The organism is Streptomyces sp. NPDC050534 (assembly GCF_044457745.1).
GTDB lineage: Bacteria > Actinomycetota > Actinomycetes > Streptomycetales > Streptomycetaceae > Streptomyces.
Genome location: NZ_JBITHF010000017.1, coordinates 164,800 through 210,459 on the forward strand (window position 1 = coordinate 164,800; position 45,660 = coordinate 210,459).

A 45,660-nucleotide genomic window follows, 5' to 3' on the forward strand; every position below is an offset into this window, starting at 1 on the left:
GCCAGCTCGGCGACGGTCGACGGCCCGTGGTCCAGGATGGACCGCGCGACCCGGTTGCGCGTCGAGCGCTCACCGGTCGCGAACTCCTCCTGAGGGGCCCCCGTGGGGGTCTCCCGAGCCTCGCCGACGTTTTTCACAACACCATTGTTGCGTAATTCTCCAGGAGCGGGCAAGTGGCGTCCCGCCGGGCGGGCGGTGCCCTACGTCACTTAGGTCTACCTAATCTGACCTGCGGAAACGATCATTGATCGATCAGATCGGCGCCCTGGTGACGGCGCTCGCAGGCGGCTGCGGATTTCGCCGGCACCCTCTGCGACCGGCGCTCTTGCCCCTCGCGGCACAGTCGCCACACAATCTCGAAGCAGTGCGGCCGAACCGGTGAACCCGGTCCGCCGGCCGCCGGCTCGTGGCGTCCGGTGGAGATCCTGCACCCGCCCTACGGGAGAGGGAACGCCCTACCTAGACTCGGGCCCATGCGAAGTGAGCCCGTGGTCCAGGTTCAGGCCCTGGTGAAGCGGTACGGCACGAAAACCGCTGTGGACGGCCTCGACCTGGTGGCCCAGGCGGGCGTGACCGCCGTACTCGGCCCGAACGGCGCGGGCAAGACGACCACCGTGGAGACCTGCGAGGGATACCGCAGACCGGACTCCGGAACGGTGCGCGTGCTCGGCCTCGACCCGGTGCGCCAGGCCCGCCGGCTGCACCCCCGCATCGGCGTGATGCTGCAGTCCGGCGGTGTCTACTCGGGCGCGCGGGCGGACGAGATGCTGCTGCACGTGGCGAAGCTGCACGCGAACCCGCTGGACGTCGGCGCCCTGATCGAGCGGCTGGGGCTCGGCTCCTGCGGCCGTACGACGTACCGCCGGCTCTCCGGCGGCCAGCAGCAGCGCCTGGCCCTCGCGATGGCGGTCGTGGGCCGCCCGGAACTGGTGTTCCTGGACGAGCCGACCGCCGGTCTCGACCCGCAGGCCCGCCGCGCGACCTGGGACCTGATCGGCGATCTGCGCGCCGACGGCGTCTCGGTCATCCTCACCACGCACTACATGGACGAGGCCGAGCAGCTCGCCGACGACGTCGCGATCATCGACGCCGGCCGGGTCATCGCCCAGGGCTCCCCGGAGGACCTGTGCCGCGGCGGCGCCGAGAACACGCTGCGCTTCGTCGGCCGCCCGGGCCTGGACGTCGGCTCCCTGCTCAAGGCGCTCCCCGCCGACTGCTCGGCGGCGGAACTGACGCCGGGCTCGTACCGGGTGAACGGCAAGGTCGATCCGCAACTGCTCGCGACGGTGGCGTCCTGGTGCGCGCAGCACGGGGTGATGCCGGACCGGATCTCGGTCGAACGGCACACCCTCGAAGACGTGTTTTTGGAACTGACGGGCAAGGAGCTCCGCTCGTGACCACGGCCACCGGTACGTACGCGCCGAAGCCCGGCGCGGCGCCCCTGACCCGCATGCTCGCGGCGCAGACGGCGCTCGAGACGAAGATGCTGCTGCGCAACGGCGAGCAGCTGCTGCTGACGATCGTGATCCCTACGCTGCTGCTGGTCCTGTTCAGCTCGGTCGACATCGTGGACACCGGCGCGGGCAGCTCCGTCGACTTCCTCGCCCCCGGCATCCTGGCCCTCGCGGTGATGTCGACGGCGTTCACCGGCCAGGCCATCGGCACGGGCTTCGAACGCCGCTACGGCGTCCTGAAGCGCCTCGCCTCCTCCCCGCTCCCCCGCTGGGGCCTGATGACCGCGAAGACGGCGTCGGTGCTGGTGACGGAGATCATGCAGGTGATCCTGCTGACGGTGATCGCCTTCACGCTGGGCTGGTCGCCGCACGGCAGCCCGGGAGCCGTCCTGCTCCTGCTGATCCTCGGCACGGCCGCCTTCTCGGGCCTCGGGCTGCTGATGGCCGGCACGCTCAAGGCGGAGGCGACCCTGGCCGCCGCGAACCTCGTCTTCCTGCTGCTGCTGGTGGGCGGCGGCGTGATCGTCCCGATGGACAAGTTCCCGCAGGGCGCCCAGGACGTGCTCGGCCTGCTGCCCATCTCGGCGCTCTCCGACGGCCTGCGGGACGTGCTCCAGCACGGGGCGGGCATGCCCTGGGGCGACCTGGGGATCCTGGCCGTGTGGGCCGTCGTGGGGCTGGCGGCGGCCGGGAAGTTCTTCCGCTGGGAGTAGAGGCGGCATGGACCCTCGTGAACGTGTGCACAAGCGGGCGCCTACGATGGGGCCCGTGCCAAACGTGACCCGCGCCGACGCCTTGGCGGCACTGCGCAACCCGCTCTCCTTCATCGCAGCCCGCTGGACCCCCACACCCAGGACGGTCCGGCGCGCGGCACTCTCCGCGCTCGTCATGGCGGTGATCATCGTGGTCACCGGCGGTGCGGTGCGGCTGACCGGTTCCGGGCTCGGCTGCCCGACCTGGCCGACGTGCACGGACACCTCGCTCACGACGACCAGCGCGATGGGCTTCCACGGAGCCATCGAGTTCGGCAACCGCATGCTGACCTACGTGCTCTGCGCGGCCGTCGGCTGGGCGATCATCGCCGCCCGGTCCGAGAAGCCGTACCGGCGCAGCCTGACCCGCCTCGGCTGGGCCCAGTTCTGGATCGTGATGAGCAACGCGATCCTCGGCGGCATCGTGGTGCTGGTCGGCCTGAACCCCTACACGGTCGCCGCCCACTTCCTGCTCTCCACGGGCCTGATCGCGGTCGCCACACTCATGTGGCAGCGCACCCGTGAGGGCGACGGCGCGTCCCGTCCGCTGGTCGGCAAGCCGGTCCAGCAGCTCGTGTGGTTCCTGGTCCTCGCCTCGGTGCTGCTGATCGCGGTCGGCACGGTGGTGACCGGCGCCGGGCCGCACGCGGGCGACTCCAAGGAGGTCGAGCGGATCCCGATCGACTGGGAGACGGTCGCCAAGCTGCACGCCGTGCTCGCCTGGATCGTGGTCACGCTGACCTTCGCCCTGTGGTTCATCCTCAAGGCGGTCGACGCCCCCAAGGGCCCGATGGCCCGCACCCGTGAGCTGTTCCTGATCCTGCTGGCCCAGGGCGTCATCGGCTACGTCCAGTACTTCACGCACCTCCCCGAGGTCCTCGTCGGCCTCCACATGCTGGGCTCGACGCTGATCTGGATCTGGGTCCTGCGGGTGCTGCTGGCGCTGCGCGAGCGGCCGGAGACCACCCTGGAGATCCCGGGCCCGGCACAGTCGGGATCAGCGGTCGGGGCCGGGGTCTGACCCGTCGTCGCCCCGCTCCCCCGCGGACCGGGCCCTGCCGCCCGCGTCGCCGGACAGGCGGTCGGTGGTCTGCTCGGCGGGTGCGAGCAGCGTGTCGAACACGGTGACGAGCTTCTGCACGGTCTGCCGGGAGAACATCCCGACCAGCGCGGCCACGGCGGCCACTCCGTACGGGTTGATGTCGCCGGACGAGGCCATCGTCGTGGTGAGCCCGCCGCGCAGGACGCAGTACACGACGAGCGCCAGCACCGCTCCGACGACCGGCTCCAGCGCGTACATCAGCAGCCAGCTGCGCCGCAGCCGGCGGTTGCCGACGTACTCGTAGAGCGAGCGCAGGACGTGGATCAGGGACCCCAGGCCGCCCGCCGCGGCGACGACGAGGAACAGCCGTGTGTCGCGCGGCAGCACGGCGTGCCACAGCAGGAGTCCCGACCCTGACGGGCGCTCCCGCGCGGCGGCGCCGGGCGCGGTGACCGGCGGCGGCTAGGTCTGGACGAGGACCGCGGCGAGGGAGACGACCAGCACGAGCAGTACGGCGGTCAGGACGACGATGTCGCGCGTCTTCGCGTACCGCTCGCCGACGGTGGTCCGCTCCGGCCCGCTGCCCGGTGCCGGGTCCTCGGGCTCCGTCCGCTCCTCCGCCACGGCTGCCCCCCGTCTGTCGCGCCGCCGCTACTTCGCGGCCGGCCCCCGGCCGGCCAGCCCCGCCTGCTCCAGGTAGGCCGCGCCGCGCGGTGTGATGTTCCAGCAGTTGTAGCGCCACTGACGGCTCTTCCAGGCCACTCCGGACGCCAGCAGTTTGCGGCCCACCCTGCTGACCTCGGTGATGTCCACACCGAGCCGTTCGGAGAGCTGGGCGTTGCTCAATCCGGGCTCGGCGGCGATCTCGGTGAGGAAACGTGCGGCGTGGCCGTGCGGGTCCAGATTCAGCTGAAGCTCGGAGGGCAGCCGGCGCAGCGACCAGAACGTCACGTCGATCAGCCCCAGCAGACGGCCGCGCTGCTCCATGGTCTTGGCGTCCTCGTGGCCGTCCTCGCCCGGCCGGGTCACCTTGCCGTACAGCCTGCGCAGGCCGTCGTGGGCCGCCCGCAGCGCCGGCTCGTCGGCCGCCAGCGAGGAGTCGGTGATGAGCATGCCGAGAGAGCTGAAGCTCCCCTCCGTCATCCCGCTGTCCAGCGCCATTTCCTCCAACAGGTTCCGGACCTCGGTCACCCGGTCATGTCGCACTCGATCCGTGTCGCTCATGTCGCATCCCCCGATCTCCTCGGTGGCTCGTCGTTCGGGTCCCATCCACCATCCCGCGATGTCAAGTGAGTGTCAAGTGATGCTTCCCATGATTCTTTCGGGAGATACCGCGAGTCCTTTTTGTTACACGTTTCTCGACAGGCTTGCGGCGCATATGCCCCCAAGCCGTTAACCTCGGGTTACGCGCTCACGCATCGGGGGGATACATGGACGCAAATTCAGTGCGCGGATTACCGGCGGATCTACCTGCCGATCCGGCCGATCTTTTCGTGGTCCTTTACGACCTGCTTCCGGACGAGCGCTTCCGTGGGGAAGAAGCGACCGATTGGTTGCGGGTTTCGACCGTGCGGCGGTTCGCGGACCGTGTCTGCACCGGTGTGCTGCGGACCGGTCGCGTCACGACCCGGCTCACCAAGGCCGTCGTCAGGGAGGTCGAACTCCACGGCGACCGGGGCATCTTCGCCGTTCTGCTCGGCCTGGACTGGGCCCTGGCCACGGCCAACCCGTTCAGCCCGAGCTACGACACGCAGACCATGGCCTGGCTCAGCATCCGCTACCTACGCCACCACCGTCTCAACAATCCCAGAGGAAAGACGAAAGGCATACTGCTGCCGCGTTGCACGCGGCCGGGAAAGGTGATGGCCGAGGGGGCGGCGAAAGCCGATTTCTTCAACGTGCACCGGGTCACCACCGAGGAACTCCGCCGAATCCACATCGATCGAATACCGAGCCGGAATGATCCGGCCTTCGCGGCGGGAGAGGAGGTTTCGATCGGCGCCGTTCCGATGCTGGAAAAGTACGCCGATCTGGAGTTCGAATGGCAGCAGAGAAACGAACGCCGTCGTTACCGCGTCACGCCGTCCACGGGGCGGCTCCACGACCGTGTCGGGCAGGTTGTCCGCGGCCTCGAACGGTCGGGCGCCGAGATCGCCGTACTGCCGGAGAGCACGCTCTCCCCGTCGCTGCTCCGGCAGTGGCGGACGCTGCTGCGTGAACTGCCGGACCACAGCAGGCTGCAGTGGGCGCTGCTGGGCACCGGACCGCTCGGGGACGGCAGTCCGCCGCCGAACCGGGCCGTGCTGGTGGACTGCCGCACGGGTGAGGCCGTGCTGGAGCAGGACAAGATGGCCGGCTTCACCGTGACCCCGCGGGTCGCCACCACCTGGCGGCTGCCCGGGGAGCCGCACGACAAGCTCGCGGTCGAGGACATCTCCAGGGGCCTGGACATCACGGTGCTGGAGAGCTCGCTGGGACGGATCGCGGTCTTCGTCTGCGAGGACATCAAGCAGTCGGTGCAGTGGGAGGCCAAGCTCCAGGCGCTCGGCGTCTCGCACATCCTCGTGCCGCTCTTCTCCTCGCCGATCAGCCGGCAGATCGCCCGCTGGGACCGGCAGGCGGCCCAGCGCTGCGTCGAGGAGTTCGGCGCCTGGGTGATCCTCTCCAACAGCCTGGCCGTCGGAGCGGAGATGCGCACCCAGCCGCCGCTCGACCCGGAGGACGGGTTCAACTGCGTGGTGGTGGGACCGCACACGCGTGAACCGGTCGAGTACGGCGACTACGACACCCAGTTCTGCCGCGCCGACAACGCGGCGGCGGTGTCCCGGGTCGTCCACCGCAACGACGGGGCGACGGGGTCGGCGGGCGGTCTGCCCGGCGTGCAGCGCGGCTGGGCGTCCTGAGCGGAGCCGGGGCCGCCCACGAGGTACGCCCCGGCTCACTCCAGCCGGTACACCCTGCGCGCGTTCCCCGCCGCCACCAGCCCCGCCACCCGCTGTGCGTCCGACAGGGACCACGCGCCGTCGGCGACCCAGCCGCCGAGCACGCGGCCCAGGGCCTCGCGGAAGAGGTGGGCGCCCACCACGTGGAGTTCGGGAAGGCCGTGGGCGCCGCTGGAGAAGAGGATCTTGCCGAAGGGGGCGAGTTCGAGGATCTCCGCGAGGACCGTCGCCGCGCGGGCGCCGGTCCTGACGAGCGCGGCGCCCGAGTCGGCGTAGACGTGCGGGAAGACGCCGGCGAGGTGGGCGGCGTGGCGGTGGTACGGGTAACCGTGCAGCAGGATCAGGTCGGTGCCGAGCCCCGCCGTCGCGCGGACGAAGTCGGTCAGCAGGACCGGGTCCGTACGGTCGATGCGCTGGCCCGGTTCGCCGAGTCCCGCGTGCAGTTGGAGGGGCAGGCCGGAGGCGACCGCGATCCACAGCAGATGGCGCAGCAGGACGGGGTCGGTCAGTTCCCCGCCCACGCGGCGGCCGCCCAGCCAGCGGGCCGCGGCGCCCCGCACCTCCCCCGGACCGGGCGGCTCGGGCGCGAGCGCCAGGCCGTGGCGTACGCCCGCGACGGAGGTGAAGGCCACGGCGTTCGCGGCGGCGCCGTGCACCGACTCGGCGAGGTTGGCGAGGAACGACTCGACGGTGCCGGAGGTGTCGGCGACCTGTTCCGCGAGCAGTTCCAGACGGACGATCTCGCGGGCCTCGGCGGCCCCCGAGGTGGCCATCTCGGAGGGGCCGGTCAGATCGCCGGGCAGCCCGGTGTCGACCAGGTACGTGGTGATGCCGCTGCCCCGCAGCAGTCTGCGGCCCGCCTCCGGCACGCCGAGTTCGCGGCGCCGGGCGAGATAGCGGGCCGGCGGGCAGTGCGGTTCCAGGCCGAGTAACGGCGGGCACCAGCGCCGTACGGCGAAACCGGTCTGGGTGTCGAAGAGGGTGGTGCCGGGCGCGGGCGGGCCCTCGGTGCGGGCCAGCTGGGCCTCGAAGGTGCCGAGGCCCAGCTCCGTCTTCAGTACGCCGTGGCAGTACTGGTCCACGAGGGACGGCGTTTCGATCATCCGGGCTCCCCGTTCGGTGGACCTGTGCTCCTCACACGTCCTAACGGGTGAACCGGCGTCAGGTGTTGCTCGGACCGCCCAGCTGGATCCCGGCCATGCGCGTCCACTCGTACGGGCCGGTGCGCACCTTGGCCGCGAACTCGCCGTCGAAGGACTCGTGGACGGTGATGCCGGCCTTCTCCACGGCCTTCTCGGCCACCTCGTACGAGGGCGTCACCAGGTCGCCCCAGCCGCCGTCCTCGCCGACCAGGACGATGCGCGCGCCGCGCTCACCGATGTAGGCCACCTGGCCCTCGGCCCCGCCGTGCGCCTTGGCGAAGGCGCTGATCTGCTGGGCGAGGCGCGCCACCTTGCGCCCGGCCTTCGGGTCAACCTGCTCAGTCTCTGCCATGACCGAAATGCTACCGACGGGTAGATCCAACGGCGACGGGCGGGGGGGGGGGGGGGGGGGGCCCCCCCCCCCCCCCCCCGCGGCACAAGCCGGGGCCCCCCCGGCGGGGGGCCCCCCCCCCCCCCCCCCCCCCCGGGGGGGGGGGGGGCCGGGGGGGGGCCGCCCGGGGGGGGGGGGGGGGGGGGGGCCCCCCCCCCCCCCCCCCGCCCGTAGGACGTCACAGTGCCGTCAGCGCAGGAAGGGGTCCACCGCGACCGCCACGAAGAGCAGCGTCACATAGGTGATGGACCAGTGGAACAGGCGCATCTCCTTCAGCTTCCCGCCCGTCGCCTCGGCCTTCGCGCGGTTCTGCAGCGCGTGCGCCTCCCACAGCCACCAGCCGCCGGCCGCCAGGGCGACCGTCGTGTAGAACCAGCCGGTGTAGCCGAGGGGCGTCAGGAGCAGCGAGACCGCGACCATCACCCAGCTGTAGACGACGATCTGCTTGGCGACCACCTTGTTGGAGGCGACGACCGGGAGCATCGGCACGCCCACGCGCGCGTAGTCCTCCCTGACCTTCATGGACAGCGGCCAGTAGTGCGGCGGGGTCCAGAAGAACATGACGAGGAAGAGGATGACCGGCGCCCACGCCATCGAGTCGGTGACGGACGACCAGCCGATGAGCACCGGCATGCAGCCCGCGATGCCGCCCCACACGATGTTCTGCGAGGTACGGCGCTTGAGGATCATCGTGTAGACCACGACGTAGAAGAGGAGCGCCCCGAGCGACAGCCAGGCGGACAGCCAGTTGACGGCCAGCCCGAACAGCAGCGTGGAGACGACCGCCAGGGTGATGCCGAAGGCGAGGCACTCGCGCGGGCTGACCATCCCGGTGACCAGCGGACGCTGCGAGGTGCGGTCCATGAGGGCGTCGATGTCGCGGTCGATGTACATGTTGAGCGCGTTGGCGCCACCCGCGGACAGATAGCCGCCCAGGCAGGTGAGCAGGACCAGCGTCAGGTCCGGCACGCCTCGCTGGGCGAGGAACATCACCGGCACGGTGGTGATGAGCAGAAGCTCGATGATCCGCGGCTTGGTCAGCGCCACGAACGCCTTGACACGGGCCCCGAACGGCCGGTGACCCGAGCTCCTGCTCTCGCCCAGCACCCCGGCTGGACGGGATTCGACGGCCGTCACGCACACCCCTACAGAGACATCCCAGCGAGCCCCCGCCCATGTGAAGTACCGGTAAAGGCTCGCGCGTACCACGCCACTTTAGACGTTGCCCATACCCCGGCCTTCGCGGGGGTGGGGTCGTGTTGGCGGGGGGCCGTGACCGGCGGCGCACGGGTGCGCCCGGACGTCGTACTGAAGCGCGATTGAGCAGCCGGACGAGCGGCTCCGTATTCAGTTGCCGACTGCGGATCAAACGGGTCGGGAGGCGGATCCCCGCCGGGCCCGGCAGTCTGGAATGACTCGAAAAAATGCACGTTCTCACGGGGGTAGGCTCGACAGCGGCCGGTGGGCGTCCCAGTGCGCCGGCATTCGACATGCGTGACATGTGGAGAGGAGCCCTGACCCAGGGTGAGCACCAAGCCGACCACCACAGACCTCGAGTGGACCGAGTTGGACCAGCGGGCCGTGGACACCGCCCGCGTCCTGGCCGCCGACGCCGTACAGAAGGTCGGCAACGGCCATCCGGGTACGGCGATGAGCCTGGCGCCCGCCGCGTACACCCTCTTCCAGAAGGTGATGCGACACGACCCCACCGATCCGGACTGGGTCGCCCGCGACCGCTTCGTCCTGTCCGCCGGCCACTCGTCCCTGACCCTCTACACGCAGCTCTACCTGGCCGGCTTCGGCCTGGAGCTGGACGATCTGAAGGCGTTTCGCACCTGGGGCTCCAAGACCCCCGGTCACCCGGAGTACGGCCACACGAAGGGCGTCGAGACCACGACCGGCCCGCTGGGCCAGGGTGTCGCCAACGCCGTGGGCATGGCGATGGCCGCCCGTTACGAGCGCGGTCTGTTCGACCCGGACGCTCCGCAGGGCGAGTCCCCCTTCGACCACTTCATCTTCTGCATCGCCGGTGACGGCTGCCTTCAGGAGGGCATCTCCTCCGAGGCGTCCTCGATGGCCGGCCACCAGCGGCTCGGCAACCTGATCCTGCTGTGGGACGACAACCACATCTCGATCGAGGGCGACACCGCGACGGCCGTCTCCGAGGACACCGTCAAGCGGTACGAGGCCTACGGCTGGCACGTGCAGCGCATCGCGCCGAAGCCGGACGGGGACCTCGACCCGCACGCCATCTACAACGCGATCGAGGCCGCGAAGCAGGTGACCGACCGGCCGTCGTTCATCGCGATGCGCTCGATCATCGCCTGGCCCGCTCCGAACGCGCAGAACACCGAGGCCGCGCACGGCTCGGCGCTCGGCGACGACGAGGTCGCGGCCACCAAGCGCGTCCTCGGCTTCGACCCCGACAAGAGCTTCGAGGTCGCCGACGAGGTCCTCAAGCACACCCGTCAGGCGCAGGAGCGCGGCCGCGAGGCGAAGGCCGCGTGGGAGAAGTCGTTCCAGCTGTGGCGGCAGAACAACACCGAGCGCGCGGCCGACTTCGACCGCATCGCCAAGGGCGAGCTGCCGGTCGGCTGGGAGGAGAAGCTCCCGGTCTTCGAGCCGGGCAAGGGCGTCGCCACCCGAGCCGCCTCCGGCAAGGTGCTCCAGGCCCTCGGTGCCGTGATCCCCGAGCTGTGGGGCGGCTCCGCCGACCTGGCCGGCTCCAACAACACGACCATCGACAAGACGAGTTCGTTCCTGCCGGCGGACAACCCGCTGCCGGAGGCCGACCCGTACGGCCGGACCATCCACTTCGGCATCCGCGAGCACTCCATGGCCGCGGAGATGAACGGCATCACCCTGCACGGCAACACCCGTGTCTACGGCGGTACGTTCCTGGTCTTCTCCGACTACATGCGCAACTCCGTGCGGCTGTCGGCGCTGATGCACCTGCCGGTGACGTACGTGTGGACGCACGACTCGATCGGTCTCGGCGAGGACGGCCCGACCCACCAGCCCGTCGAGCACCTGGCGTCGCTGCGGGCCATCCCCGGTCTCAACGTGGTCCGCCCGGCCGACGCCAACGAGACCGCGATCGCCTGGCGCGAGATCCTCCGCCGCTACACCAAGGTGTTCGGCAAGGGCGCCCCGCACGGCCTGGCGCTGACCCGTCAGGGCGTGCCGGTGTACGAGCCCGACGAGAACACCGTGCGCGGCGGTTACGTGCTGTTCGAGGCGTCGAACGGGAGCCCCGAGGTCATCCTGATCGCGACCGGTTCCGAGGTGCACGTCGCCGTCGAGGCGCGCGAGCAGCTCGAGGCTGACGGGGTGCCCACGCGCGTCGTGTCCATGCCCTGCGTGGAGTGGTTCGAGGAGCAGGACCAGGGGTACCGGGACAGCGTTCTGCCGCCGAACGTGAAGGCGCGGGTCGCGGTCGAGGCCGGTATCGGACTGACCTGGCACAGGTACGTCGGGGACGCCGGCCGCATCGTCTCCCTGGAGCACTTCGGTGCTTCCGCCGACGGCAAGGTCCTCTTCCGCGAGTTCGGCTTCACTGCCGAGAACGTGGCCGCCAAGGCCCGGGAATCCATCGCCGCCGCCCAGCGCTGACGCTCACATACGACACGTAGGAGATGTAATTCCATGACAGACGCACTGAAGCGCCTCTCCGAAGAAGGCGTCGCGATCTGGCTGGACGACCTGTCGCGCAAGCGGATCACGTCCGGCAACCTCGCCGAGCTGATCGACCAGCAGCACGTCGTGGGCGTCACCACCAACCCGACGATCTTCCAGAAGGCGATCTCGCAGGGCGACGGCTACGACCAGCAGCTGTCGGACCTCGCCGCCCGCAAGGTCACCGTCGACGAGGCCGTACGCATGATCACCACGGCGGACGTCCGGGACGCCGCCGACATCCTGCGCACCGTCTTCGACGCCACCGACGGCCAGGACGGCCGGGTGTCGATCGAGGTCGACCCGCGCCTCGCGCACAACACCAAAGCGACCGTCGCCGAGGCCAAGCAGCTGGCCTGGCTGGTGGACCGGCCGAACACGCTCATCAAGATCCCGGCCACCATGGGCGGCCTGCCGGCGATCACCGAGGTCATCGGCCTCGGCATCAGCGTCAACGTCACGCTGATCTTCTCGCTGGAGCGCTACCGCCAGGTCATGGACGCCTACCTCTCGGGCCTGGAGAAGGCCAAGGAGCGCGGCCTGGACCTCTCGCAGATCCGTTCCGTGGCGTCCTTCTTCGTGTCCCGCGTGGACACCGAGATCGACAAGCGGATCGACGCGCTCGGCACCGACGAGGCCAAGGCCCTGCGCGGCAAGGCCGGGGTCGCCAACGCGCGCCTCGCCTACCAGGCGTACGAGGAGGTCTTCTCCTCCGACCGCTGGAACGCGCTGGAGAAGGCGGGCGCCCGCAAGCAGCGTCCGCTGTGGGCCTCCACCGGTGTGAAGGACAAGGCGTACAAGCCGACCCTGTACGTCGACGACCTGGTCGCGCCGAACACGGTCAACACCATGCCGGAGGCCACCCTGGAGGCCACCGAGGAGCACGGCTCGATCACCGGCAACACCATCGCCGGAACGTACGAGCAGGCCCGCGCCGACATCGACGCCCTCGAGAAGCTCGGGATCTCGTACGACGAAGTGGTGCAGCTCCTGGAGGAAGAGGGCGTCGAGAAGTTCGAGGCGTCCTGGAACGACCTGCTCAAGTCGACCGAGGCGGAGCTGAAGCGCCTCGCCCCCTCGGAGGGTTGATCTTTGTCGAGCAGCAACCCGCTGCGTGACCCCGCAGACCGACGGCTCCCGCGTATCGCGGGGCCGTCGGGCCTGGTCATCTTCGGCGTCACGGGCGACCTGTCACGGAAGAAGCTCATGCCCGCCGTGTACGACCTCGCCAACCGGGGTCTGCTGCCGCCGGGCTTCTCGCTGGTGGGCTTCGCCCGCCGCGAGTGGCAGCACGAGGACTTCGCGGCCGAGGTCCACGACGCCGTCAAGGAGCACGCCCGTACGCCGTTCCGCGAGGAGGTCTGGCAGCAGCTCATCCAGGGGATGCGCTTCGTCCAGGGCACCTTCGACGACGACGACGCGTTCGACCGTCTCCGTTCCACCATCGACGAGCTGGACAAGGCACAGGGCACGGGCGGCAACTTCGCCTTCTACCTGTCCGTGCCGCCGCGCTCCTTCCCCGTCGTGATCCAGCAGCTGAAGAAGCACGGGCTGGCCGACCAGTCCTCCGGCTCCTGGCGCCGCGCGGTCATCGAGAAGCCCTTCGGTCACGACCTGAAGTCCGCCGAGGAGCTCAACAAGGTCGTCCACGAGGTCTTCGCCCCGGACCAGGTCTTCCGTATCGACCACTACCTGGGCAAGGAGACCGTCCAGAACATCCTGGCGCTGCGCTTCGCCAACACGATGTTCGAACCGATCTGGAACCGGTCCTTCGTGGACCACGTGCAGATCACCATGGCCGAGGACATCGGCATCGGCGGCCGGGCCGGCTACTACGACGGCATCGGCGCCGCCCGCGACGTCATCCAGAACCACCTGCTCCAGCTGATGGCGCTGACCGCGATGGAGGAGCCCGCCTCCTTCGACGCGGACGCGCTGGCCGCGGAGAAGACCAAGGTGCTCGGCGCCGTACGGCTGCCGAAGGACCTGGGCCGGGACACCGTGCGCGGGCAGTACGCGGAGGGCTGGCAGGGCGGCGAGAAGGCGGTCGGGTACCTCCAGGAGGAGGGCATCGACCCCAAGTCGAAGACCGACACGTACGCGGCCATCAAGGTCGAGATCGACAACCGGCGGTGGGCGGGTGTGCCGTTCTACCTGCGTACCGGCAAGCGCCTGGGCCGCCGGGTCACCGAGATCGCGGTCGTCTTCCAGCGGGCGCCGCACTCCCCCTTCGACCACACGGCGACGGAGGAGCTCGGCAAGAACGCGATCGTCATCCGCGTCCAGCCGGACGAGGGCGTGACGGTCCGCTTCGGCTCGAAGGTGCCGGGCACCTCGATGGAGATCCGGGACGTGTCGATGGACTTCGCCTACGGCGAGTCCTTCACCGAGTCCTCCCCCGAGGCGTACGAGCGCCTGATCCTCGACGTGCTGCTCGGCGACTCGAACCTCTTCCCGCGCACCGAGGAGGTCGAGCTGTCCTGGCAGATCCTCGACCCGATCGAGCAGTACTGGGACCAGAACGGCAAGCCCGCCCAGTACGCGTCCGGTACCTGGGGTCCCGTCGAGGCGGACGAAATGCTCGCACGAGAGGGACGGAGCTGGCGCCGGCCATGAAGATAGACCTCACGGACACCACGGCCAGCAAGATCAACAAGGCGCTGGTGCAGGGCCGGCGGGCCATCGGCACGCCGGCCGTGGGCATGGTGCTCACGCTGGTCATCGTGACGGACGAGGAGAACGCGTACGACGCCCTGAAGGCGGCGAACGACGCCTCGCGCGAGCACCCCTCGCGCACACTCGTGGTCATCAAGCGCGTCTCGCGCACCCCCCGCGACCGCACGTCGTCCCGCCTGGACGCGGAGGTGCGGGTCGGCGCGGAGGCGGGCACGGGCGAGACGGTGGTGCTCCGCCTCTACGGCGAAGTGGTCGACCACGCCCAGTCGGTGGTGCTGCCGCTGCTGCTGCCGGACGCACCGGTGGTGGTCTGGTGGCCGGTGAACGCGCCGTTCGACCCGGCGAACGACCCCCTGGGCGCCCTCGCCCAGCGTCGCGTCACGGACACGTACGCTGCGGAGCAGCCGGTGCGGGAGCTGACGGCCCGCGCCGACACGTACACCCCCGGCGACACCGATCTGTCCTGGACCCGCATCACGCCCTGGCGCTCGATGCTGGCCGCCGCACTCGACCAGGTCACCTGCGAGGTGGAGGCGGTCGAGGTGGAGGGCGAGGAGTTCAACCCGAGCTGCGAGCTGCTGGCGATGTGGCTGGCGGACCGGCTGGACGTGCCGGTGAAGCGGTCGCTGTCCAACGGCCCTGGTCTCACCGCGGTCCGCATGGCCACCGACACCGGTCAGATAGTGCTGGACCGGGCCGACGGCGCACTGGCCACGCTCTCCATCCAGGGTCAGCCCGACCGTGCGGTGGCGCTGAAACGGCGTGAGACGGCGGAGCTGATCGCTGAGGAGCTGCGGCGGCTGGACCCGGACGACACCTATGCGTCGGCGCTGCGCTTCGGGGTGGAGCGGCTGCACGAGGGGCCGGCGGCGGTGCCCTCCTTTCCGGACCCGGACCCCAAAGGAGAACCGGCCGGAGGCGAGGCCGCTGTCGAGGGCGCTGCGGAAACTCCCGCGCGGGAAGCGGCGGCGGAAGCGCCGGTGACGGACCCTCCTCCGGCGCCCGGGACGGGGAAGAAGGCGGCGGCGCAGTGAGCACTCCGCAGCTGGTCGTGCACCGCGACAAGGAACTGATGGCGCAAGCCGCCGCGGCCCGTCTGATCACGAAGATCGTGGACGCGCAGGCCTCCCGGGGCTACGCGTCCGTGGTCCTCACCGGCGGCCGCAACGGCAACGGCCTGCTGGCCGCGCTGGCGGCCGCGCCGGCCCGGGACGCGATCGACTGGGGCCGGCTGGACCTGTGGTGGGGGGACGAGCGCTTCCTGCCGGAGGGCGACCCCGAGCGCAATGTCACGCAGGCCCGTGAGGCCCTGCTGGACTCCGTCCCGCTGGATCCCAAGCGCGTGCACGCCATGCCCGCGTCGGACGGGCCGTACGGGGCGGACGTCGAGGCGGCGGCGGAAGGGTACGCGGAGGAACTGATGCGTGCCGCGGGCCCCGAGAACCACGCCGCTGTCCCCAGCTTCGACGTCCTGATGCTGGGCGTCGGCCCGGACACGCACGTGGCCTCGCTCTTCCCCGAGTTCCCCGCGGTCCGTGAGACGGACCGCACGGTGGTCGGCGTCCACGGCGCGCCGAAGCCGCCGCCGACCCGGGTGACCCTGACCCTCCCGGCGATCCGCGCCGCCCGCGAGGTCTGGCTCCTCGCCGCCGGCGAGGACAAGGCCGAGGCGGCCGCGATCGCCCTCTCGGGCGCGGGCGAGATCCAGGCCCCGGCGGCGGGCGCCCGCGGGCGCTCACGCACCCTGTGGCTGCTGGACGCGTCGGCGGCCTCGCAGCTGCCGCGGTCGCTGTATCCGCCGGCGTCGCCCTGAGGTTCGTGGTGGATCGCGGCGGGAGCTTTCGCCCCCGCCGCGCCCTCACTTGACCGACCCCGCCATGACTCCCTGCACGAAGTGCCGCTGGAACGCGAAGAACACGACCACCGGTACCACCAGGGATACGAACGCGCCGGGTGCCAGCACGTCGATGTTGCTGCCGAACTGCCGTATCTGGGACTGGAGTTGGACCGTCAGCGGCTGGGAGGAGCTGTCGGCGAACAGGAGGGCGACCAGCATGTCGTTCCAGACCCAGAGGAACTGGAAGATGGCCAGGGAGGCGATCGCGGGGCGGCCCACCGGCAGGACGAGGCGGGTGAAGATGCGCCACTCACTGCCGCCGTCCATCCGCGCGGCCTCCAGCATCTCCTTCGGCATCTCGGCGAAGTAGTTCCTCAGCAGGAAGACGGCGAACGGCAGGCCGTAGGCCACGTGGAACAGCACCACGCCCGGGATCGTGCCGAACAGACCCAGCTCACCGAAGAGTTTGGCCACCGGCAGCAGGCCGATCTGCACGGGCACCACCAACAGCGCCACCACGACCAGGAAGACGGACTCCCGGCCGGGGAAGTCCAGCCAGGCGAAGGCGTATCCGGCCAGCGCCGCCAGGACGACGACCAGGACGGTCGCCGGCACGGAGATGAGCACCGTGTTCCAGAAGGCCTGCGTCATCCCGGCGTTCTTCAGCAGCGCCGAGTAGTTGTCGAAGGACAGCTGCCCGGGACTGGAGAACACCTTCCACCAGCCGCTGCTCGCCGAGTCCTGGCTGGACCGCAGCGAGGACAGGAACAGCCCCGCCAGCGGCGTCAGCCACACCAGGCCGATCAGGACCAGGAAGGCCTGCACCAGCCCGCTGCTCAGGCCGCGCCTGACCGCGTTCATCGCTGACTCCTTCGGAAACGACGGACGTTGAAGACCATGGCGGGGACGACCAGCAGCAGAAGCAGTACGCCGAGCGCACTGCCGAGCCCCTGGTTGTTGCCGCCGCCGAAGGACACCAGCCACATCTGGGTGGCCAGTACGGTGGCGTCCTGCTGCACCGGGCCCGGCGCGATGATGTAGACGAGGTCGAAGACCTTCATCACGTTGATCACGAGGGTCACGAAGACCACCGTCAGCACGGGCGCGAGCAGCGGCACCGTGATCCGCCGGAAGATCTGCCACTCGTTGGCGCCGTCCATCCGGGCCGCCTCGAGCGCGTCGCGCGGCAGCGTGGCGAGTCCCGCGCCGATCAGCACCATCGCGAAGCCCGTCCAGATCCACAGGTACGCCCCGATGATGGCCGGCGTGACCAGCGCGGGCCCGAGCCAGGAGACCCCGTCGTAGGGCTGCGCGAAGTTCGAGCCCGGCAACTTCACCGTGTACGAGCCGGAGTCGAGGCCCTTGAACGCGAAGGAGCCGTCGGAGGCCGTCGTCGTGCTCCCGGCCGTGCTCCCGTCGGATCGCACCGCCTCGACCTTCATCTGCGGCAGCCCGCTCTCGCGCCGGTCGACCTTGCCCTGCTTTCCGCCCCCGCCGGGGGTGAAGTCCAGGTAGACCACCCCGCGCAGCTCGCCGGACGCCGCCTTGCGGGTCGCCGCCGCGTAGGCCGGTTCGGCCCCCGCCGGCAGGTCCTTCGGCGCGACCCCCACCAGCCCGAGCGCCACCGAGTTCCCCGGCGAGACACCCCCGCTCGTCAGGTACGAGCCGTCCGGACCCGTCTTGAGGCCCTGGCCCACCCGGGCCCGCGCCGTCGGATACTCCGAGGTGCCCTTGAAGGCGTCGTGCACGCCGACCACGGCCGCGTTCAGCACGCCCTTGTTCGGGTCCTCGTCGTAGGCGAGCCGGAAGATGATGCCCGCCGCGAGGAAGGACACCGCCATCGGCATGAACAGCAGCAGCTTGAAGGCGGTGGCCCAGCGGACCTTCTCCACCAGGACGGCGAGGATCAGGCCGAGTCCGGTCAGCAGCGCCGGCGCCACGACGACCCAGATGGCCGTGTTCCGTACGGCCGTGAGGGTCGCCGGGTCGCGGAACATCTCGGTGTAGTTCTCGCCGCCGACGAAGCGGGTGCCGGACGCGTCGAAGAAGCTGCGGCCGACCGAGAACAGCACCGGGTACACCACCAGCGCGCCCAGCAGGAGCAGCGCCGGGAAGGCGAACAGCACGGCGATGATCCGGGCCCGCCGGCGCGAGCGGCGGGCCCGTTCGACGGCCCCGGTCCCGGGTGGACTTGTCTCTTTCACCAAAGTCGCGGTCATGGGACGTCAGCCCTTGTACGCCTTGGCCGCGGCGGCCTCGAGCTGCGCCGCGGTCTTCTTCGGGTTCGACGGGTCACGCAGGAAGTCCTGGAGCAGCTTCCACTCGCCGGCACCCTTCGTCCCGCCGAACGCCGCCGGCGCCTGGTCCGACATGTCGAAGCGGACCGAATCCCCGGCTCCGACAAGGGACTTGGCGGTCGCGCGGGTGACGTCGTCGCCGTACTCGCCGAAATCGAGCTTCTTGTTCGGGGACAGGAAGCCGCCGGCCTTCGCCCACACGGCCGCGGCCTCGGGGGTCGCCAGGTACTCCAGGAGCTTCATGCCGGCCTTGGAGTTCTTGCCGTCCTTCAGCACGACGGCCGCGTCACCGCCGCTGACCACCGGCGCCTTGCCCCCGTCGACCGCGGGGAAGGGGAAGAAGTTCGCGTCCTTGCCGATCGTTCTGCCGAACTGGTCCTTGGCGACCCCGGCGACGAAGTCGCCCTCGTAGACCATGCCGGCCTCGGGCTTGGGCCCGAACACCTTCTCCACCGAGCCGGGGAAGTCGGTGTTGAGGGCCTCCTTCTGGCCGCCGGCGATGAGCTGCTTGTCCTTGAAGAGCTTGCCGAGCGTGCCCAGCGCCTTGACCACCGACGCGTCGGTCCACTTCAGCTTGTGGGCGGCCAGGGCGTCGTACTTCTCGGGGCCGGCCTGCGAGAGGTAGATGTTCTCGAACCAGTCGGTGAGCGTCCAGCCGTCCTGCCCGGCGACCGAGAAGGCGGCGAGTCCGGAGTCGGAGACGGTGTGCCCGGCCTTCAGCATCGCGTCGTACGTCGTCGGCGGCTTGACGCCGGCCTGGTCGAGGGCGTCGGGGCTGTACCAGACCGTCGACTTGTGGGCGGCCTTGAAGTACAGCCCGTACAGCTTGCCGCCGACGCTGCCGTACTTCTTCCAGACGGACGCGTATCCGGCGTCCACCGACTTCTCGGCGGTCGGCGACAGGGGCGTCAGCCAGCCCTTCTGCGCGAACTGCTGGAGCACGCCGACCTGCGGGACCATCACCACGTCGGGCGCGTTGCCGCCCTCGATCTTGCTGCCGACGACGGTGGAGACGTTGTCGCCGGTGGACGTGAACTGCGTCTTGGCGCCGGTCTTCGCGGTGAACGCGTCCAGCACCTTCTGGAAGTTCTTCTGCTCGCTGCCGGACCAGACGCCGGCCACGTTGACCGTCTGGCCGCTGAGCGCCTTGTCGCCGCCGCCGGCGGAGACCGGGCCGCCGCCTCCGCACGCGGTGGCGCCGAGCGCCAGGGCGAGGGCGGTGCAACCGGTGAGCAGGGTCGTGCGTCGTCGCATCATCGTTGATGTCCCTTCGAGGGGTGGGAAGTTGACGAGAAATCAGCAGCCGCCGCGGGATGCGGCGGTGGTCAGAGGTCGCTCAGCCACCAGGCCGCCGTCGAGCCGGGCAGCACCCCGGGCGGGCAGGGGCCGCTGGACAGCAGCGGGGTGCCGGAGACGGGCGCGGGCGTGGGCGCCGTACCGAAGTTGACGGCGCAGACCAGTCCGTCGCCGCGGACGAAGCCGAGGACGCCGGGCGGGGTGTCCAGCCAGTCGAGCCGGCCCTCACCCAACTGCGGCAGCGCCGAGCGCAGTTGGAGGCCGTCGCGGTACAGGTGCCAGAAGGAGCGGGTGTCGGCGAGGGCGCGGTCGGTGGCGTACTCGGCGAAGTAGGACGGCTGCGGCAGCCAGGGCCGCGCGCTCTCGGCGCCGGAGGTGAAGCCGAACGGCGATGCCTGCCCGGACCACGGCAGCGGCACCCGGCAGCCGTCGCGGATCCGCGCCCGGCTTCCGGTGCGGCGGAAGATCGGGTCGGTGAGCACGTCGTCGGGCAGGTCGACGACCTCGGGCAGGCCCAGCTCCTCGCCCTGGTAGATGTACGCGGCTCCGGGCAGCGCCAGCATCAGCAGCGCGGCGGCCCGGGCGCGGGCGGCGCCGAGGGGCGCGGGCCCCAGGCCGCTGCCCTCGGTGGCGGGTTCGCCGTAGCGGGTGACGGTGCGGACCTGGTCGTGGTTGTTGAGCACCCAGGTGACCGTGGAGCCGGTGCCGGCGATGTCCTGCATGGCCTCGGATATGACCTTGCGGAAGGCGTCGGCGCTCCAGGGGGCGCTGAGCAGATCGAAGAAGAAGGCCTGGTGCAGTTCGTCCGGCCGTACGTACCGGGCGTGTTCGCGGGCGGTCGGCACGGACACCTCGCCGACCAGCAGCCGCTCGCGGCCGTCGTGCGCGGTGTACTCCTCGCACACCGCCCGCCAGTGGCGCCACACGTCGTGCACCTCGGGCTGGTTCCAGGCGAGCGGGTTGACCGAGTCACGGGTGCGGGCGTCGGCCTCGGGGTCGTCCGAGTCGGGCAGTTCGGGGTGCTTGAAGAGGCCGGCCGCGACGTCGATGCGGAAGCCGTCGATGCCCCGGTCGAGCCAGAAGCGGAGCACCCGGTCGAACTCGGCGCCGACCTCGGGGGTGCGCCAGTTCCAGTCTGGCTGTTCGGGCGCGAACATGTGCAGGTACCACTGGCCGGGGCTGCCGTCCGGCTCGGTGACCCGGCTCCAGGCCGGTCCGCCGAACATGGAGTGCCAGTTGTTGGGCGGCTCGGCGCCTTCGGGGCCGCGTCCGTCGGCGAAGTGGAAGCGGGCGCGGGCCGCGCTGCCGGGCGCCGAGGCGAGCGCCTCCTGGAACCACGGGTGCTCGCTGGAGCAGTGGTTGGGCACGACGTCGAGCAGCACCTTGACGCCGAGCCGCCGGGCGGCCGCCATCAGCAGGTCGAACTCGGCGAGATCGCCGAAGAGCGGGTCGACGTCGCAGTAGTCGGCCACGTCGTAGCCGTGGTCGTGCTGGGGCGAGGGGTAGAAGGGGCTCAGCCAGATCCCGTCCACGCCCAGCTTCTTCAGATACGGCAGCCCGGCCCGGACCCCGGCCAGATCGCCGATGCCGTCGCCGGTGCTGTCCAGGAAGCTCCGGACGTACACCTGGTAGATCACTGCGTCGCGCCACCAACGGCACTTACTCAACATGCATGCATGTTAGGTAGGCGTGTCTCACAGGTGTCAATGAAAAGAATGGATGCTACTGGTGAGTTGGCATTCCAAATACGGACTTACCGGGGCAGAACCGCGCCAGATGAGATGTCCGCGTTACATAACAAGTAACTAGGAGGGGCGCGGGAGAGTCACCGGCCGGGGATCGCGGCGAGTTCCCGCGCCAGTCGCCGTACGGCCGCCGCGGGCGTCTCGTGCCCGGTCATCGCGTCCTGCACGACCGCCTGCACCACCAGGCTGACCTGGCCGTAGCGCGGGCTCTGGGGGCGCGGCGCGGCCGAGCGCACACTCTCGCGCAGGGTCGGCAGATAGGGGAACTGCCGTACCAGATCGGGGTCCTGGTACAGCGCGGCCCGTACGGGCGGCAGTGCGCCGCGGGTGAGGACCTGGCGCTGGACCGGCGCGCTCGTGAGGTACGCGATCAGGCGCGCGGCCGAATCGGGGTGCCGGGCATGGGTGTTGACGGCCAGGTTGGAGCCGCCGAGGACGCTCCTGCCGGGCCCGTCAGGGCCGGGCAGCGGCACGGCGCCGATCTTGCCGGCGACCGGGGAGCCCTTGGCCGAGGAAACGACGTAGGCGTAGGGCCAGTTGCGCAGGAAGAGCAGCTTTCCGTCCCGGAAGGCCTGCTTGGACTCCTCCTCCTTGTACGTCAGCGCCTTCTTCGGGATCCAGCCCTCGCGCACGCCCCGGGCGAGGAAGCCGATGCCCTCGCGGGCGGCGGCGGAGTTCACGGTCACCCGTGCGCCCTCGTCGCCGAGGATGCTGCCGCCGGCCGAGTAGACGGCCTCGGCGGCATTGACGGTGAGGCCCTCGTAGGGCAGGAACTGGCCCGCGTAGCCGTCGAGTCCGTACTTCGGCGCGATGGTCCTCGCGTCCCGCTCCAGCTCGGCCCAGGTGCGGGGCGGCGGGACGCCCTCCTTGGCGAGAACGTCCTTGCGGTAGAGGAGCAGACCCGCGTTGGTGACGTAGGGGACGGCGTACAGGCGGCCGTCGTACTCCGCGGTCTTGACGACCGGCTTGAGGAAGGTCCCCAGCGGGAACCGGCCGCGGGGCAGCGGGCGGATCCAGCCCGCCGCCGCGAACTCCGAGGTCCAGCTGACGTCGATGTTGAGGACGTCGAACCGGCTGCGGTCCCCGCCGCGCAGGTCGGTGGCCATCTGGGCGTGCGTCTCGTCGGCGGAGTCCGGCAGCTCGACCAGGGTGACCTTCTCGCCGGGATGGGTACGGTTCCAGCCCTCGAGGAGGGGGCCGAGATAGTCGGTGAGGTCCCCTGCGGTGGCGAGCGTCAGGGGTCCGCGGCCGTCCGCCGGGCCCTCGCCGGCATGGGCGCCGGAGGCGATGTAACCGGTCATGACCACGACGAGAACAAGAAGACCCCTACCGGCGGCGTGTATCCACCGCATAGGTTCCTCCTTGCACACCGGCCCCGGGCGCCTTCGCCCGGAGTCAGAGGCCATGTATACCTGTTAGGTATGGGCGATACTAGGGCCTGGCGGCAATCTCCCGTCGTCCGTCCGAAGGATAGGCGGCAGGCCCTAGGGGCCTGGAGCACATTGGGCAGAGTAGGAGGACAGCACGCGTGCGCCTGCCCCTCCTGGCTCTTCTAGCGCGCGGTCCGGCGCACGGCTACGAGCTCAAGCAGGGCCTTGAGCAACTGCTGGGCTCCGCGTACCCTCAGCCGAACGTCGGCCAGATCTACGTGACCCTCGGCCGCCTCGAGAAGCAGGGGCTGATCGAGGGCGAGGACGTCGAGCAGTCGAGCCGGCCCAACAAAAAGGTCTACCACCTCACCGAATCCGGGCGTGACGCGCTGCGCGCCTGGTTCGAGGAGCCCGAGGACGAGCCGCGGGTGCGGGACGAGTTCTTCATGAAGCTGGCGCTCGCTCCGCAGACGGGTCTCGCCGACCAGATCGCCCTCATCAACCAACAGCGGCGGCAGTACCTCAACACCATGCGCAACCTGTCGAAACTGGCCGCCGCCGAGAACCGGGACAACCGCGTCGCGCAGCTGCTGATAGAGGGCGCGATGCTGCACCTCCAGGCCGACCTCGACTGGCTGGAGCGGTGCCAGGAAGAGCTGGAGGAGCTGGAGTGAGCGACAGTCCCGCTCCCGTGCTGCAGGCCGAGGGCCTGGTCAGGACGCATTACGGCGAGGGCGCGCCGGCGTATGCCGTGCGCGGTGTCGATCTCTGCGTACGGCAGGGCGAGTTCGTGGCCGTCACCGGCCCGTCCGGTGCCGGCAAGTCGACGCTGCTGCACCTGCTGGGCGGGCTCCAGCGGCCGGACGCCGGCAGCATCCGGCTGGACGGCGCGCTCACCGACGCCTGGAGCGAGGCCCGCTGGGCGGTGGAGCGCAGGAAGCGCATCGGGATCGTCTTCCAGTTCTTCAACCTGGTCTCCAGCCTCTCGGTCGCCGACAACGTGGAGCTGCCCGCGCTGCTCGCCGGGGTGGCGCCCCGGCAGGCGCGCGCCGGGCGGGAGGAGCTGCTCGCCGAGCTGGGACTCGCGGGCAAGGAGCGGAGCATGCCGGGCGAGCTGTCCGGCGGTGAGCAGCAGCGGGTCGCGCTGGCCCGGGCGCTGGTCAACCATCCGCCGCTGCTGCTGGCCGACGAACCCGCGGGCAGCCTGGACAGCAAGGGCACCCGCGAGGTGATGCGGCTGCTGTCCCGCTTCCACCAACGTGGCCAGACGATCGTGCTGGTCACCCATGACGCCCGGCTGGCGAGCGCCGCGGACCGGGTGATCAGCTTCTTCGACGGGCGCATAGCCGACGACGCCGAACTGGACGGCAGGCCGACCCGCGGAACCGGGATATCGGGCGTGCTGGAGCTCAAGGACTGACATGCGGGTGTACGACAACCCCCGGAAGGGCTGAGGCTCCGTGCGAGCGACGTTGCGCTGGGCGCACTCCGATCTGCGGACGCACCGCGGCGAGGCGCTGTTCCTCGTCCTCGCCACCGCGGGGATCGTGGCGTCGCTGCTGCTGGCGACGGCGCTGTTCGGGTACGCCACCAATCCCTGGCAGCGGATCTTCACGCAGGAGCGCGGCGCGCAGGACGTGTGGATCCACACGTCCGTGGCCGCCCCGGTGAGCAGGCTGGCGGACCTGGACGGCGTCGACTCCGTCGCCGGCCCCTACGCCACCGCGTCCACCACGCTCGCCTCCCGCGGCGCCCGTGCCTCGGTGGAACTGCGCGCCACGCCCGAGCGTTCGTCCGTCGGCCGCCCGCTGCTCACCTCCGGCCACTGGCTGGACTCCGCCGACCCCGGCGGCGTGGTCCTGGAGAGCCGCCTCGCCCGCGCCCTGCTGGCCGAACCCGGCGACACGCTCACCCTGCCGGGCACGGCGCGGACGGTGACCGTCGCCGGCGTGGCCGACAGCGCCGAGCCGCGCTACCGGGCCGGCGAGCAGCCGGGGCTCGTCTGGGCGCTCCCGTCCGCCGTCTCCCACCCGACCGGCCAGGTCATCGGCCTGCGCCTGGCCAACCCCGACGACACCGGCTACGCCGTCCAGCGCGCCGTCACCGTCCTCGGCGCCGGCGCCATCGGCGAGGTCTCCACCTGGCAGCAGGCCCGGGCCGAGGCACAGGGCGACAACCGGCTGCTCGGCCAGGTGCTCGGCCTGTTCGGGCTGGGCGCCCTGGTCGCGGCCGGGCTCGCCGTGCACGGTGCGATCGCCACCCGTATCCGCGGCCACCTGCGGGACATCTCGGTCCTGAAGGCGATCGGCTTCACGCCGGGCCAGGTCGTCCGCGTCTTCCTCTTCCAGCACATCGCCTACGCCGTCCTGGGCGCCGCCGGGGCGGCGGCGCTCACCCAGGCCCTGGGCAGCCGCTTCCCCGGCCGCCTCGGCGACGCCCTCGGCGTATGGCAGGGTCTGCCCGGCCACACGGTGGCCCTCTTCGTGATCCCCGTCGGCGCCGTCCTCTTCATCGGCGCGACGACGGGCCTCGCGGCCTGGCGCGCGGGGCGGGTTCCGCCGGTACCGGTGACTCGGGCCGCGGCCGCCGGGGGTGGCGGGCTGCCGGGGGTCGCGCGGCGGGCGTTCGGCTCCCGGCCTGCGGTGCCGGAGGCGGGGACACCCGGTCCCCGATCCGCTTCCGCGGGCAGGGACGGGCTGCCCGGCGCTGCCCGGCGCACGCCCGGCTCCGGGTCCACGGCTGCGCAGAGCAGCGGGCCGCCGGGAACGACCAGGCGGTTGCCCGTTCCACGGCGTGACGCCGCGGACGACGGCCGGACGCCGGAGACGGCGGAGCGGCCCACCGGCTCTCGGGCCGCGGCCGGCGGCGGACCGCGGGGGATCGTGGGACGCATCCTCGGCGCCCGGCCGGCCCCGAAGGCGGATCGCACGCCGCCGGCCGCGGCACGACGCGCACCCGGCCCCGCCGCCGGCCGGCTCTCCGTCATGGCGCGGCGAGCGCTCGGGCTCGGCGTGCCGCCCGCGCTCGTTCTGGGCTGGCACACGACCTCCGTCAGGCGGCTGCGGTCGCTGGCGACCGTGGCACGGCTGGCGCTGCCGCTGCTGCTGATCGTCGTGGCGATGAGCGCCTGGACGACCATCGACCGGTTCCACAGCAGTCCCGAGCGGATCGGCCTGCCGGCCGCGCTCACGGTCCACGCCGACACCGACACCGGCCTCGGCGACCGCGCGACCCGCGTCCTGCTGGAACGCGATCCGCAGGTCGCCGCCGCCTACCCCGGCGTCGAGGTGGCCGCCCTGGTCCCCGGCCAGACGGCCACGATCGCGCTGCGCGGCCTGGGCACCCACCGAAACCCGTACCCGTACACCCTGGCCGAGGGCCGCCCCGCGCGCGCCGACGACGAGGCCGTGGCCGGGCAGGGCCTCCTCGATCTGCTGGACGTCCGGGTCGGCGACTGGGTGCGGATGACGGTCGGCGACGAGCCGCAGATCCTGCACATCGTGGGCCGCAGCATCGAGCCGGAGAACGCCGGCCGGGTCATCTCCACCTCGCTGGACACCCTGCGCGAGAACGACCCGCACCTCACCCCGACCCTCTACCAGCTCCGGCTGCGCCCCGGAGCCGACCCGCACGAGGTCGCCGGCCGGCTCACCGCCGCCGGTCACGGGCATCTGGACGTGCACGCCGTGACCAATCCGGCCGACGGGCTCTCGCCCCTGCGCTCCGTGGTCGCCGGGCTGATCGTCGTCCTCGCCCTGATCGGCCTCATCGAGCTGCTCACGGCGATCGGCGGCACCGTCCGGGAGGGCGAACGCGACCTGCTCGCCCTCAAGGCCATCGGCCTGTCCCCACGCCAGATCACCGGGATCACCGTCACGGCCACCGGCTGCACCGCGCTGGTCGCCGTCCTCATCGGCACGGCCCTGGGCACACCCCTCGCGCACTGGCTGATCGACGCCCAGGGCAGATCGAGCGGCATCGGCGCGGGGATCGCGCAGAGTCCCCCGCCGGTCCTGCTGGTGCTGTTCGGTCTGGCGGCGGTGCTGGGCGCGGCCGCCCTGGCCGCCCTGCCCGCGGCCCGCGCGGCCCGGCGGCGCCTCGCGGACACCCTCGGCGCGGTGGCCTGACCCCGGTCAAGTCCCGTATGGATTACGTGCGTTGTACGGACCGCCGTAGGGATTCACCTGCGGGGCGTACGGCGGGGGCGGCGGTGTGATCGGCGGCGGTACGGCCGGATGGGCCGCGAGCCGGATGCCGTGGCGCCGGCTGAGTCTGCGCAGCTCCAGCAGGGCGATCGCGGTGACCGTCAGCGGTGCGCCCAGGATGAACACGATCCCCAGCGTGAGGCTCAGGCCGTGCAGATCCCCCGTGACGAGGTCCGGTACGGCCATCAGCCAGGTCGTCACCGTGGCGAGCAGCGGCGGCAGCCCGCGGTGCACGGCGGCGGTCCCGAAGAAGTTCCCGGTGAGCCTGACCGCGCCCGCGATCACGAAGACCGCCAGCCACAGCCCGGCGAGGCTCAGCACGAGTTTCGCCAGGATCCCGAAGACGTCGCCCAGCCGGAAGATCAGCACCGTCGTCAGGACCGAGCCGATGAAGAGCAGCAGCAGCTTGAACGCGTTGACGAGCGGCACCTTCAGCTGCCGCACGGTGCCGCCGCGCCGCCAGACGTAGAGCATCACCCCGACCGTCAGCGGGGTGACGAAGAACAGGACGGCGGACGCGGCGGACGCGGTGGCCGCGTTGTCCAGCATCTCGTCGAAGGCGAACCCGCCCTGGACGAAGGTGTAGACGCCGAGCGCCGCGACCGCGCCGGCGATGACCCGTATGCGCTTGAGCCGCTCCACCGAGGGGTCGACCGCCTCGGGGATCCACGCTGGATGGAACACCACCCTCGCCACGTGATGGGGCTTCAGAAACGTCCGGGCGGCCAGCCTCTCACTGAGCCAACTCCCTTGCCTGCTACTCACGTTGCACTCCCCCGAGCGGTCGTGTTCATGATCGCTCGGAGGAGTCTACGGGAAGCGGACGGCCGCGCGCCGTCCGCTTCCCCGTCTGCCGTGTCACGAACGGCCGCGCAGCTCCCGGTACTTGGCGACCAGCGCCGTGCTGGAGGAGTCCAGCCCCGGTACCTGCGCGCCCTCGGTCAGCGCGGGCTCGACCCGCTTCGCCAGCACCTTGCCGAGCTCGACGCCCCACTGATCGAAGGAGTCGATGTTCCACACCGCGCCCTGCACGAACACCTTGTGCTCGTAGAGGGCGATCAACTGGCCGAGCACGGACGGCGTCAGCTCGCGCGCGAGAATCGTCGTCGTCGGGTGGTTTCCCTTGAACGTCTTGTGCGGCACCAGTTCCTCCGCCACGCCCTCGGCCCGCACCTCGTCGGGCGTCTTGCCGAAGGCCAGCGCCTGCGTCTGGGCGAAGAAGTTGGCCATCAGCAGGTCGTGCTGGGCCTTCAGCGTCCCGCTCAGCTCGGCGACCGGCTCGGCGAACCCGATGAAGTCCGCCGGGATCAACTTGGTTCCCTGGTGGATGAGTTGGTAGTACGCGTGCTGACCGTTGGTGCCCGGCGTACCCCACACCACCGGCCCGGTCTGCCAGTCGACCTCACGCCCGTCACGGCCCACGTACTTGCCGTTGGACTCCATGTCGAGCTGCTGCAGATACGCCGTGAACTTCGACAGGTAGTGGCTGTACGGCAGCACCGCATGCGACTGGGCGTCGTGGAAGTTGCCGTACCAGATGCCCAGCAGACCCATCAGCAAGGGCACGTTGGACTCGGCCGGCGCGGTCCTGAAGTGCTCGTCGACCAGCCGGAACCCGTCGAGCATCTCGCGGAAGCGGTCCGGGCCGACGGCGATCATCAGCGACAGGCCGATCGCCGAGTCGAACGAGTACCGCCCGCCGACCCAGTCCCAGAACTCGAACATGTTGTCAGGGTCGATACCGAACTCCGTGACCTTGCCGGCGTTGGTCGACAGTGCCACGAAGTGCTTGGCGACGGCCTCCTGGCCGGCCTTCAGCTCACCGAGCAGCCACTCGCGCGCCGACGTGGCGTTGGTGATCGTCTCGATGGTGGTGAAGGTCTTGGAGGCGATGATGAACAGCGTCTCCGCCGCGTCCAGGTCGCGGGTGGCCTCGTGCAGGTCGGCGCCGTCGACGTTCGACACGAAGCGGACCGTGAGGCCGCGGTCGGAGTAGCTGCGCAGCACCTCGTAGGCCATCGCCGGGCCCAGGTCCGAGCCGCCGATGCCGATGTTGACGACGTTCCTGATGCGCTTGCCGGTGTGGCCGGTCCAGGCGCCGGAGCGGACCCGGTCGGCGAAGTCGCTCATCTTGTCCAGTACGGCGTGCACCTGGGGCACGACGTTCTCCCCGTCGACCTCGATCACCGCGTCCCGGGGCGCCCGCAGCGCGGTGTGCAGCACGGCGCGGTCCTCGGTCGTGTTGATCTTCTCGCCGCGGAACATGGCGTCCCTGAGGCCGAAGACATCCGTGGCCGCGGCCAGCTCGCGCAGCAGCCGCAGGGTCTCGTCGGTGACGAGGTGCTTGGAGTAGTCGACGTACAGGTCGCCCACCTGCAGCGTGCAGCCGGAGCCGCGGCCCGGGGCGGCGGCGAAGAGCTCCCGCAGATGGGCGCCGGCGAGTTCCTCACGGTGCTTGGCCAGCGCGGTCCACTCGGGCGTCTGGTTGAGCCTGGTACGGCCGTCTGCGTTCATGTCCGACTTCCGCCTTCTTTCGTCCCTGTCCCAGCGATTCCAACCTAATTGATCAGCACGGGACGTGAGCCGTCATGGCGTCGTCGTCCGGCACAACAACAGGTACGTTCCGCTGACGGCCAGGTGTCGGTGCGAAGGCGGGCAGGTAGCAGTGCGAAGGCGGGCAGGACAGCTCCGGCCAGGCACTCCTGGGTGCCCGGCCGGCTTTCAAGTCCTAGATCTCGCCCCGCAGTTTGGCGAGCGCCTCGGCGAGGATGGCCTCGCCGTCCGCGTCGCTGCGCCGCTCCCTGACGTACGCGAGGTGCGTCTTGTAGGGCTCGGTGCGCGGCGGGTCCGGCGGGTTGTCCCGGTCCTGTCCGGCGGGGAAGCCGCAGCGCGGGCAGTCCCAGGTCTCGGGAACCTGCGCGTCGCTGGCGAAGCTGGGCTGCGTCTCGTGCCCGTTCGAGCACCAGAAGGAGATGCGCAGACGCGGCGCGGACTCGCCGCGCTCGGCCTCGCCCATCGGCCCCGCCCCGACCCGGCTTCCTCGGATCGCGTTGCCACTTGCCACGGTCGTAACTCCCTGCGTGATGGTGCCGCGAAGCGAGTCGGCGTTTCGCTTCGTTGCGAGCGCCTCAGTCTACGTAAGGCCCAACGCACGTCCAGTGATTGGAGTTACAACCTCCGTACCCAGACGCAAGCCCCATGATAGGCCGCGCTCAGCTGCGCGTACCGAACATGGGGCCTTACGTGCGGAATGCAGGTGCTGTGTGTGTATTGCTGCTCAGCTGTTCGTCTTCATGATGATGCCGAGTACGACAATGCACGCGAACCACAGCAGACCGATCACCAGGGTGATGCGGTCCAGGTTCCGCTCGGCGACCGAGGAGCCGCCGACGGACGACTGCATGCCGCCACCGAACATGTCGGAGAGACCGCCGCCCTTCCCCTTGTGCATCAGCACCAGCAGCATCAGCAGCAGGCTGAAGACGATCAGGGCGATCGAGAACCCCAAAACCACGGCTGGACCAACTCTCTCGGATTCGGATGAACGACGGGGGCACAGCCACAGGGCTGTGCCCCCGCAAGGGTACGACGTATCGCCGCTACCGCATACTCCCAGCTCGTGTCACTGGTCGCGGAAGCGCACGATCTTGACGAACTCGTCCGCGTCCAGCGAGGCCCCGCCGACCAGGGCGCCGTCGATGTCGGCCTGGGCCATGATCTCGGCGACGTTGCCCGACTTCACGGAGCCGCCGTACTGGATGCGCACCTTGTCTGCCAGGTCCTGGTCGTACAACTCGGCGAGCTTGCCGCGGACGGCGGCGCAGACCTCCTGCGCGTCCTCAGCACCGCAGACCTTGCCGGTGCCGATGGCCCACACGGGCTCGTAGGCGATCACGACCGACTCGGCCTGCTCGGCCGGGAGGCCCTTCAGACCGCCCTCGACCTGGGCGAGCGTGTGCGCGACGTGGTTGCCCGCGTCCCGCACCTCGAGCTCCTCGCCGACGCACAGGATCGGGGTCAGACCGTGCCTGTAGGCGGCCTTGACCTTGGCGTTCACCTGCTCGTCGGACTCGTGGTGGTACTGCCGGCGCTCGGAGTGGCCGATCACCACGTACGTGCACTTCAGCTTGGACAGCATCGGGCCGGAGATCTCGCCGGTGTAGGCCCCGGAGTCGTGCGCCGAGATGTCCTGGGCGCCGTACTTGATCTTCAGCTTGTCGCCGTCGACCAGGGTCTGCACGGAGCGCAGGTCGGTGAAGGGCGGCAGGACGGCGACCTCGACGGCCTCGTAGTCCTTGTCCGCGAGGGCGAAGGCGAGCTTCTGGACGTGCGCGATGGCCTCGAGGTGGTTGAGGTTCATCTTCCAGTTGCCCGCCATGATCGGCGTGCGCGTACTCATGCGGTTCAGTCCTCCAGTGCGGCGAGGCCGGGGAGCGTCTTGCCCTCGAGGTATTCGAGGGAGGCGCCGCCGCCGGTCGAGATGTGGCCGAATGCGTTCTCGTCGAAGCCCAGGAGGCGGACGGCCGCGGCGGAGTCGCCGCCGCCGACGACCGTGAAGGCCGGGGAGTCGAGGAGGGCCTGGGCGACCGCCTTGGTGCCCTCGGCGAATTCGGGGTGTTCGAAGACGCCCATCGGGCCGTTCCAGAAGACGGTGGCGGCGTCGGTGATCTTCGAGGCGTACAGCTTGCCGGACGCCGGGCCGATGTCCAGGCCCATCCGGTCGGCGGGGATGGCGTCCGCGGCGACGGTGGTGGCGTCGGCCGGGGCCTTGGTCTTCAGGTCCGGGAACGCGGGGGCGACCACCGCGTCGACCGGCAGGACCAGCTCGACGCCGGTCTTCTCGGCCCGCTCGATGTACTCCAGGACCGCCGGGATCTGGTCCTCCTGGAGAAGGGAGGCGCCGACCTCGTGGCCCTTGGCCTTGAGGAAGGTGAAGGCCATGCCGCCGCCGATGAGGATGCGGTCGGCCTTGCCGAGCAGCTGGTCGATGACGGCGAGCTTGTCGGAGACCTTGGCGCCGCCGAGCACGACCACGTAGGGCCGCCGGACCTCGTCGGTGAGCTTCTTCAGGACGCCGACCTCGGTGGCGATGAGGTAGCCGGCGTAGTGCGGCAGACGGGCCGGCAGGTCGAACACGGAGGCGTGCTTGCGGTGCACCGCGCCGAAGCCGTCGCCGACGTAGACGTCCGCGAGGGCGGCGAGGCGGTCCGCGAACTCGGCGCGCTCGGTGTCGTCCTTGGAGGTCTCACCGGCGTTGAAGCGCAGGTTCTCGATGACCGCGACCTGGCCCGGCTGAAGGCCGTCCACCGCGTCGTGGGCGGCGGGGCCGACGGTGTCCTGGGCGAACGCCACGGGTGCGCCGAGGAGTTCACCGAGCCGCTCCGCGGCGGTCAGCAGCGAGAAGGCCGGGTCCGGGGCTCCCTTGGGGCGGCCGAGGTGCGAGGCGACGACGACCTTGGCGTCCGCCTCCACGAGGGCCTTGACGGTGGGCAGCACGGCGCGGATGCGGCCGTCGTCGGTGATGGTGGTGCCGTCCAGCGGCACGTTGAGGTCGGCGCGGACGAAGACCCGCTTGCCGGCCACTCCTTCGGCGAGGAGTTCGTCGATCGTCTTCATAAAGGGCTCCTGGTGAGGGTGCTCTGATCGTACGAGGGCTGTTCTGTACGTGAGTCAGGGCCCGGGCGGCGCGTCCCTGCGCCGCCCGAGCCCTGCGTTCACACCGAGTCGCCTGCTCCGTGGATCAGATCAGAGCTGGTTGCCGACGAAGACCGTGAGGTCGACGAGGCGGTTGGAGTAGCCCCACTCGTTGTCGTACCAGCCGAGGATCTTCACCGTCGTGCCCTCCTGGACCATGGTCAGGGAGGAGTCGAAGGTGCAGGACGACGGGTCGCTGACGATGTCCGAGGAGACGATCTGGTCCTCGGTGTAGGACAGGTAACCCTGCAGCTCGCCCTCGGACGCCTTCTTGAAGGCGGCGTTGACCTCGTCCTTGGTGACCTCGCGCGACAGTTCCACGACGAGGTCGGTGGCCGAGCCGGTCGGGACCGGGACGCGCATCGCGATGCCGTCCAGCTTGCCCTTGAGCTGCGGCAGGACCAGGGCGGTGGCCTTCGCGGCACCCGTCGTGGTCGGGATGATGTTCTCGGCGGCGGCACGGGCGCGGCGCAGGTCCTTGTGCGGGAAGTCCAGGATGCGCTGGTCGTTCGTGTACGCGTGCACCGTCGTCATCAGGCCCTTGACGATGCCGAAGTTCTCGTCGAGCACCTTCGCCATCGGCGCCACACAGTTGGTGGTGCAGGAGGCGTTGGAGATGACGTGGTGGTTCGCCGGGTCGTACTTGTCCTGGTTGACACCCATCACGATGGTGATGTCCTCGTCCTTGGCCGGGGCCGAGATGAGGACCTTCTTCGCGCCACCGGCGATGTGCTTCGCGGCGTCTTCCTTCTTGGTGAAGATGCCGGTCGACTCGATGACGATGTCGACGCCCAGCTCGCCCCACGGGATGTCGGCGGGGTTGCGCTCGGAGAGGACCTTGATGGTGTGACCGTCGACGGTGATCGTGTCGGCGGTGTGGGAGACCTCGTGCTTGAGGCGGCCCAGGATGGTGTCGTACTTCAGCAGATGCGCGGTGGTCGCTGTGTCACCCAGGTCGTTGACAGCCACGATCTCGATGTCTGCGCCCTGCTCCAGCAGCGCGCGGAAGTAGTTGCGACCGATACGACCGAAGCCGTTGATGCCTACGCGGATCGTCACGAACCGATCTCCTCGTTGGTACGCCGGCCATGCGATGCCGGCGAGCTCTGTTTGGGATGTCCCCGACCACCCCCGACCCTACCTCCCTGGGGCCTCCCCGGTGACATCGAGATGCCGCATACACGGGCAGGCGGTCCGTACCCGCCAGTAGGGGTACGGACCGCCCGCCCTTGAGAGCCGATCACTCCTTTTGACTACGGTGAGCTGGTCATCGTTGACCGGTGCGTTCACCCTTCGAGCGCGGCGAGTGCCTTCTTCACGAGGGTGTTGCGGTCGGCCGCCGCGGTGAGGTGCTCGAGGCCGAAGCCCAGCAGCACGGTCCGGTCGGTGGTGACGGCTCCGTACGTCTTGAACAGCGTGCCCGTGCGCGCCCAGTCCTTGAGGACGGCCGGGCTGCCCGGAGGCGGTCCGGGCACGCTCCAGGCGCCGAGCGAGGTCTCGAAGCCCTCGGTCTGCGTCGCCGTGCCGTTCAGGACGAGCGAGGCCTCGTCGGCCAGGACGCCGTGCCCGCCGCTGCCCGGGTCGGTGACGTAGGCGATCGTCACCTCGACGGACCGGCCGGCGTAGGCGCTCAGGTCGTAGTTGACCTGCTGCCAGCCGTTGGAGGCGCCGGTGAGGCTGTTCCACGTGCCGCTGGTGCCGGTCGCGGTGCAGCCTGCGGGGCTGACGGTGAGGTAGTGCTTGAGCCACGGGTGCTCGTTCACCAGGAAGCCCGCCTCGCACTCCGAGGGGACCTTCTGGCTGCTCGCGCCGCCCTTCTCCGGGAGCGTCGTCCAGTCGTCGCCGCCGGTCGTGCGGGCCTCGACGATGACGTGGTCGTAGCCGGGCTCGGTGTCCCACAGCAGCCGGCTGCGCAGGGTGGGCTGGTCGGCCGCCGTGATGCCGGTGAGGTCGACGGTGCGGGTGAGGCGCTTGTAGGAGTCGTCGGTGTGCACGGCGGCCGCCATGTAGGAGCCCGCGTACGGCCCGTACGGGTTGACGGTCCCGGCGAACTGGCCCGCGCCCGCGCTCGCGAACTGCGGGTACGTGGCGACGGGCAGTTCCTCGGAGGTGACCCCGTAGGTGCCCGCCTTGTCGAGCGGGTTGCCGGGCGCCGCGCCGAGTGCGCCGCCGGCGCCGGCGAGCTTGCCGGCGCCGGTGAAGCCGGTGGCCCCGGGTGTCGACGTACGCGAATAGGCGCCCAGGTAGTACTGGCTGAAGTCGTTCGACAGGGTGCCGCCGCCGAGGTCGACGTTGCCGCCGGCCTGTTCGCCCGCCTCGATCAGCTTGCCGCCCTCGTTCAGGTAGGCGCGCAGCTGGAGTTGGGTGGCGTTGCCCGGGACGCTCGCGCCCGTGTAGTGGACGACGGTCCTGAAGTGCTTCAGCACGCCGAGTGCGTCGGGCGCGCCCTGGGTGGCCACGTCCCAGACGATCGCCCTGCGGCCGTTGGCCTTCAGCGCGTCCACGTACGTCTGCGCCTGCGTGGCGGCCGCGCCCTCCTCCGCGACGACCAGGGTGTCGGCTCTGGGCCGCCGCGCGACGGTGTAGGTGAAGTGCTCGCCGGAGACCTTCTTGCCGCCCCTGGCCTCGCCGGTGGACCACACCTCGACCATGTCGCCCGGGTCGCCGTCCCTGACCTTGGCCCGGTACTCGTCGAAGTGCAGGTTGTCGTCACCGCCGTAGGTCTCGCCGCCCTTCCAGGCACGCAGCGGCGTGTCGTGCGTACGGCCGCCGTTCACGCGGTACTTGAGCTCCTTGTCGCGGATCGCCTTGCGTACGACGACGGAGACCTCCTGGTCGGCGCCGCGGGAGTACGACGTTGCGAACTCGGCCGGGGTGAAGTCGGCCGCGGTCAGGCCCAGTGACGAGGACGGCCTGTCGGGGTGCGGAGCGGTCTCTGCGACCGACAGCGCGAACGGGATGTTCTTCTCGAACTCCTGCTGGATCAGGTGCTCGTCGTCCGGGAAGTTGAAGACCGAGCGGCAGTCGGCCGCGTTCCACCGGTCGTTCGGGTCCGCGTTCGAGGCGGTCTGGCAGGTCGACATCTCGGGGGTGAACATCGACATGCCGTTGACGTTCGCCGCGTGGCCGTCCGCCTCGCCGTTGGTGGTGTACAGCTCCGAGGAGACCTGGGGGCGGTAGCCGGGTATCGCGGAGTTGTCCGGGCTGCCGGCCAGCGCCTTGTAGAGCACGTCGTCGGGCGTGGGCGTGGCGACCTGCCAGCCGACGCCGTAGAGCAACAGCTCGGCGGCGGAGTGGTAGTTGATGCCGTAGGAGAAGCCGATGCGCTTCTCGAAGGCGTCGAGCGCCTTGGTCTCCGGTTCGGAGCCCGGGCTCGCGCCGCGGTAGGTCTCACTGGTGGGGTTGGGGGACGAACCCTCGTCGTCGTAACCCCACTTGTAGGCGAAGTTGCGGTTGAGGTCGACGCCGTCGCCGGTGGAGATGACACCGTCGCCGTTGACGTCCCGCAGGTTCTTCCGCCACAGGCGGGTGTCGTCGCTCTTGAACGTGTAGTCGTAGCCGTCCGGGTTCGCCGAGATCACGAACCACAGCTCGGTGGAGTCGACGATCTTCCTGACGCGCTTGTCGGTCTTGTAGTGGTCCAGGTAGTAGTGCATCAGCCGCCGGGTCATCTCCGGCGTGATCCACTCGCGCGCGTGCTGGTTGGACATGTAGAGGACGGAGGGCCTGGAGCCGTCCTTGGCCTTCTTGGCGTCCTTGGTCAGCTTGAGCGCGAGGATGTCCTGGCCGCCCACGGTCTTGCCGATGGACACGACCTTCGTGAGGCCGGGGTTCTCCTGCCCGGTCCGGACGATCTCCTCCTTGAGGCCACCGCTGCCGCTGTACGGCCGGAAGACGCCCTGGGCCGCGCCCTCGACCCGCGCCTCGGCCTTCGCCGACAGCGTGCGCTCGGTGAGGTCGACGCCCTGCTTCTCGAGTTTCCGGGCCTGCTGACGGGTGAGGTAGACCTCGACCGAGGCGGTGCCCTTCTCCGGGACCTGCTCGCCGAGTTCGTGACTGTCCTGTCCTGCCGCGAGCAGCAGAGGTACCTGCTTCGCGGTGACGTCGGCGCGGTAGACCTCGACCTCGTTGGGGTCGGAGCCCTGCGAACTTGCGTTCTGCGCCTGGGCGATGGGTGCGAGGCTCGCTCCGCCGATCAGGAGCGCGCCGACAGCGAGGATCGATCTCGCTCTGTGTCTCATGAACCCCCCTAGCAGTTGATCACCACTGCAGCGAACAGTTGCCAGGCTCATGACAGTTCATGATCGAGTCAAGGGCGCCTCAAGGACAGGAAAACGCCGGTGCCGATCGCCCAAGTGGGCGGCGGCACCGGCGTGTTGAACGATTCTCCGCCGGCTCAGCCGACGAGGTTGTCGGCCATCTCCTCGGTGATGCTGGACTCCGTGCCCGGAATGCCGAGGTCGGAGGCACGCTTGTCGGCCATCGCCAGCAGCCGGCGGATACGGCCCGCGACCGCGTCCTTGGTCAGCGGCGGGTCGGCGAGCGCGCCCAGCTCCTCCAGCGAGGCCTGCTTGTGGTCCATGCGCAGCCGGCCGGCGGCCGCGAGGTGCTCGGGGACCTCGTCGGCGAGGATCTCCAGGGCACGCTGCACGCGGGCGCCCGCGGCGACGGCAGCACGCGCGGAGCGGCGCAGGTTGGCGTCGTCGAAGTTGGCGAGGCGGTTCGCCGTGGCTCGCACCTCGCGGCGCATCCGGCGCTCCTCCCAGGCCAGCACCGACTCGTGCGCGCCGAGACGGGTGAGCAGGGCGCCGATCGCGTCGCCGTCACGGACGACCACGCGGTCCACGCCGCGCACCTCGCGCGCCTTCGCGGCGATCGAGAGCCGGCGGGCGGCGCCGACCAGCGCGAGAGCGGCCTCGGGGCCCGGGCAGGTCACCTCCAGGGAGGACGAGCGGCCGGGCTCGGTGAGCGAGCCGTGGGCCAGGAACGCACCGCGCCAGGCGGCCTCCGCGTCGCACGTGGCCCCCGAGACCACCTGCGGGGGCAGACCGCGGATCGGGCGGCCCCGGCCGTCCACCAGGCCGGTCTGCCGGGCGAGCTGGTCGCCGCCGGCCACGACCCGGACGACGTAGCGCGAACCGCGGCGCAGTCCGCCCGGTGCCATCACGATCAGCTCGGAGCTGTGGCCGAAGATCTCCAGGATGTCCCTCTTCAGGCGCCGCGCCGCCATCGCGGTGTCCAGCTCCGCCTCGATCACGATCCGCCCGCTGACCAGGTGGAGGCCGCCGGCGAACCGCAGAATGGCGGAGACCTCCGCCTTTCTGCAGCAGGTCCGGGTGACGGGGAGCCGGGAGATCTCGTCCTTCACCGCTGCCGTCATCGCCATGGGCCGATCCTTCCATGCATCCGAAAAATACGGTCGTACGCGGCAGCCAGCAGCTCCGGATCGTGCCGCGGAGTTCCGTCCCTCCGGGCCACCGGCGCCAGCTCGACCGCGGCCCCGAGCCGCTTGGCGGCCTCGGTGAGCACCTCGCGGTCGGGAACGGCGGCCTCGTCGGCCAGCACCACGTCCAGGGCGAGTTTAGGGGCGTGTCGTCCCAAAACCTCCAAATGACGCTGCGGTGAGAAGCCTTCGGTTTCTCCGGGCTGCGGAGCGAGGTTCAGCGAGAGCACCCGGCGCGCCTTCGTCTCCATCAGCGCGTCCAGGAGATCCGGCACGAGCAGATGGGGGATGACGGAGGAGAACCAGGAGCCCGGGCCGAGGACCACCCAGTCGGCGTCCAGGACCGCCTCGACGGCCTCCGGGACGGCGGGCGGGTCGTGCGGCACGAGGTGCACGGACTGCACCTCGCCGGGCGTCAGCGCCACGGTCGCCTGGCCGCGCACCAGGTCGACGTCCTCGGGCCGGTCCGGGTCGTGCCCCTTGACCAGGGCCTGAAGCTCCAGGGGTACGGCGGACATGGGCAGCACGCGCCCGTGCGCGCCCAGGAGCTTGCCGACCAGGTCGAGCGCCTGGACGTGATCGCCGAGCTGCTCCCAGAGTGCGACGATCAGGAGGTTGCCGACCGCGTGCTCGTGCAGGTCGCCCTTGGACTGGAAGCGGTGCTGGATGACACGGGCCCAGGTCTGGCCCCAGTCGTCGTCACCGCACAGCGCGGCCAGCGCCTTGCGCAGGTCGCCGGGCGGCAGCACGCCCAGCTCGTCGCGCAGGCGCCCGCTGGAGCCGCCGTCGTCGGCCACCGTGACGACGGCGGTGAGGTCGCCGGTGATCCGGCGCAGGGCCGCGAGCGAGGCGGACAGGCCCATGCCGCCACCGAGGGCGACGACCTTGGGCTGGGTGCCCCGGCGGCGCGCCCGGGCGCCGCGGGCCTCGACCGGCCGGCCGGCGCGCGACTCGGGCACCGTGCGGCGCAGCCGGCCGAGCCGGCTCGGCCGCGGTGAACGTTCCGTCATTCGCGTCCCATGTCCCGGTGTACGACCACCGTCTCCACGCCCTCGGCCGCGAGGCGCGCGGCGAGCTTCTCCGATGTCGCCACCGAGCGGTGCTTGCCGCCCGTACAGCCGATCGCGATGGTCACGTACCGCTTGCCCTCGCGGCGGTAGCCGGCCGCGATCAGCCTGAGCAGCTCGGCGTAGCGGTCGAGGAACTCCTTGGCGCCGGGCTGGTTGAAGACGTACGCCGACACCTCCTCGTTGAGACCGGTGAAGGGGCGCAGCTCCGGGACCCAGTGCGGGTTGGGCAGGAAGCGCATGTCCGCGACCAGGTCGGCGTCGACCGGGAGGCCGTACTTGAAGCCGAAGGACATGACGGTCGCCCGCAGCTCGGGCTCCTCCTCGCCGGCGAACTGGGCGTCCATCTTGGCGCGCAGCTCGTGTACGTTCAGGCTGGAGGTGTCGATCACCAGGTCGGCGTCGCCGCGCAGCTCGCGCAGCAGCTCGCGTTCGGCCGCGATGCCGTCGACGATGCGGCCGTCGCCCTGCAGCGGGTGCGGGCGGCGCACCGACTCGAAGCGGCGCACCAGGGCGTCGTCGGAGGACTCCAGGAAGACGATCCGCCGGGTGACGCTCCGCTGGTCCAGGTCGGCGAGGGACTCGCGGAGGTTGTCGAAGAAGCGGCGGCCGCGGACGTCGACCACCACCGCGATCCGCGCCACGTTGCCCTGCGAGCGGGCTCCGAGCTCGACCATGGTGGGGATCAGGGCCGGCGGCAGGTTGTCCACGACGAACCAGCCGAGGTCCTCCAGACACTTGGCGGCCGTCGACCTGCCCGCTCCGGACATGCCGGAGATGATCACCAGTTCGGGGATGGCCGAGTCCGGCACACCGGCCGGCTCGCCGGCCGCGCCCGTGCTCACCTGTGCTCCGTCTCCGCCTTGGTCCTGTTGCGCTTCGTGCTTGTTCACATTCATGTCTCCTGCCCCCGTCGTTCGTCCGGGGCGCCCGTCGTCACGGGCTCCCCACTGGAACCCATGGTGCCGGGTTCCTCCTCCATGATCTCTCCAGTCGCCGTGTTCACGGCGGGTGCGGCCGGGGCCGCCTGGGCCAGGGCCACGGCGATCGTCTCGGCCGTCTTGCGGCCTATGCCGGGCACCTCGCAGATCTGGTCGATGGTGGCGGATCTCAATTTCTTCAACGAACCGAAGTGCTTGAGAAGTGCCTGCTTGCGGGAGTCCCCGAGGCCGGGCACGTCGTCCAGGGGGCTCGAGCGGAAGCGCTTGGCCCGCTTGGTGCGCTGGTAGGTGATCGCGAAGCGGTGCGCCTCGTCCCGCACGCGCTGGAGCAGGTAGAGGCCCTCGCTGGTACGGGGCAGGACCACCGGGTCCTCCTCGTGCGGCAGCCACACCTCCTCCAGGCGCTTGGCGAGGCCGCACACGGCGACGTCGTCGATGCCGAGCTCGTCGAGGGCCTTCTTGGCCGCCGCGACCTGCGGCCGGCCGCCGTCGACGACGACGAGCTGCGGCGGGTAGGCGAACTTCTTGGGGCGGCCGTCCTCCTCGGTGAGCGCGTCCTCACCGTCGGCCCACTCCCCCGTCTTCTCCTTCTCCGCGAGGTAGCGCCGGAAGCGGCGGTTGATCACCTCATGCATCGAGCGGACGTCGTCCTGGCCCTCGAAGCCCTTGATCTGGAAGCGGCGGTACTCGCTCTTGCGCTGCAGGCCGTCCTCGAAGACGACCATGGAGGCCACGACGTCGTCACCCTGGAGGTGCGAGATGTCGTAGCACTCGATCCTGAGCGGGGCGCTGACCAGGTCGAGGGCCTCGGCGATCTCCTCCAGGGCGCGCGATCGCGTCGTCAGGTCCGAGGCGCGCTTGGTCTTGTGCAGCACGAGCGCCTGCTGGGCGTTGCGCTCCACCGTCTCCATCAGGGCCTTCTTGTCGCCGCGCTGCGGGATGCGCAGCGAGACGTTCGAACCGCGGCGCCCGGCGAGCCACTCCTGGACGGGCTCGACCGGCTCGGGCAGGGCGGGGACGAGCACCTCCTTGGGGACGGCGTCGCCCTTCTCCTCGCCGTAGAGCTGCTGCAGGGCGTGCTCGACGAGGGCACCGGTGGTGACGTCCTCGACCTTGTCGGTGACCCAGCCGCGCTGGCCGCGCACGCGTCCGCCGCGGACGTGGAAGATCTGGACGGCCGCCTCCAGCTCGTCCTCGGCGACCGCGATCAGGTCGGCGTCGGTCGCGTCGGCGAGCACGACCGCGCTCTTCTCCATGGCCTTCTTCAGGGCCTCGATGTCGTCGCGCAGCCGGGCCGCCCGCTCGTACTCCATGTCCTCGGCCGCCTCGGCCATCTGCTTCTCCAGACGGCGGATGTACGTCCCCGTGCGGCCGGCCATGAAGTCGCAGAACTCGTCGGCCAGTTCGCGGTGCTCCTCCTCCGAGACGCGGGCGACGCAGGGGGCGGAGCACTTTCCGATGTAACCGAGCAGGCAGGGGCGGCCGGTGCGGGTGGCGTTCTTGAAGACACCGGCCGAGCAGGTGCGCACCGGGAAGACGCGCAGGAGGAGGTCCACCGTGTCGCGGATGGCCCACGCGTGCCCGTACGGCCCGAAGTAGCGCACGCCCTTGCGCTTGTGCCCGCGCATCACCTGCACGCGCGGGAATTCCTCGTTCATGGTCACCGCGAGGTACGGATAACTCTTGTCGTCGCGGTACTTGACGTTGAACCGGGGGTCGAACTCCTTGATCCAGGAGTACTCCAGCTGAAGTGCCTCGACCTCCGTGGACACCACGGTCCACTCCACGGACGCGGCCGTGGTGACCATGGTGCGAGTGCGGGGGTGCAGGTTCGTCAGGTCCTGGAAGTAGTTCGCCAGGCGCTGGCGCAGGCTTTTTGCCTTTCCGACGTAGATCACCCTGCGGTGCTCGTCACGGAACCTGTACACCCCTGGGGTGTCCGGGATCTCACCCGGCCGGGGGCGGTAGCTGGAGGGATCGGCCATGTCCCACACCCTACTGGCGGGGACCGACAGTCGGCGGGCCTGTGGACAACGCCCGGCCGCGCTCCGGGAAGGCCCGCACGGCGCACCCGCGCCGGGCCGCTGATCGCGTCTCGGCCAGGAGCACGTCGCTGTTGGGTTTCAGGTGTTGTCGGGACTAGGTCAACACGCTTCAATGCGTGGGAACTCGGGGCCGTGAAGGACGGCGTACGGATGTGAAGACGCCCCGGCGCCGACGGGGTGGCCCCGAGAGCGAGCGCGAAACCCGGCCCGACCAGCCGTAGTGAGCATTCACAGAAAGGCCCCTGCATGCCGCACGCCACACAGCACGCGGACGTCGCCGCCGTCGCCACCGCGGAACTGGACTCAGCCCTGCGGGGCGGCCCCTTCCACGTGGCGCTGCGTGCCGCGATCGCCGCCCGCGGACTGCCGCTGCAGCGGGTGCAGCACCATCTGTCGCGCCACGGTGTCAAGGTCGGTGTCACCAGCCTGAGCTACTGGCAGCAGGGCGCCCGGCGCCCGCAGCGCCCCGAGTCCCTGCGGGCCGTGCGCGCTCTGGAGGAGATACTCCAGCTGCCGGAGGAGTCACTGATCCGGTTGCTCGCGGAGCCCGACGAGGGCACGTCCGCGCGCCGGCCCGCGGGCCGCTCCTACCGCTCCCTGGTGGAGGCGTCGGGCGTCCTGCAGCGGATGCTGGCCGAGCTGGGCTCGCCGCCCGACGGCGGGCTGCACACCCTGGGCCACCACGAACTGGTGCGGATCGGCCCGCGTCGTGAGCTGGCGGCGCGCGAGTCGCACCACATCGTGCGCGCCCACAAGGACGGCGTCGACCGCTTCCTGGCCGTCCACCACGGCGACCCGGGATGCGTGCCCGAGCGCATGGGCGTGCACGCGGTGGAGAACTGCCGCACGGGACGCGTACGCGTGCACCAGGACACCGGCGTGCTCGTGGCCGAACTCCTCTTCGACACCCGGCTGCGGGCCGGCGACACCTTCCTCTTCCGCTACGGCATCGAGGACGGCACCGCCGGGGTCTCCCGCGAGTACGTCCGCGGCTTCGGGCCGGCCGGCGGGCAGTACGCGCTCCAGGTGCGCTTCGACGCGAGAGCGCTGCCGTCCCGCTGCCACCGTTTCGCCCAGCACTCCCCGGCCGCCCCGCGCAGCGGCCGCCAGGAACTGCGCCTCAGCGACCCCCATCACTCGGTCCACCTCGTCGAGCCCCGGGTGCGGACGGGGATCGTGGGGATCGGGTGGGACTGGGAGTGAGGCCCCGTCCCGAGCTGCCCGGTGCCGTTCTGTGCTGGACGTAAACGTTTGCGCAAGCGTTTACGTCCGGCGGGGAATGGGATACGGTCCGGCCGGGAGGCCCTTGTCCCCGGTACCGGAAGGCCCGCGTCCCCGGTCAGGGGGCGGCTCGGGAAGGGGCGCGGCTCGGGAAGGGGCGCGGCTCAGGAAGGGGAACGCGATGGCCACGATGGCCGACGTCGCTCGGAGCGCCGGGGTCTCCGTGGCGACCGTGTCGCACGTCCTCAACGACACCCGGCCCGTCCTCCCCCACACCCGCCAGGCGGTCCTCGACGCGATCGACCTGCTCGGCTACACCCCGAACACCCTTGCCCGCTCCCTGGTGACCTCGCGCACCCGGTCCATCGGGCTCGCGGTCTCGGCGATCAGTAACCCGTACTTCACGGAGATCCTCCAGGGCGTCGAGGCCGCCGCCCTGGAACAGGGCTACAGCCTGCTCATCGCCGATCCGCACGACGACCCGGAACATGAGCGCAAGGTCGTCCAGCTGCTGCACGAGCGCCGGGTGGACGGCATGATCGTCGCGCCGTCCGCGGACCCCCGGGAGCTCGTCGCCTACCTCGGCCGGCACGAGGTCCCCGCCGTCTTCCTCGACCGGCTCGTCGGCACCCCGGCCGACGGCGCGCCGGCCGACGGCACAGCGGAGGACACCACAGCAGAGGACGGCGCACCCGCCGACGCCACGCCGCGCTACGACCAGGTCTGCGCCGAGAGCGCCGAACCGACCGCCCGCCTCGTCGCACACCTCGCAGAGCTGGGTCACCGGCGGATCGGGCTGGTCGCCGGGCTGCCCGGGCTCAGCACCACCCGCGAACGCATCGCCGGCTACCGCCGGGGCCTGGCCGGCTCCGGACTCCCTTACCAGGAGCGCCTGGTGGCGCACGGCGACTCCGAGTCCGCCGGCGCCGAACGCGCCACCGCGGAGCTCCTGTCCCTCCCCGCCCCGCCCACCGCGCTGGTCACCGCCAACAACGCGATGACCATCGGCGCCCTGCGTGCGCTGCGGGACCGCGGTCTGTCCGTGCCCGGCGACCTGGCCCTGTGCTGCTTCGACGACTTCGCCTGGGCGGATCTGTTCTCGCCCCGGCTCACCGCCGTCGCCCAGCCCAGCAAGGAGATCGGCGCCCAGGCGGTGCGCATCCTCCTGGAACGCCTCGCTTCCCCCGGCCGCCCCGCCCGCACATTGCGGCTGCCGTGCACCTTCGTCCATCGCACCTCGTGCGGGTGCCCCGAACCGCCCGCGCAGTCCGAGAAAGGAACCGCCCCGTGATCGTCGTCGCCGGTGAGGCCCTGATCGACCTGGTACCGCAGGGCACGGGTGCCCTCGCGGGTCTGACGCCTGCGCTCGGCGGCGGCCCGTACAACACGGCCGTCGCCCTCGGCCGCCTCGGCTCCCCCACCGCCTTCTGCTCCCGCACGTCGCGCGACGCCTTCGGCGAGGCGCTGCTCGACGGGCTGCGCGCGGCCGGCGTCGACGTCTCGGGCGTGCAGCGCGGCGCCGAGCCGACCACCCTCGCGGTGGCCACGATCGACGGGAACGGCTCGGCCGCCTACTCCTTCTACGTCGAGGGCACCGCCGACCGGCTGTTCTCGGCTCCCGAGGTGCTCCCCGCGAAGACACGCGCCATGTCCTTCGGCACCTGCTCGCTCGCCCTGGAGCCCGGGGCGACCGCGTACGAGACGCTGATGCGCAAGGCCGCCGCACAGGGCGTCTTCACCGCGCTCGACCCCAACATCCGGGCGGGCCTGATCCCCGACGCGGACGCCTACCGGGCCCGGTTCAGGAGCTGGCTGCCCTCGGTGACGCTGCTCAAGCTCTCCGAGGAGGACGCCCTCTGGCTGGGCGGTTCCCCGCGCGAGTGGCTGGCCGCAGGGCCCGCGGCGGTCGTGATCACGCATGGCGGCGACGGGCTCACCGCCTTCACCCAAGACGGCGCCGTGTACTCCGTGCCGGGCGAGAAGGTCGACGTCGTCGACACCATCGGCGCCGGCGACACGGTCAACGCGGCCCTGCTGCACGGCCTGTCCGACCGGGACGCACTGTCCGCGGACGCGCTCGCCCCTCTGGGCGCCGACGGCTGGACCCGCCTGCTCCGGTTCGCGGCCCGAGCGGCGGCCATCACGTGCTCGCGCGCGGGCGCGGAGCCGCCGTACGCCGACGAAGTGGGCGCGGTGTAGAGGCGGTTCGCTCTCGTCGAGGACCTGGAGTACCGCAACGGGCGGGGGGGCCCCGGGGGGGGGGGGGCGGGGGGGCCCCCCCCCCCGCGGGGGGGGGGGGGGGGGGGGGCCGGGCGGGGGGGGGGGGGGGGGGCCCCGGCCCCCCCCCCCCGCCCGTCGCCGTTGGATCTACCCGTCGGTAGCATTTCGGTCATGGCAGAGACTGAGCAGGTTGACCCGAAGGCCG

Annotated in this window: 39 protein-coding genes (1 of these 39 only partly in view); 15 read left to right on the plus strand and 24 right to left on the minus strand. The window is 70.9% G+C overall.

The features are described 5' to 3' along the window. Nucleotides 1–137: the start of a helix-turn-helix transcriptional regulator gene (locus ACIBN2_RS40800; protein WP_399142466.1), read on the minus strand. The gene continues 613 nt to the left of window position 1, outside the view; the window shows 137 of its 750 coding nt (coding positions 1–137); it begins with the start codon at nucleotides 135–137; its stop codon lies off the left edge, out of view. Nucleotides 138–473: 336 nt separating this feature from the next. Here ACIBN2_RS40800 and ACIBN2_RS40805 point away from each other — a divergent pair, with 336 nt between their 5' ends. The 3 genes from ACIBN2_RS40805 to ACIBN2_RS40815 are packed head-to-tail and all read left to right on the plus strand — an operon-like array spanning nucleotide 474 to nucleotide 3,227. Beyond that, complete coding sequence (locus ACIBN2_RS40805) at nucleotides 474–1,397, plus strand: ABC transporter ATP-binding protein (RefSeq protein ID WP_399142467.1); 924 nt, start codon at nucleotides 474–476, stop codon at nucleotides 1,395–1,397. Between the two features lie 53 nt (nucleotides 1,398–1,450). Further along, on the plus strand, nucleotides 1,451–2,167 hold the full coding sequence (locus tag ACIBN2_RS40810) for an ABC transporter permease (protein ID WP_399142521.1): 717 nt from the start codon (nucleotides 1,451–1,453) through the stop codon (nucleotides 2,165–2,167). 46 nt (nucleotides 2,168–2,213) lie between these two features. Further along, nucleotides 2,214–3,227 (plus strand): heme A synthase, encoded by a 1,014-nt coding sequence (locus tag ACIBN2_RS40815; RefSeq protein WP_399142468.1) that lies wholly within the window; start codon nucleotides 2,214–2,216, stop codon nucleotides 3,225–3,227. Here the strand turns inward: ACIBN2_RS40815 and ACIBN2_RS40820 are convergent. The 3 genes from ACIBN2_RS40820 to ACIBN2_RS40830 form a co-directional block, all read right to left on the minus strand. After that, nucleotides 3,204–3,635 carry a hypothetical protein gene (locus ACIBN2_RS40820; protein ID WP_399142470.1) on the minus strand — a complete coding sequence of 144 codons (432 nt, stop codon included), beginning with the start codon at nucleotides 3,633–3,635 and terminating at the stop codon, nucleotides 3,204–3,206. The two genes, ACIBN2_RS40815 and ACIBN2_RS40820, sit on opposite strands and share 24 nt — an antisense overlap. A 75-nt stretch (nucleotides 3,636–3,710) precedes the next feature. Beyond that, complete coding sequence (locus ACIBN2_RS40825; protein ID WP_399142472.1) at nucleotides 3,711–3,872, minus strand: hypothetical protein; 162 nt, start codon at nucleotides 3,870–3,872, stop codon at nucleotides 3,711–3,713. Nucleotides 3,873–3,899: 27 nt separating this feature from the next. Then, nucleotides 3,900–4,472 carry a winged helix-turn-helix domain-containing protein gene (locus tag ACIBN2_RS40830; RefSeq protein WP_399142473.1) on the minus strand — a complete coding sequence of 191 codons (573 nt, stop codon included), beginning with the start codon at nucleotides 4,470–4,472 and terminating at the stop codon, nucleotides 3,900–3,902. A gap of 329 nt (nucleotides 4,473–4,801) precedes the next feature. Between ACIBN2_RS40830 and ACIBN2_RS40835 the strand changes: the two genes are divergently transcribed. Beyond that, nucleotides 4,802–6,151 carry a hypothetical protein gene (locus ACIBN2_RS40835; protein ID WP_399142474.1) on the plus strand — a complete coding sequence of 450 codons (1,350 nt, stop codon included), beginning with the start codon at nucleotides 4,802–4,804 and terminating at the stop codon, nucleotides 6,149–6,151. Between the two features lie 35 nt (nucleotides 6,152–6,186). On the opposite strand, the gene ACIBN2_RS40840 is transcribed toward ACIBN2_RS40835, so the two are convergent. From ACIBN2_RS40840 to ACIBN2_RS40850, 3 genes are all read right to left on the minus strand, one after another. Then, nucleotides 6,187–7,293, minus strand: coding sequence for an amidohydrolase family protein (locus ACIBN2_RS40840; RefSeq protein WP_399142475.1), 1,107 nt, complete (start codon nucleotides 7,291–7,293; stop codon nucleotides 6,187–6,189). Nucleotides 7,294–7,351: 58 nt separating this feature from the next. Beyond that, a complete protein-coding gene (locus tag ACIBN2_RS40845; protein ID WP_399142476.1) occupies nucleotides 7,352–7,684 on the minus strand; it encodes a hypothetical protein in 333 nt (110 codons plus the stop codon). A 228-nt stretch (nucleotides 7,685–7,912) separates the two neighbouring features. Next, nucleotides 7,913–8,866, minus strand: coding sequence for a heme o synthase (locus ACIBN2_RS40850; protein WP_399142477.1), 954 nt, complete (start codon nucleotides 8,864–8,866; stop codon nucleotides 7,913–7,915). 381 nt (nucleotides 8,867–9,247) lie between these two features. On the opposite strand from ACIBN2_RS40850, the gene tkt reads away from it, so the two are divergent. From tkt to pgl, 5 genes are read left to right on the plus strand one after another with little or no spacing between them, the layout of a single operon-like run. Next, the gene (tkt, locus tag ACIBN2_RS40855; protein ID WP_399142479.1) at nucleotides 9,248–11,335 is read left to right on the plus strand and encodes a transketolase; all 2,088 of its coding nucleotides are present in this window, start codon (nucleotides 9,248–9,250) and stop codon (nucleotides 11,333–11,335) included. Between the two features lie 33 nt (nucleotides 11,336–11,368). After that, nucleotides 11,369–12,487, plus strand: a complete 1,119-nt coding sequence (gene tal, locus ACIBN2_RS40860; protein ID WP_399142480.1) for a transaldolase — start codon at nucleotides 11,369–11,371, stop codon at nucleotides 12,485–12,487. A gap of 3 nt (nucleotides 12,488–12,490) precedes the next feature. Next, a complete protein-coding gene (gene zwf, locus ACIBN2_RS40865) occupies nucleotides 12,491–14,014 on the plus strand; it encodes a glucose-6-phosphate dehydrogenase (protein WP_399142482.1) in 1,524 nt (507 codons plus the stop codon). Then, the gene (gene opcA / locus ACIBN2_RS40870; protein ID WP_399142484.1) at nucleotides 14,011–15,108 is read left to right on the plus strand and encodes a glucose-6-phosphate dehydrogenase assembly protein OpcA; all 1,098 of its coding nucleotides are present in this window, start codon (nucleotides 14,011–14,013) and stop codon (nucleotides 15,106–15,108) included. Before zwf ends, opcA begins: the two co-directional genes overlap by 4 nt. Beyond that, entirely contained in the window at nucleotides 15,105–15,887 is a 783-nt protein-coding gene (gene pgl / locus ACIBN2_RS40875; protein WP_399142485.1) for a 6-phosphogluconolactonase, read from the plus strand. Before opcA ends, pgl begins: the two co-directional genes overlap by 4 nt. 45 nt (nucleotides 15,888–15,932) lie before the next feature. On the opposite strand, the gene ACIBN2_RS40880 is transcribed toward pgl, so the two are convergent. The 5 genes from ACIBN2_RS40880 to ACIBN2_RS40900 form a co-directional block, all read right to left on the minus strand. After that, the gene (locus ACIBN2_RS40880; RefSeq protein WP_384257850.1) at nucleotides 15,933–16,772 is read right to left on the minus strand and encodes a carbohydrate ABC transporter permease; all 840 of its coding nucleotides are present in this window, start codon (nucleotides 16,770–16,772) and stop codon (nucleotides 15,933–15,935) included. Next, nucleotides 16,769–18,130, minus strand: coding sequence for an ABC transporter permease subunit (locus ACIBN2_RS40885; RefSeq protein WP_399142488.1), 1,362 nt, complete (start codon nucleotides 18,128–18,130; stop codon nucleotides 16,769–16,771). The genes ACIBN2_RS40880 and ACIBN2_RS40885 overlap by 4 nt, the downstream gene beginning before the upstream one ends. 6 nt (nucleotides 18,131–18,136) lie before the next feature. Continuing rightward, a complete protein-coding gene (locus tag ACIBN2_RS40890; RefSeq protein WP_399142490.1) occupies nucleotides 18,137–19,465 on the minus strand; it encodes an ABC transporter substrate-binding protein in 1,329 nt (442 codons plus the stop codon). Between the two features lie 68 nt (nucleotides 19,466–19,533). After that, complete coding sequence (locus ACIBN2_RS40895; RefSeq protein WP_399142492.1) at nucleotides 19,534–21,174, minus strand: alpha-amylase family glycosyl hydrolase; 1,641 nt, start codon at nucleotides 21,172–21,174, stop codon at nucleotides 19,534–19,536. Between the two features lie 155 nt (nucleotides 21,175–21,329). Beyond that, on the minus strand, nucleotides 21,330–22,601 hold the full coding sequence (locus ACIBN2_RS40900; RefSeq protein WP_399142494.1) for an ABC transporter substrate-binding protein: 1,272 nt from the start codon (nucleotides 22,599–22,601) through the stop codon (nucleotides 21,330–21,332). Nucleotides 22,602–22,777: 176 nt separating this feature from the next. On the opposite strand from ACIBN2_RS40900, the gene ACIBN2_RS40905 reads away from it, so the two are divergent. The 3 genes from ACIBN2_RS40905 to ACIBN2_RS40915 are packed head-to-tail and all read left to right on the plus strand — an operon-like array spanning nucleotide 22,778 to nucleotide 26,746. After that, a complete protein-coding gene (locus tag ACIBN2_RS40905) occupies nucleotides 22,778–23,293 on the plus strand; it encodes a PadR family transcriptional regulator (RefSeq protein ID WP_399142496.1) in 516 nt (171 codons plus the stop codon). Further along, nucleotides 23,290–24,039 carry an ABC transporter ATP-binding protein gene (locus tag ACIBN2_RS40910; protein ID WP_399142498.1) on the plus strand — a complete coding sequence of 250 codons (750 nt, stop codon included), beginning with the start codon at nucleotides 23,290–23,292 and terminating at the stop codon, nucleotides 24,037–24,039. The genes ACIBN2_RS40905 and ACIBN2_RS40910 overlap by 4 nt, the downstream gene beginning before the upstream one ends. Nucleotides 24,040–24,079: 40 nt before the next feature. Next, nucleotides 24,080–26,746 carry an ABC transporter permease gene (locus tag ACIBN2_RS40915; protein ID WP_399142499.1) on the plus strand — a complete coding sequence of 889 codons (2,667 nt, stop codon included), beginning with the start codon at nucleotides 24,080–24,082 and terminating at the stop codon, nucleotides 26,744–26,746. Between the two features lie 6 nt (nucleotides 26,747–26,752). On the opposite strand, the gene ACIBN2_RS40920 is transcribed toward ACIBN2_RS40915, so the two are convergent. The 12 genes from ACIBN2_RS40920 to uvrC all read right to left on the minus strand — a co-directional run bounded on the left by ACIBN2_RS40920 (nucleotide 26,753) and on the right by uvrC (nucleotide 41,954). Further along, nucleotides 26,753–27,511 carry a hypothetical protein gene (locus ACIBN2_RS40920; RefSeq protein WP_399142501.1) on the minus strand — a complete coding sequence of 253 codons (759 nt, stop codon included), beginning with the start codon at nucleotides 27,509–27,511 and terminating at the stop codon, nucleotides 26,753–26,755. Between the two features lie 171 nt (nucleotides 27,512–27,682). Further along, nucleotides 27,683–29,338 (minus strand): glucose-6-phosphate isomerase, encoded by a 1,656-nt coding sequence (pgi, locus tag ACIBN2_RS40925; RefSeq protein WP_399142503.1) that lies wholly within the window; start codon nucleotides 29,336–29,338, stop codon nucleotides 27,683–27,685. A 214-nt stretch (nucleotides 29,339–29,552) separates the two neighbouring features. Further along, the gene (locus ACIBN2_RS40930) at nucleotides 29,553–29,888 is read right to left on the minus strand and encodes an RNA polymerase-binding protein RbpA (RefSeq protein ID WP_003976875.1); all 336 of its coding nucleotides are present in this window, start codon (nucleotides 29,886–29,888) and stop codon (nucleotides 29,553–29,555) included. A 213-nt stretch (nucleotides 29,889–30,101) separates the two neighbouring features. Next, nucleotides 30,102–30,338 carry a preprotein translocase subunit SecG gene (secG, locus tag ACIBN2_RS40935; protein ID WP_108013541.1) on the minus strand — a complete coding sequence of 79 codons (237 nt, stop codon included), beginning with the start codon at nucleotides 30,336–30,338 and terminating at the stop codon, nucleotides 30,102–30,104. A gap of 108 nt (nucleotides 30,339–30,446) precedes the next feature. After that, a complete protein-coding gene (gene tpiA, locus ACIBN2_RS40940) occupies nucleotides 30,447–31,223 on the minus strand; it encodes a triose-phosphate isomerase (protein WP_399142505.1) in 777 nt (258 codons plus the stop codon). 5 nt (nucleotides 31,224–31,228) lie between these two features. Next, nucleotides 31,229–32,440, minus strand: coding sequence for a phosphoglycerate kinase (locus ACIBN2_RS40945; protein ID WP_399142507.1), 1,212 nt, complete (start codon nucleotides 32,438–32,440; stop codon nucleotides 31,229–31,231). Between the two features lie 129 nt (nucleotides 32,441–32,569). Then, nucleotides 32,570–33,577 (minus strand): type I glyceraldehyde-3-phosphate dehydrogenase, encoded by a 1,008-nt coding sequence (gap, locus tag ACIBN2_RS40950; RefSeq protein ID WP_399142508.1) that lies wholly within the window; start codon nucleotides 33,575–33,577, stop codon nucleotides 32,570–32,572. Between the two features lie 227 nt (nucleotides 33,578–33,804). Beyond that, on the minus strand, nucleotides 33,805–36,759 hold the full coding sequence (locus tag ACIBN2_RS40955) for a M14 family zinc carboxypeptidase (RefSeq protein ID WP_399142510.1): 2,955 nt from the start codon (nucleotides 36,757–36,759) through the stop codon (nucleotides 33,805–33,807). Nucleotides 36,760–36,914: 155 nt separating this feature from the next. After that, on the minus strand, nucleotides 36,915–37,904 hold the full coding sequence (gene whiA, locus ACIBN2_RS40960; RefSeq protein ID WP_393868114.1) for a DNA-binding protein WhiA: 990 nt from the start codon (nucleotides 37,902–37,904) through the stop codon (nucleotides 36,915–36,917). After that, nucleotides 37,895–38,971: a uridine diphosphate-N-acetylglucosamine-binding protein YvcK gene (gene yvcK / locus ACIBN2_RS40965; RefSeq protein ID WP_399142512.1), complete on the minus strand. Its 1,077-nt coding sequence runs from the start codon at nucleotides 38,969–38,971 to the stop codon at nucleotides 37,895–37,897. The genes whiA and yvcK overlap by 10 nt, the downstream gene beginning before the upstream one ends. Continuing rightward, nucleotides 38,968–39,927, minus strand: a complete 960-nt coding sequence (gene rapZ, locus ACIBN2_RS40970; protein WP_399142514.1) for an RNase adapter RapZ — start codon at nucleotides 39,925–39,927, stop codon at nucleotides 38,968–38,970. Before rapZ ends, yvcK begins: the two co-directional genes overlap by 4 nt. Further along, nucleotides 39,924–41,954, minus strand: coding sequence for an excinuclease ABC subunit UvrC (uvrC, locus tag ACIBN2_RS40975; RefSeq protein WP_399142516.1), 2,031 nt, complete (start codon nucleotides 41,952–41,954; stop codon nucleotides 39,924–39,926). The genes rapZ and uvrC overlap by 4 nt, the downstream gene beginning before the upstream one ends. A gap of 306 nt (nucleotides 41,955–42,260) precedes the next feature. Here uvrC and ACIBN2_RS40980 point away from each other — a divergent pair, with 306 nt between their 5' ends. From ACIBN2_RS40980 to ACIBN2_RS40990, 3 genes are all read left to right on the plus strand, one after another. After that, entirely contained in the window at nucleotides 42,261–43,217 is a 957-nt protein-coding gene (locus ACIBN2_RS40980) for a hypothetical protein (protein ID WP_399142517.1), read from the plus strand. Nucleotides 43,218–43,416: 199 nt separating this feature from the next. After that, nucleotides 43,417–44,526, plus strand: a complete 1,110-nt coding sequence (locus ACIBN2_RS40985; RefSeq protein WP_399142519.1) for a LacI family DNA-binding transcriptional regulator — start codon at nucleotides 43,417–43,419, stop codon at nucleotides 44,524–44,526. Continuing rightward, entirely contained in the window at nucleotides 44,523–45,434 is a 912-nt protein-coding gene (locus tag ACIBN2_RS40990; protein WP_399142520.1) for a carbohydrate kinase, read from the plus strand. Before ACIBN2_RS40985 ends, ACIBN2_RS40990 begins: the two co-directional genes overlap by 4 nt. The last annotated feature ends 226 nt before the right edge of the window (nucleotides 45,435–45,660 follow it).

Coding starts and splice junctions, on each gene's coding strand:
- ACIBN2_RS40885 (WP_399142488.1), bottom strand. CDS start 18,130: ATGACCGCGACTTTGGTGAAAGAGACAAGTCCACCCGGGACCGGGGCC.
- ACIBN2_RS40945 (WP_399142507.1), bottom strand. CDS start 32,440: ATGAAGACGATCGACGAACTCCTCGCCGAAGGAGTGGCCGGCAAGCGG.
- ACIBN2_RS40840 (WP_399142475.1), bottom strand. CDS start 7,293: ATGATCGAAACGCCGTCCCTCGTGGACCAGTACTGCCACGGCGTACTG.
- ACIBN2_RS40980 (WP_399142517.1), top strand. CDS start 42,261: ATGCCGCACGCCACACAGCACGCGGACGTCGCCGCCGTCGCCACCGCG.
- ACIBN2_RS40955 (WP_399142510.1), bottom strand. CDS start 36,759: ATGAGACACAGAGCGAGATCGATCCTCGCTGTCGGCGCGCTCCTGATC.
- yvcK (WP_399142512.1), bottom strand. CDS start 38,971: ATGACGGAACGTTCACCGCGGCCGAGCCGGCTCGGCCGGCTGCGCCGC.
- tal (WP_399142480.1), top strand. CDS start 11,369: ATGACAGACGCACTGAAGCGCCTCTCCGAAGAAGGCGTCGCGATCTGG.
- ACIBN2_RS40985 (WP_399142519.1), top strand. CDS start 43,417: ATGGCCACGATGGCCGACGTCGCTCGGAGCGCCGGGGTCTCCGTGGCG.
- ACIBN2_RS40805 (WP_399142467.1), top strand. CDS start 474: ATGCGAAGTGAGCCCGTGGTCCAGGTTCAGGCCCTGGTGAAGCGGTAC.
- ACIBN2_RS40900 (WP_399142494.1), bottom strand. CDS start 22,601: ATGCGGTGGATACACGCCGCCGGTAGGGGTCTTCTTGTTCTCGTCGTG.
- ACIBN2_RS40895 (WP_399142492.1), bottom strand. CDS start 21,174: ATGTTGAGTAAGTGCCGTTGGTGGCGCGACGCAGTGATCTACCAGGTG.
- tpiA (WP_399142505.1), bottom strand. CDS start 31,223: ATGAGTACGCGCACGCCGATCATGGCGGGCAACTGGAAGATGAACCTC.
- uvrC (WP_399142516.1), bottom strand. CDS start 41,954: ATGGCCGATCCCTCCAGCTACCGCCCCCGGCCGGGTGAGATCCCGGAC.
- ACIBN2_RS40845 (WP_399142476.1), bottom strand. CDS start 7,684: ATGGCAGAGACTGAGCAGGTTGACCCGAAGGCCGGGCGCAAGGTGGCG.
- ACIBN2_RS40810 (WP_399142521.1), top strand. CDS start 1,451: ATGCTCGCGGCGCAGACGGCGCTCGAGACGAAGATGCTGCTGCGCAAC.
- rapZ (WP_399142514.1), bottom strand. CDS start 39,927: ATGAATGTGAACAAGCACGAAGCGCAACAGGACCAAGGCGGAGACGGA.
- ACIBN2_RS40890 (WP_399142490.1), bottom strand. CDS start 19,465: ATGATGCGACGACGCACGACCCTGCTCACCGGTTGCACCGCCCTCGCC.
- whiA (WP_393868114.1), bottom strand. CDS start 37,904: ATGGCGATGACGGCAGCGGTGAAGGACGAGATCTCCCGGCTCCCCGTC.
- pgi (WP_399142503.1), bottom strand. CDS start 29,338: ATGAACGCAGACGGCCGTACCAGGCTCAACCAGACGCCCGAGTGGACC.
- ACIBN2_RS40830 (WP_399142473.1), bottom strand. CDS start 4,472: ATGAGCGACACGGATCGAGTGCGACATGACCGGGTGACCGAGGTCCGG.
- ACIBN2_RS40880 (WP_384257850.1), bottom strand. CDS start 16,772: ATGAACGCGGTCAGGCGCGGCCTGAGCAGCGGGCTGGTGCAGGCCTTC.
- opcA (WP_399142484.1), top strand. CDS start 14,011: ATGAAGATAGACCTCACGGACACCACGGCCAGCAAGATCAACAAGGCG.
- ACIBN2_RS40815 (WP_399142468.1), top strand. CDS start 2,214: ATGGGGCCCGTGCCAAACGTGACCCGCGCCGACGCCTTGGCGGCACTG.